We start from the raw sequence: 54371 nt of genomic DNA, 5'->3' as shown, positions 1-54371 counted from the left end.
GACTCTCCACGAACCTCTGGGTGGCCGTGGTCCTCCTGGCCGCCGCCGGAGTCGCAGACATGGTCTCGATGGTCTTCCGCGGGGCCATTCTGCTGTCGGCCGCCACCGACGAGATGCGAGGCCGGATGCAGGGCGTGTTCATCGTCGTCGTCGCGGGCGGCCCCCGTCTCGCGGACGTCCTGCACGGCACGGTCGGCTCGGCCCTCGGTGTCCGCGCGGCCATCGCGGGCGGCGGCCTCCTGGTGGTCCTCGCCACCCTGGTCCTCGCCCTCGCGACCCCGGCCCTGCGCGAGTACCGGATCTGACCAGGCACCTCGTCGGGGACCAGACACCTGGTCGAGGAAATACGACTGTCGCGCGTCCGGCAATTCCGGGCGCGCGACAGTCGTATTTCCGGAGTAATTCCCGGGGGAGCGCGATTTCCATTCGGCGGGAGTATGGTCGAATTATGAATACGATGAGCTACGTACTGCTGGCGGTATCGCAGGAACAGGTCAACGTGTTCCTCGCCTTCATCGGCGGCATGATCGTCTCCGGAGCACTGATCTGGGCCGTACGGATCGGTATGGTCGTGCGAGACCGGGAACCCGAACCCCCGACCCCCGAGGAACAGCCGCACCTCCCCGACACCGGCCCCGTCCTTGAGGAGCGCGAGGTCCGGGAGCCGGAAGAGATGCCGCACGCCTCGCAGGAGAGCGAACGGCTGATGCCGTACGAGCTCCATCACGCGGCGAGCAAACGCTGCGACGACCAGCAACGCAAGCGCTGGCTCCCCGGCTCCAGCGGTGCGTTCGGCAGCGGCGGCCCGGGTCACGTCTGAGCCGCCCACGACCGCCACGCCACCGGCCCGGCGCGTTTGCCCCGGCACGTACGCAGGCAGTACGTCCGGGGCGGAGGCGCCGGGCTTCGGTGCCTTCACGGCAGCTCGGCCGCCGACTCCTCCGGCGTCAGGTCCGGACGCATCCGCAGCCATGACGGCTGTCTGAGGAGCCCGGACCGGGTGCGCGTGCTGTAGCGGACCTCGCCGACGAGTCTCGGCAGCACCCAGCGGGCCCCCGTCACCCGGGGGTCCCGGTCGAAGGGGCACACCCGTGACTCCAGGGGCTCGAGCATCCGGGCCAGTTCACCTCGTTCCGCCTCGCTCCAGCCGGTGCCGACCCGGCCCACGTAGCGGAGCCGCCCCGCCTCCCGCTGCCCGACCAGCAGCGCCCCGGGCAGTCCCGACAGCCGGCCCTGGCCGGGCAGCCAGCCGCCGACGATCACATCCACCGCCCGAACATTGCGGATCTTGATCCAGGACCGCGACCGCACCCCGGGCTCGTACACCGAGTCCAGCCGCTTGCACACCAGCCCCTCCAGACCGCTCTCCCGCGTCGCCTCCAGGGCCTGGGCGCCGTGGCCCACGATCGCGCCCGGCGTCGACCAGTGCGGCCCGCCCAGCCCGAGCGCCTCCAGTTGCCGGCGACGCTCCGCGTAGGGGAGCCGGGTGAGGTCGTGCCGCAGGAACATCACGTCGAACAGCACCAGATGCACAGGCGTCTGGGCCGCACGGCGCGCCGCCAGCGCCGGCGAGTGGGCCAGGCCCATCCGGGACTGCAGCCGCTGGAAGTCCCCCCGCCCCCGCTCGTCCGGAGCCACCACCTCCCCGTCCAGCACGGCGGCTGCCGCGCCCAGGACACCCCCCAGCGGACGCAGCTCGGGATACGCGCCCGTGATGATCTCCCCCGACCGGGCGCGCAGTTCCAGGCTGCCGTCACCGGGCAGATAGACCACCGCCCGCTGGCCGTCCTGCTTGGTCTCGTACGCCCACCGGTCGTCCTGCCGGGCGGGCGGCAGGACGCCGGGCGTGGCGAGCATGGGGGCGATCAGCGGAAGTCTCACGGGTCAGTTGTCGACGCCGCCGGGCACCGCCACGCGTCCCGTCCCGGCGTTTTCCCCTGAACGGCGCCGGAGCTAGGTCAGCGCGGCCTGAGCGATGAGTTCCTGCAACCGCAGCCCCCGCCGGACGTCCAGCTCACCGGACACCCCCGTGCGCACGGCGGTGGCGAACTCGCGGCGCAGCACCGGCCAGGCCTCCTCGTAGTCGAGCCCGGCGGTGTCGTAGACCAGGGGAGGCCGCGGTCCGAACAGCTCGACGCGGGTGCCGCCCCGCGGGACGTCCACCGAGCCGGACAGCGAGCACTGGCTGATCGCGCCCGTGGTGTGCTCACAGGTCAGCTCGATCCAGCGGCGGGGATCCCCGGTGCCGCGTACCCGGTCGACCGGTCCGACCGCCGCGTCCAGCAGATCGAGCAGATGCGGCCCCACGTCGAGCAGTGCGCCGTGCTCCAGGCGCCACGGGGTCGCGAAGTCGCCGCCCAGGAAGGCACCGCTCAGTCCGCTGGAGCGCGCGCCGACGACCTCCGTCTCCCGTGCGGCGGCCAGGAACCGACGGGCCGCCGGGTGGTAGCGGTTGCTCAGGACGAGCTGGGAGACGACCCCCGCCTCCCCGACCGTGTCCGCGAGCCGCCGCGCCGAGGGCAGATCCCCTCCGAGCGGCTTCTCCAGCAGCAGGGCCCGGGCCGCCCGCGCGGCCCGCCCGGCCAGTTCGGCCTGGACCGCCGGAGGGACCGAGAACGCCACCGCCTCGCAGGAGTCCAGGAGTTCCTCGAACCGGTCCGTGGCCTTCGCCCCGTACGGGGCCGCGGTCTCACGGGCCGCCTCCTCACGCCGCGCCCACACCGCCGTCAGGCGGGTCTCCGGCCCGGCCGCGAGCACTCGTGCGTGCACGGCGCGCGCCCAGGGACCCGCCCCGACGAGCCCCACCCGCAGGGGCTCCCCGGTCCACGGCAACAGCAGATCGGTCATGGCACGAACTCCATCACGTCTCCACGGGATTGAACAGATCCGCTCCCCGGACCGGTCCAACCCGGCCCGGCAGCAAGGAACTTGACCGAACACCGATGACTCCGGGGACGGGCCGCACCCTAAGCTGACGGCCGTTGATCATCCGTCCCTCGACAGGAGTCACCGTGACGCCACCCCGTCCGCACACCCGCAGACGCAGCACCGTCCTTCCCCGGCAGGCCGTCGCAGGAACGGTCCCCGTCGCCCTCGCCGCGCTGCTCGCCGCCGCGGGCCCCGCCGCGGCCGGCACCGTGGGCGCGTCCGGGGCGGGCGACCCGTACTTCCCGCTCGAGGGCAACGGCGGCTACGAGGTGTGCCATTACGGCCTGACCCTCGGCTACACCCCGGGCAGCCGCCACCTCGACGGCCAGGCCGTCCTGCGCGCCCGGGCCACGCAGCGCCTCACCCGCTTCGACCTCGACCTCCAGGGCCTCAAGGTCACCGCGGTCACCGTCGACCACCACAAGGCGTCCTTCCGCCGCGACGGGCAGGAACTCGTGGTCTCCCCGCGGCACGCGCTGCGCAAGGGCCAGGACTTCCGTGTCGCCGTCAGCTACGAGGGCACGCCCAAGCCGGTCACCGATCCGGACGGCTCGCTCGACGGCTGGATCCCCACCGACGACGGCGCGTTCGTGGCGGGCGAGCCGCAGGGCGCCATGACCTGGTTCCCCGCGAACAGCCACCCGCGGGACAAGGCGTCGTACGACATCACCATCACCGTCCCACAGGACCGCACCGCCGTCGCCAACGGCGTCCTGGTCAGCCGGAAGACCGCCCACGGGCACACCACGTTCCACTGGCGTCAGTCCGAGCCGATGGCCGCGTACCTGGCCACGGCGACCGTGGGGAAGTTCGACGTCGAGCAGTACACCACTCCGGACGGCATCAAGGTCTTCAACGCCGTCGACCCGCGCGAGGCGTCCGCCGCCGCGCCCGTGCTCAAGAAGCTGCCCTCCGTCCTCGCCTGGGAGAGCAGGCTCTTCGGCCCCTACCCCTTCCGCGCGGCCGGCGCCATCGTCGACAAGGCCACGAACGTCGGCTACGCGCTGGAGACACAGACCCGGCCGGTCTACGACCGGGCCCCCGATCTGAGCACCCTGGTGCACGAGAGCGCCCACCAGTGGTTCGGCGACTCGGTCAGCCTCACCCGCTGGCAGGACATCTGGCTCAACGAGGGCTTCGCCACCTACGCCGAGTGGCTCTACAGCGAGCAGCACGGACGCACGACGGCACAGCAGTCCTTCGACTCGCTCTACGCCCGTCCGGCGAGCGACGAGTTGTGGGCCTTCCCGCCCGCCGACCCCGGCAGCGGGGCCCGCATCTTCGACACGCCGGTCTACGCCCGGGGCGCCATGGCCCTGCACCGGCTGCGCACGACCGTCGGCGACGCGGTGTTCTTCCGCATCCTGCGCACCTGGGCGGCCGAACACCGCGGCGGCCACGGCACCACGGCCCGGTTCGTCCGGCTCTCGGAGCGCCTGTCGGGCAAGGACCTCGGCCCGCTGTTCCACACCTGGATCGGCACGGCGGGCAAGCCCACCGCGCCCTGACCTACGGCCGCCGGAAGATCGTGACGGAGTGTCCGACGTCGTCGATCGCCCTGCTGCCGCGGATCAGCCGCTTCAGCGGTCCCTGCGCCTTGGCGATCGACGAGTCGGACACCACCAGCAGCCCGTGCACCCGCTCCGGCGGCGCCTTGAGCGGGTCACGGCCATGGATGCCGTACCAGGAGGGCACGCCGCTGCCCTTGTAGACCAGCCACACCTCCCGCTCCCTCGGGTAGCGCTCACGCAGCCGGTCGGCCAGCCGCCCGAGGTCCTGGCCCCAGTCGACGTTCGAGTCGTGCAGCCTGAGATGGGTCTTCGCGGGACCGCCGAAGGCCTCATTGGAGTACGGCAGGTAGTACGGGTACGTCCGCAGTGAGCTGACCGCGACGAACGCGACCAGCACCGCCGTCACGGCGTACGCCCCGCGCCGCCGCAGCGCGACCGCACAGGCGGCCGCCACGGCCAGGAACACCGGCACGAACAGTGCGTAGCGCACCCCGAGGTCGCGTGAGCCCTGCATGGCCGCCACCAGCAGCACCCCCGGCACCACCAGCACATACGGCACGGCGGCGCGCAGCGAGGGCACCGCCGCCATGACCCCGGCACCGAGGAGCCACAGCGCCAGCATGCCGAGCGGTGTCTTCACCAGTAGCGCGGCCGGCAGGTAGTACCACAGGGCGCCCGAGTAGACGTGGCCGAACAGATAGCCGTGCCAGGTCGCGCTCTCGAAGCCGAACTGGATCCGCATCCCGTCGCGGTACGCGTCGGGGAACGGCAGCACGTCGATCAGCAGCCCCCGCAGACCGTGCACCGCCGGTACGTTCCCCGGTGTCGTCCACCGCAGCCGGGGATCCACGGCCAGATACACGGCCCACACGACCGCGATCAGCACCAGTGCGACGCCGACGGCTGCCGCCACAGCGCCCGCCGCGCGCCGCCGTCGGGGCACGCTGCCCGCGGTCGCCCGCCAGTACGACCAGGCGGCCAGCGCCAGCAGGACCGGCACCGCGGGCAGGGTGCTCATCTTCGTGGCGACGGCGGCCCCCGTCGCGAGACCGGCGAGGAGCAGATACGGCAGCGGCTGGCGCCGGGCACGCCACAGCATCCATGTCGCGGTCACCACGAACCCCGCGGCGGGCATGTCGAGGGTGGCCAGCGAGCCGTTGGTGATCAGATCGGGGGAGAACGCGTACAGGGCGAGCGCCGCCAGGCCGCCCACCCGTCCCACGAGATCGCGCGCGAAGCTGAAGACGACCAGCCCGAACAGCAGCGTCACCACCATCACCGGCAGCCGGGCCCAGAACATCACCCGCCAGGGGTCGTTGCCCGACTCGTACAGCAGCCGTCGGCCCAACTGCCCCTGGTCACCGTGGAATCCGGGCTTCAGATGCGGATGCGCGAACACCGTGCCGGCCGCGACGATGAGCTTGCCGAGCGGCGGGTGCTCCGGGTTGAACCGCAGACTGTGCTCCCGGACGTACACCACTGCCGTGCCCACGTAGACAGGCTCGTCGATGGTGGGCGTCTGCCGCACGGCGGTGGTGACCATCGCCACGGCCATCTGCGCCAGCAGCGCGACCACCAGCAGTGCCAGCAGCGGCCGCCGGTGGCGCCGCAGCCGCTCCCGGTGGCTGCCACCCCGCCGACCGCCGGCCGGCACCGCACCGGGGGCCGCGGCGGGCCCGTCGTCGGCTGCGAGGAGCGACTGCTGTTCGTACGTCATCATGCCCTCTGCTACGTCGGAACGGCCGGACCTTGCTCAACGGCGCACGGGGCACGGCGCACGGAGCACGGCGGGCCACGTGTGCGGCACCGGAGGGGAAGAGCGGGGCACCACAGGTGCCGGGCTCGTCAGGGGCGTACGTACTCCTGCCGCACGGTGGAGGCGAGGTGGGCGAGGGCGTCCTCGGCCCGGGTGCGGTCGGCGTCGTCGAGCGCGCCGAGCGCGTCGGCCGCGGCCTCCCGCACCGGCCGGGGCACCTCGTCCAGTGCGGCCATCCGGTAGGCGACCGTGCGCCGCGCGGCCCGTTCCTCGGGGGTGACCCCCGCCGGCCCCGTGCGCGGGAAGACCGCGGCCTCGTACGCGGCGACGTGCAGGAGCACGCCGTGGGCTATCCCCTCGGCGTAGCCGCGCACCCCGGCCCGCTGCCGGGCCGCCGCGAAGTGCACGAGCGCCCGTCGGCGGAAGAAGAACGTGACGAGTGCGGTCGCCGCGCCGGCGGCCGCCGCGGCGACGAGCGCGATCCGTGCCCCGCCGAAGAGCGCGCCGAGGAGGGCGCCGCTCGCGGTGGTCAGACAGACCAGCCCGGTGACGAGGAGACGCAGCGCGCGGGCGGGCGTGATCGGGGCCATGGCGTGCAGTGTGCCAGCCGCCAAAGTGGTCCCGTGCGGGAGCCCCGGTTCCGCCGTGCCGCGGGTGGCGGCGGGCGTGATGTGCGACACGTGCGCGACGGTCCCCCCGGCGCCTTCGGGGGATCCTTGCTGCGCATCGCTTGATCAGTGATCAAGCGGGGTAAATCCGCTGACCACGCGGTGTTCTCCGCATTTGACACTTTGTTGCGTGCGCGGATAGGAAAGGCGCGGAAGTGGAGAGGTGGACTGTGCGCGAGCCCCATGTGATCGGTGACTGGCAGGAATGCTCGGACGAGCATGCCGGTCTGCGTATTCGCGTGCACCGCCTGGAAAAGGCGGAGCCGCCGCGCGGGCGTGACGACGTGGCCGAGGGCCTCACGTATTTCCGCTTCCGGGTGACCGTCGAAAATCGCGGCGGGGACGTCGTCGACATCCATCTCGAGGACGGTCAACTCGACATCCGCACCGGCTCCGACGGGGAGAGCGCCTTCCTCGACTGGCGCAACTCGCAATTCATCGAGGGTTTCGATCTCTATCCGCTGCGCCGCGCGACCGCGGTGCTGTACGCCGCCGCCCCGGAGCCCTGTCTGCATCTCGTCGACATCCAGGTGCAGGTGAAAGCCGGCGAGGAATGGGCCGACCGGTATCTGTGGTCCGGCGATCTCAGCACGCCGGACGGTATGCCCGAGGCGGGCGCCCGTCCCGACGACGTGTCGGAGGTGCTGGCCGGACAGATCAGCACGTTCCTGCGTGAGCAGGTGGAACGAGGGCCGAGCTGACCCGGCGCGCCGGGGCTATTCGCCACGGTGCCGCCAGTACCACACGGCACCGGCCACGAGAGCGATCAGGAAGACGAGCGGCACGATCAGGCCGGGGATGCGGGCCGGGTTCACGGTGCCGCCCGGTAGGCGGGGCGGTGGTGCTCTGGTGCGGTCTTTCCCATGGCCGTGATGGTGCCCTGCCCGGAGGCGGGTGGCCACGGTCCCGGCGCCCGGAATTGCGTACGAGGTCGGCCCCGCGCCCGGCGGCGGGCCCGCGGTCACTCGCGGTAGACGGTGAGCACGGCGCCGTTGACCTCGATGCGCTGAGGAGTGGGGCCCTCGCCGCGGCGGAGCATGGCGAGGCACTGGTCGAAGAGCGCGAGTTCCTCCTCGCTCAGTACGGCCGCCGCGAGGTCGAGCAGTTCACCGATGGCCGTGTCGGTGAGGTCGGCCGGCAACTCGCCGGAGAGCAGGACCACGGATTCTCCCGTGGGCCCTTTGACGATGGCGGTGGTGGGGCCGCCGTGTACGAAGAGCAAAGTTCCCCCCAGTCGGCCCGGGGCGTGCGGCTCACGGGTCCCGGGCAGGAGGAGAGACTAGCGGCGGATCATGGGCCTTTGGGCGGGAGTGGCTACTTTTTGCGGAAGTGGCGGACGGGGTGCGAATCCGCTGCGCTTGCCGCCGTCTGCGGTCAGGAAGCGTTCGAACCGCGGTTCAGTAGCGACTCGACCAGCGCCGCGACATGGCGGCGGTCCTCGGTCGACAGTCGCTGGACGCTCGCGATGAGCACGTCGACCTCGGAGTCGCCGGGGGTGCCGGAGGCGGGCGCGGGTTCACCGGCGGGGGCGTAGAAGTGGATGCCGCACGCCTCCGCGGCGGCCTGACGGATGGACCCCAGGGGCAGTCCCAGGCCCAGCGCCAGCCCTTCGAGGGTGGCCGGCTGGGGCATGCGGGCCATGTGCTCCGTCGTGGCCAGATGGTGGACCGTGGAGCGCGGGATGCCTCCGCGGCGGGCGACGTCGCCGTAGGACCAGCGCTCACTGTCCAGTCGCTCGCGGATGATCTGCTGCAGTGCGTTGGCCACCGATGGTCACTTCCTGCTCGCCGCCGGGCGGAACTCTTCCGTGTCGGATCATTCTAGGGGCGACTTGGGTGTGTGACGGAAGGTGCTCTCCCGAACCGCTTGCGTCACACCGGTCGCGGCCCGTAGTGTCCAATCTCGTTGGACAGCCCGTCCGACGGAGTTGGACACGATCCGGGGGGACCTGACCGTGTCCGACGGAAACACGACACGATCCCTGAGGGGGAATCGATCATGATGGATCCTCGTGAGCTCGACGCCGAGTCCGCGGAGCTGCTGCCGGGCCGTGAGGCCCTGGGCCGCCTGAAGTTCAGCTTCGGCAAGACGGTGAACGTCACCAAGCACGTCGCCAACGTCTCCGCGCACAACGAGTCGGCCGCGCTCAACGACCACTCCGCGTGGTCGGTGGCGGACTCGGGCGCCGCCCAGTCCATCAACATCGGCCAGTGATCCTGTGCCGCACGGGCCGGCGCCCCGGCACCGTGCGGCACTCGGTACCGCCGCGGCGACGCATCACCACACACCTCCGCCCGCCGCGGCGGTACCCCCGACTGGCCTCGTCGTCTGACGACACGTCACCACCTCTCGCCGGGCGGCGCCTTGAGCCGCCCGGCACCCATTCAGCCTGTCAACGAAGGTCTTTAGGAAAGGACACGCCATGAGCATGAACGCGTACGAGCTGGACGCCGAGTCCGCGGAGCTGCTGCCGGGCCGTGAGGCGCTGGGCCGCCTGAAGTTCAGCTTCGGCAAGACGGTGAACGTCACCAAGCACGTCGCCAACGTCTCCGCGCACAACGAGTCGGCCGCGGTCAACGACCACTCCGTGTGGTCGGTCGCCGAGTCCCAGGCCACCCAGTCGATCAACATCAAGCAGTAACCCCCGTACAACGAGGGCATGTCCGGCGGACCGCGCATGGGGCAGGCGCGGTCCGCCCTTGGGGGGAGGAAAGGCGCATATGACGCTGCTGGGGGACAACACCGCGGCACTGTACGACACCGGCCCCGTACCCGGGCCCGGGGGAATGCCGGTGACCTACGAGCAGGTCACCGCGGCGAACCCGACCGTCGTCGGCTTCGAGAAACCGCTCGTGCCGCGGCTCAGCGCCGGACTGCAACTGCACGGCGAGTATCAGGGATCGGGCTTCACCGAGCCCAGGTACATCGCCCGTCGGGGGGACGGGCAGGTCGTGCAGCTGTCCCGGCTGCTGCACCTGGTGGCGTCATCGGTCGACGGCCACCGCGACATCGAGACGATCGCCCACCGGGTCAGCGCCCGGTTCGGGCGTGAGGTCAGCGCGGAGAACATCCGCTATCTAGTCGAGAACAAGCTGGACCCGCTCGGGGTGACGGTCCCCGAGGGTCAGGAGGAGGACGAGGTCGTAGCGCCCCGCTCGGACCTGCTCCTCGCCCTCAAGGGCCATCGCGTCCTGTTCAACGAACGGCGGGTGGCGAGAATCGCCCGTGCGCTGGCCTGGCTGCACCGCCCCCTGGTGGTGGCGGCCGTGCTCGTGGGCATCGCCGTGCTGGACGTCTGGCTGTTCGCGTTCTTCGGCGCGATCACACCCGTGCTCGAGGTGCTGGACCAGCCGGTGCTGCTGCTCGTGGTCTTCGTGCTGACCGTGGCCTCCCTGGTCTTCCATGAGTTCGGCCATGCCTCGGCCTGCCGCTACGGCGGCGCTCGGCCCGGCTGCATCGGCTGCGGCCTGTTCCTCATCTGGCCCTCGATGTACACCGACGTCACCGACGTCTACCGGATCGGACGGGCCGGCCGGCTCCGCACCGACCTAGGCGGTGTCTACTTCAACGTCGTCTTCATGCTGGCCATGGCCGGCGCCTATGCCGTGAGCGGTCAGGCGTTCTTCCTGGCCGCCGTCTATCTGGGGCACTTCGAGATCCTCGAACAGCTGATGCCGGCCGTACGGCTGGACGGCTACTACATCCTCGGCGACCTCGCCGGTGTGCCCGACCTCTACGGCAAGATCAAGCCGATCCTGCTGAGCCTGGTGCCCGGGGCCAAGGGACGCAAGGCCCGCGCCGAGGTCGCCGCGCTCAAGAAGTCGGCCCGGGTCATCGTCGCCACCTGGGTGCTCACCATGGTGCCCCTGCTGGTCGGCGAGATGGGCTACGCGCTGTGGAACCTGCCTCGACTCACCACCACGATGGTCCGCTCGCTGACCGAGCAAGTCGTCGGCACCGGCGGCGCGTTCGCGCACGGGGAGATCGCGGCCGGGCTGATGGGCGTGGTCGGCTGCGTCATGCTGCTGTGCCCCATGGCAGGCGTGGTCTATCTGTCAGTGAAACTCGGCGGACGTCTCTGGCGGGGCGCCGCGAAGTCGACGGCCGGACGGCCAGGTCTGCGCATGGCACTGTGCGGCGTGCTCCTGGTCGCACTGGGCGGCCTCAGTTACGCCTGGGTCTCCGGTCTGACGCCGGAGCCGCTGCCGAAACGACCCCCGATCGCTCCGATCCTGCAGCCCGGTGTGTCGACCTCGGCCCCGCCGGCACGGGTCGCCACCCCATCGGACCGGCAGCACACCGCACCGTCGGCCACGGCCACCGGTGTGCCCTCCGGCGCAGTATCCCCGAGCGCCTCGGCCGCTCCCTCCGTCTCGGCGAGCCCGTCCGACTCCGTGAGTCCCGGGCCCAGCGCCTCCAAGTCGCCGTCCGGGGCCCCCGGCGGCAGGCCGACCGGCAGTCCCGCCGTGGGCGGTCCCTCGGTTTCCGCTCCTGCGGATCCCGGCTCCGTCTCGCCGTCCCCGCCGCCCTCCGCGACCGTCAGCTCGTCCCCGTCGGTCACCGTGAGCGAGTCGCCCGCCGGGCCCACGCCGTCCGCTTCCTGAACACCCCGGGCCACGCCCCGGGGGTCGTGCGGACCGGCCCTGGGCCCAGGGCCGGTCCCGCCGTCGGCCGGGAGTGCCGTGCACCCCGGTCCGGCGGCGCCCGTTTGTCGACATCACTCCAGCAGGAGACCCAAGTGAACCAGCACCGCAAACCACGTACACATTCAGCCTTCACCCAACGCGCCGTCCGTGTCGGGCTGTTCGCCGCCGGCGCGGCCGGAATCGCGACCGCGGTTCCCGCACAGGCGGCGACGGGGACACCGCAGCACACGGCGGTCGTCACCGACCAGACCTTCAGCCGCGCCGACTTCCATCACCACACGCAGGCCAGGGACTCCTTCACGGTGCGCCAGTTCGGCACGGTCAACGCCGCCACCGTGCGCAACCAGGCCAACGCCGTCGGGGTGGGCTGCTCGGTCGACGACCACTGCCGCTCGGTCGCCCTGTCCTTCCAGATCGTCACGATGGCCGGTGAGCACACCCATCTGAACGCCCTGAACCGCGGCGACGCGGTCAACAACCACTGCGACGGCTGCCAGACCCTCGCCGGGGCCTATCAGTTCGTGGTCTCCACGCCGCGCCCCCTCAACCTGGACCAGGCGACCAGGCAGCGCCTCGACGACATCCACCGTCGACTGGACGCCCTGACCCGCTCGACCCTTCCGGCCACCGAGCTGAAGCAGCGGGCCGACGCGCTGGCCGCCGAGGTCAACACCGTGCTGAACGACGCGGTCGCGAAGGCGCCCAAGGGTGCCGAGCGACCCACCGTGACGCTCCACCGCCACCTGGACGGCTGGCCCGCCCACTGACCGGGCCGGCCCGGCCCGCCGCCCCCGGAAGGGCCCGGGGCGGCGGGCCTCCGCCCGTTCACTCGGCGACCGGTCGGCCGAACACGGTGAACGATTGGCCGGAGATGGCCGTTCCGGATTGATGACGCAGTACATACGATGCGGTCGCTCCCGGTCTTCACAGCTCGTTCACAGGCCGGGTGGCGCGCCTGCCGTCATTTGGCATGCGCATGATCAACCTCGGTATCTGATCCAACGCACCTGGTCCGCGACGGTCCCGCCTGCGCGGGGCCGCACCCCCCAAAGCCGACGGCGTCACGCCGCCGGAGAACCGATGCAACGGATGGGAGAACCATGGCCGGTGGACTGTTCCTCGGCGGCGCGATAGCCGCGCTCCTCGCCACCGCATTCCCCGTACAGGACCCGTCGGGCGGCTTCACCGACCCGCCCCCGGACAAGATCGTCATCAAGATCGCCACGGTGAACGGCTCCGGCTGCCCCCAGGGCACCGCGGCGATCGCCGTCTCGCCGGACAACACCGCCTTCACGGTGACCTACAGCAACTACCTGGCCCAGGTCGGCGGGAGCGCCGATCCCACCGCGTTCCGCAAGAACTGCCAGCTCAACCTGATCGTGCACGTGCCGCAGGGCTTCACGTACGCCATCGCCAGCGCGGACTACCGCGGCTTCGCGTCCCTCCAGCGCGGGGCCAGCAGCACGGAGAAGGCCTCGTACTACTTCCAGGGCTCGTCGAACACGGCGGCGCTCACCCACCCGTTCTCCGGTCCGTACAACGACAACTGGCAGGCCACGGACACCACTGACTGGGCGCAACTGGTGTGGGCGCCCTGTGGGGTGCAGCGCAACTTCAACATCAACACCGAACTGCGGGTCAACGCCGGCACGTCGGCGCCCGGCAGCACGAGCTTCATGACGATGGACTCGACGGACGGTGACCTGAGCACCATCTACCACCTGGCCTGGAAGGAGTGTCCCGACTCCTGATCCCCGGACCGTCCGGTGTCACCGTCTCCTCCGCACCGGAGCCGGTGGCACCGGACGCGGGGTGGTCCCCGGCCCTGGCCCGCGGGTGTCATCCAATTTTGGACCAGCTTGTTGTTCAAAATTGGAGAAGAGGGTAGCGTCAGGTCATCCAATATTGGATGACCACGTGGTCGTCCCTTGGCATCCGCTTCTCCACGTACCAGCCAGGAGCTCACTCATGACCGTCGCCGTCGAAACCGGACTGTGGCAGCTCGACCCCACCGCCTCCACCGTCGCCCTGCGTCACCGGACCATGTGGGGCCTCGTCACCGTCAAGGGGGCCTTCACCACCCTGAGCGGCCGGGGCGAGGTCAAGCCCGACGGCTCAGCCGAGGGCGTCATCACTCTGGACGCCGCCTCCCTGGACACCAAGCACACCAAGCGCGACCGGCATCTGCGCTCGGCCGACTTCTTCGACACCGACCACCACCCGGAGATCACCTTCGTGGTGCGCAGCGCCGCGGCGGGCCCGGACGACACGGCCCCGATCACCGGTCAGCTCACTGTGCGCGGTGTCAGCAGGTCCCAGAACCTCACCGCGCGCATCGCGCGGGCCGACGCGGAAGCCGTCACGCTGGAGGCGGAGTTCACCGTGGACCGCGAGCAGTTCGGCATGGGCTGGAACCAGCTGGGCATGATGCGCGGCCTGACCACCGTCAACGCCACCCTCCGGCTCACCCGCTCGGCGGCGTGAAGGCCCCTCGCGCACACGGGGACACGAACGGGCCCGGAGCGCTCGATGGTGAGCGGTCCGGGCCCGTGGGGTGCGGGGGCGCGGGCGGCCGTCAGGCGCTGTGGGCCCGTAGTGCGGCCAGGGCCCGGTCGGCGTGCGCGCTCATCCGCAGTTCGCTGCGCACCACCTCCAGCACCGTGCGGTCCTCGCCGATGACGAAGGTGACCCGCTTGGTGGGGGCGAGGGAGAAGCCGCGCTTCACGCCGAAGCGCTCGCGCACCGTCCCGTCCTCGTCCGACAGCAGCGGGTAGCCCAGGGTGTGACGTCCGGCGAACTCCTGCTGCCGGTCCACCGCGTCACCGCTCACGCCGACCAGGGTCGCGCCGGCGGCCGTGAACTCGGCGGCCAGATCCCGGAAGTGGCACGCCTCGGCCGTGCATCCCGGGGAGAGGGCGGCCGGATAGAAGAACAGCACGACCGGCCCCTCGGCGAGGAGTTCGGACAGTCGCCGCTCGGTCCCGGTCTCGTCCGGCAGGGCGAAGTCCTCGACCTTGGTGCCGACCTCGACACGATCCGTCATGACCGCTCCTCCGCGTTCTTCGCGACACCGCGCGCCCACAACACCAGCGGCACCTGGAGCGGGAGCCGGGCCAGCGCCGCGGCCCGCAGGGGTGCGGGGCGGTCGCGCCAGTCCACGGCCATCTGTACGTTCGCCGGGAGAACACCGACGAAGAAGGCCGCCGCCGCCCGCGCGGCCTTACGGCGGGTCCGGGGCAGTGCCACCCCGGCCGCCAGCGCCAGCTCCGCGGCGCCGCTGGCATAGGTCCAGGCCCGGGCCGAGCCCGGCAGGGCCAGCGGGACCATCGCGTCGTACTGCCGCGGCGCGACGAAGTGAGTGACGCCCGCGGTGGCCAGCAGGCCCGCGAGCAACAGGGGTGAGCGTTCCGACCGTGACACCGTTCCTCCTCCAGGCCTACCCGGGCGCATATTACTGGACGGTATGGCTCCGGGCGGACGTCCCCTCGTGACAGGGCACGTCCGCACGGGAGTTGACGGCACCCCCTGAACCGCGCGAACGCACCCCTGTCCTCCGCCGAAAGGCTGGCAACAGCAAACGTTCCTTCCCTAGGATGGGGTGCCCGTCGAGCCGGTCCCGGCGGCACGGCACGGATCTGGGGGAGCGATGCAGCCAGGCAGGCAGTTGTCCACGTCCATCGACGCCACGGTGCCGACGGCAGCCCGCATGTACGACCACTATCTCGGCGGCAAGGACAACTACGCGGTCGACCGGGCGGCCTGCGAGGAGCTGGACAAGGTCGTCCCCAGCACGCGGGCGCTCGCACTGAACAACCGGAGGTTCCTGCAGCGCGTCGTGGGGACCCTCGCGGAGGACTACGGCATCCGGCAGTTCCTCGACCACGGATCAGGTCTGCCCACGCAGAACAACGTCCACCAGGTCGCACAGCGAGTCGACCCCGCCAGCCACGTGGTCTACGTGGACAACGACCCGATGGTCCTGGTCCATGGCCGGGCGCTGCTGGAGCAGGACGAGCGCACCGCGGTCATCCAGGCCGACATGCGGGACACCGAGGCCGTCTTCGCCCACGCCGACACCCGGCGCCTGATCGACTTCTCGCAGCCGGTGGCCGTGCTCTTCAACTCGGTGATGCACTGCATCCCGGACAGCGAGACCGACGGACCGCCCGCCCTGGTCCGCCGGGTGGCCGAGCGCCTGGTGCCCGGCAGCTGTCTGGTGATGTGCCAGCTGGTCAGCGAGGACGCCGAGGTCCGGGACTTCGTCACCGGTTTCATGGACCAGGCCACCCAGGGGCACTGGGGGCGGGTGCGCCAGGAGAAGGACGTCGCGGCCTGGTTCGACGGGATGGAGATCCTCGAACCGGGCCTGGTGGAGGTGTCCACCTGGCGGCCGGACAGCGAGGTGGCGCCACGTCAACTCACCCAGGAATGGATCGAGTTCGGTGGAGTGGGCCGGATCCGCTGACCCGGCCGCTCCCCGTCGCCCGCCGGCGCCGATGTCAGCGGGCCGAGTAGCGCTCCTCAAGAGTCCTGCGCAGCAACTGAAGCGACGCACGGGGGTCGAGGGCCTCGTCGGCGAGCCGGTCCAGGACCACCCGGTACTCCTCGGTCTCGTCCTGGTCCTCCAGGAAGTTGGCGCTCCTGATGTGTTCCAGGTAGACGATGTCCGGCAGTTCGAGACCGCCGAAGCGCAGATAGGTGACCGGTATCGACGGGGCCGAGGCGTTGGTCACGTCCAACGGCACTATCTGCACAGTCACATGGGGGAGCCCGGCCGTCTCGACGAGGTGCTCCAACTGCTCCCGCATCACCTCGCGGCTGCCCAGCACCCGCATCAGGACCGACTCGTCGAGGATCGCCCACAGTTGCGGGGCGTCAGGGCGTGACAGCAGCTCCCGCCGGCGCATCCGCAGCTCCACCCGGCGCTGCACCTCGGCGGCCGACGCGGTCGGTAGTCCCCGCTCCACCACGGCCCGGGTGTAGGCCGCAGTCTGCAGCAGCCCGGGAACGTACTGGATCTCGAAGGTACGGATGGCGGCGGCCGCCTCCTGCAGCCCCACCAGACGGTCGAACCACTCGGGCATCAGACGCTTGTCGTAGCGCTGCCACCAGCCGGGTTCACCGGCGCGTTGCAGCAGTTTGACCAGGACCGCGGCCTCGTACTCGTCGGCCGCGTACAGTCGCAGCAGGGCGCGGACGTCGCCTTCCGTGGGCGGCTTGCGGCCCTTGCCCGCCTCGATGCGCGACAGCTTCGCGGGGCTGAAACCGAGGGCGCGCGCCGCCTGTTCCTGAGACAGGCCGGCATCCTCCCGGATGCCCGCCAACTGCACGCCGACCAGCATCTTCAGCAGAGTCGGAGCGGGCTGCGTCTGCGTCAGATACGGTTCGAGGCGGGAGATGCGGTGCGACTCGGCGGACATCGTGGCTCCCTGCTGGCCGACAGAAAAGCAGACCCGCAGTATCGCATTCGAACGGGTCCCGCCGCATGCGCCGGTGAGACGACTTTCCGGCCCGTCCTCAGGCGAGGTGGTCGAACTCGCCGTCCTTCGCGCCGGCCAGAAAGGCCGCCACCTCCGCGGGCGTGTACACGAGGGCGGGCCCGTCCGGATCCCGGGAGTTGCGCATCGCGACGCTCCCGTCGGCCAGGGCGGCCAGCTCCACGCAGTTGCCCTCAGCGCTGCTGTGCCGGCTCTTGATCCAGCGGGCCTCCAACGCGCTGGCCCGCACTCCGTTCTGCTCTGAAGACACCGCAGTCTCCTCGCTGACGTTGCGCCACGGGGGCACCGGAGTGCACGAGGCGGGATGCACCGGCCGGCTCCCGGGGCTCTTCTACCCGCCGTGCAATTTCCCATGCAATTGCACGGCGGTGCTGACTGCGTGGATAATAGCGGCGGCGTCAATCGCACGACGCACGCCGCCTGATGACGTGACATCAGAAAGATGCCACGTCATCGCCCGGGTACCGGATGTCAGGCCCACTCGTCGGGGCCGCGCGCGGAGCAGGGACGGCGAGGGCCCGGCTCCACACTGTTTGCGGGGAGTGGATATGGCGACAGCACTGAAAGGCCTGGAACGCGTGCCCTGGGGCGCGATCAAGGACTCCAGCGGATCCGCGGAGGCCATCCCATTCCTGCTTCGCACCCTCGTGCGGGGCGACGAGTCCGCCGCGAGAGCGGCGCTGGGCGATCTGCGCACCCGTATCTGCCAGTACGGCTTCGTCGTCGACCAGGCGACGGCCGCCACGGTGCCCTTCCTGTGGGAGCTGGCCCGGCTGCCCCAGGTCACGTGCCGCGTGCAGATAGTCCATCTGCTCAAGAGCATCGCCGCCGCCCGGCAGTGGGAGAGCACCGCCTCCGTGTACCCCAAGCTGCTCAACCACCGTCATGACTACGTGGGTTGGGAGCGGCAGGCGCGCAGTGCGGTCCGCGCGGACCACGGCACCCTGCGGCAGCTGCTCTCGGAGTCGGACATCGAACTCGCCGAGGCCGCAAGCGAACTGGCGTCCGCACTCGCTGCCTGAGTGTCCGCGGCTCCTGCCGCGCGCCGCGGCCGGTCGCTTGCGGATGGCCGCCGGACGCGAGATGGTTGTCGTAGGACAACGGTCTCGTCGCTCGTGCCACGGAGACGCTCGCGCGGCGAAGACGCCTGTGCGACAGAGAAGGGAACGGGCCGCGGACGCGACCCCCTGCCTGTGGACACCTCCCAGCGGACTTTCGCCGACGCCCAGGGCCACGGCATGGCATGGGACAGTGCTCCCTGCCCGGTCATGGTCGCGGACCGGCGTGGCTGCCTGGTGGAGCTGAACGCCGTCGCGGCAAGCCTGTTCCCGGAGGCGGGGCACGGCTCGTGTCTGCGGGACGTCGTACCGGCATGGCTCTTCGAGGCCCACCAGCGGTTCGCCTCGGACGCGGCCCGACCGGACCGCACCGACGGAACCCCGGCCGCCGGACGTATCGGAGAGCGCTCGTTCGCGGCTCACCCCGCCCGCTCCGCGCAGGACCGCGTCGTGTGGTGGCTGGTGGACGACACCGACCGCCGTCGCGCCGAGGAAGCCCTCCGCAGCGAGCGAGCGCGCACCGCCTTCCTGGCCAGAGCCTCCACCGCACTGCTGGCCTCGCTGCACGTCGAGACCTGTATGGAGGCCACCGCCCGGCTGGCCGTCGAACATCTCGCCGACGCGGCCGTCACCGTCGCCTCCGCCCGCGGCCGCGGGAACCCCGTCACCTTCTGCGGCCCCTCGGGCGAGGTCACGCACACGACGGTGCGCGCGGACCCGGAGGACGTGCCGGGCCTCGGCGAGGCGCTGCGCGGCTTTCCGCCGGTGCCCTCCCGCTGGATCGACCCCGCCGCGCTCCCCGGCTGGGCGGTGCCCTCCGGGCTGGGCGGACCGGTCGGTTCCGTCGTGGTGTCGCCGCTGCCGGGGCACGGCGTACCGGCGGGAGCGCTCATCCTCCTGCGCACCGCGGACCGCCGGACGTTCAGCGAGAGCGAGGAGGTCCTCGCCCGGCTCTTCGCCGCCCGGGCCGGCGCCGCGATCTCCGCCGCGCGGATGTACGCCGACCAGGCCGCCATCACCACGACCCTGATGCGCGAACTGCTGCCACCCCGGCTGCACAGCGTGCACGGCGTGGAGTTCGCGGGCGCCTACCGGCCCTACAGCCGGGGCGACCGCGTCGGCGGCGACTTCTACGACGTCCACCCGGGCGCCACCGACCAGGAGGAGACCCTCGTCGTCCTCGGCGACGTGTGCGGCAAGGGACTCGAGGCGGCCGTGCTCACCGGGAAGATCCGCAACACCCTCCAGGCGCTGCTGCCCCTGGCCGCCGACCACCGGAGCGTCCTCGACCTGCTCAACGGCGCGCTGATCAACTCGCATCACACACGGTTCGCCACCCTCGCGCTCGCGTCCGTCATCCGCCGCGGCGGCACGGTACGGCTCCGCGTCACCAGCGCGGGACACCCCACCCCCCTGCTCGTCCGGGCCGACGGCCGCGTCGAGGAGGCGGACACCCGCGGCACCCTGGTGGGCGTCTTCCCGCAGATCACCTCCACCACCGCCCATCTCGAACTCGCGCCCGGCGAGACCTGTCTGCTGTTCACCGACGGGATCATCGAGGCCAGGGGCGGCCCCTGGGGCGACGAACTGTTCGGCGTCGACCGGCTGATGGCAGCGGTGACGGAGTGCGCCGGAATGCCCGCCGAAGCGGTGGTGGACCATGTGCAGACGCTGGCGGCGCAGTGGGTCGGCGGCGGCCGCCACGACGACATGGCGGTCGTGGCCGTCACCGCGCCGCACCACGCACACCTCAGCGCGGTCGACGGCCGCACCCGGGGGAGGTACACCGCGTGAGCACGACGCCCGTCCGCTCCGCCCCGGACTTCCCGCGGGACTGTCGCACTCTCGGCGCGGTACACGACACGATGAGGACCCGATCAGCAGCACCGAACATCCCCGTCACGGAAAGTCCAGATGACGACCTCTCACACCCCCTCCCTCACGCTCACGGTCGAGACCGAGCGGACCGCGATCGTCGTACGCGTCGCCGGGGATCTCGACTACGAGTCGTGCGACGAACTGGTGAGCACCGTCGACGGTCAGCTGGCCCGTTGGCCCCGAGGCGGCCCCGGGCTGACGGCACTGCGCCTCGACTTCGCGGGGCTCGGAGCCGTCGACTCCATGGGGCTGTCCGCCCTGCTGACGATCCGCCGCCGGACCGACGCGGCGGCCATCGACCTCCGGCTCGACGAGCGTCCCCCCGCGCTCCAGCGGCTGCTGGAGATCACGGGGTCCCTGGAACACCTCACCGCTCCGCTGGAACACCTCACCGCTCCGTTCGAGGACAGCCACGCCGGGGTGCAGCCCGGGGCGGGCTGACGGCGACGCGCCCGAGAGGGCCGCGAAGACGGCTCTGCGGGCGCGCGGTGCCCGTCCGCCGGCCACCGGGGACGGGCGTCGCGTCCCGGGTACGACCCCGGGCGGGCGTTCGGACCCATGGCCTCGGCGAGGCCGGGTAGAGGAAGGGGTGATGAACGTACGAGATCACGCCACGCCACCCCGTGCCCGCCGGGAACCCCGCCGTCGTCCCGGCGGGATCCCCGACGGCACGGGCGATACCGGCCTTCGCGCTCCGCGCCTGCCGGTATGCGCGGCGGGCCCGCCGCTCGCGTCGGTTCGCCGGGGCCTGCCCGGAACGCGCGACTGTCCGAGCGAGCGATGAGACCGGCCGAGCTGGCGGCCCAGGACGACGGGAAGCAGGCCTTCGGGGCGGTGATGACCGCCGCCTCGGCCCGTGCGCACGTCCTGGCGGTCGTCCGGGGCCACTGGGACACCTCGGCCCGTCCGCCCGCCGAGCAGGCCGTCACCGATCTGCTGCTGGTCACCTCGGAGCTCGTGTCCAACGCGATCCGGCACGGCGGCGGTGTCGTGGCCTTCGAGGCGATACCGGCCCGGGACGGGATCCGGCTCACCGTGCGCGACCGCAGCCCCCACATCCCCACCGTCGCCTTCGGCTCCGGAGCGCTGCCGGTGGGGCACGACGGCGGCGGGTACGGGTGGCCGTTGATCATCAAGCTCGCGTACGACATCGTCGTCGAGCCGTGTGCGGACGGCGGCAAGGCCGTGAGCGTGGTCGTGCCCCTGGGCACCGGACCCGAACCCACTGGATGAGGGCCCCGCGTGCCGGGCCCGGGGGACGCCGAGGAGGCGCCCGCCGCGTCCGACGGCCGCCGGCTGCGCGTCGTGCCCGAACCGGGGTCCCGGACCACACCGGATACTGGCGTGGAGATCGTCCCGATCGCTCCGGGCGGGCGGCCCCGGACGAGTCCGGCCGGCGCCGGGCCGCCGCGCCGGGCCTCCTGACGGGCGGGGCGGGTCCCACGGACGTGTCCCGCCGAGGGAAGCCACCTCCAGGTGCCCTACCAGGGGAGAAAGACGTGCACGTCCTTGCCCTCCGGCTGGATGATCACACTCACCTGGTCGCAGAGCGTGTGCACGAGATGCCAGCCGATCCCGCCCGGGCGCCCGGGCCGGAAGGGCCGCGGGGTGGGCGGGATCGTGCTGGTGTCGTGCAGCGTCACATGAATCCCGTCGTACGTCGGACGCATCCGCAGCGCGAAGTGGCCCGGCGCGTACTGGACGGCGTTGGCGGCCAGCTCGTCCACCACCAGCAGTACGTCGTTCCAGTGCTCCGGACTGGCCGGAGGCGACGCCCGCGCCAGCCGGCGCAGAAACCCCTCGGCGGCCAGCCGTGCGTCGGTCACGTCGTGCAGTTCGCCCTTGAAGTCGGCGACGAGGTTCTCGACCGCCTCGAGCGGCCAGGCCTTGTCCCACCGCGGCTCGGTTGCCATGCCGTCCTTCCCCCGGCCGTCGTGCCGGCCGGTTGTCGTCATCCATCGCGCTGTCGCCCGGCCCCCCTTAACACGGTTGCCAGAACGCCGAGAGCTACGCATCCCGGATCACAGGTCCCTCGCCCGGGCCACCGTTACCCCCTCCGGTCGGGGGCGTCGTGCAGCGATCTCGTGAAGATGGCCGGGTCCGGCGGCGTACCCGGAAGCGTGCTGGGTACGGGCGCCGATCGGGCCGACCATGTCGGCCGAGGCGAAGGGTGAACCGGTCGTGGGCGAGTGCGGGGGAGCGGACGGCGCGGCAGGCAAGAGAAGCGCGGTGGGAGATGACCGTGAGGTGACAAAGGCAGAAGAGACCAGGGGGACGCCCCGGGCGCTGGCCCGGCAGGTCGCCGACGCGGTGGAGAGTCTGGTGGCGCTGTGGACCGGGGCGGCCGAGGCGGTCACTCCACGGCTGTCCAGCCATCAGCTGAACGCGCTGACCGCCGTCCGGCAGCGCTCGGAGCTCAATCTCACGGCGCTCGCGGAGACGCTCGGCATCGCGCTGCCCGCGGCCAGCAGACTCTGCGACCGGCTGGAGGCCGCCGGACTGCTGGAGAGGGTGATCCATCCGCGCAACCGGCGTGAGCTCCAGCTGAGGGTCACCGCGCACGGACGCAGGGCGCTCGCCGAGATCGCCGAACGGCGGTCCGCGAGCCTGGCGGATGTGCTGGCCGCGATGACCCCCGCCCAGCAGGCCGCGCTGGAACACGGACTGCACGCCTTCCGGGCGGCCCGGACGGCACGGCCGGACGAAGAGGCGTAGTCCCGCGTCTCCGCTGCGCCCCGGCCGCCGAGCGGCGCCCTCATCGCGATGGAGGCGGCGGGGCGGCCGGCAGGGTCGTCGGAGTCCGCTGCTCGCTGTCGTAGTGACACAGCAGAAGGCACACGTCGTCGTCGCCCTCGGAGTCCCGCAGCATCGGGTCCAGGACCCGGTCCGCGGCGCCCTCCAGATCGTCGGCCAGCTCCGGCGGGTCGAGCGCGGACAGCGCCTCGGTGAGCCGCTGGATGCCCGGGTCGATGCCCTGGGCCCGCCGCTCCACCAGGCCGTCCGTGTACAGGGCGAGGGTCGACCCGGCCGGCAGCGGGACGGTGTGGTCCTCGATGGCCTGCCGCAGCGGAATGCCCAGCATGGCCCCCGGTTTGTCGTCGAGGGTGTGGACCAGGCCGTCGGGCGTGCGCAGCACCGGGGGCGGATGTCCGGCGGCCGCCCAGGTCAGCACCGGTTCGCCGGGGCGGAACCGGGCGATGACCGCCGTGGCGTACAGATCCGGCTGAAGATGGTGCAGGAACAGATGCAGCCGGGTGAGCAGTTGGCCCGGGGTGCCCCCGTCGACGGCGTAGGCGCGCAGCGCGGTGCGCAGCTGACTCATCATCACCGCGGCGTGCAGCCCATGGCCGGTGACGTCGCCGATGACCGCGATCAGGCTTCCGTCGGGCTGGCGGAAGGCGTCGTACCAGTCTCCGCCGATGTTGAGGCCGTGGGTGGCCGGCAGATAGCGGGCGGCCAGTCGCAGCCCCGGGGTGGTGGGCAGGTCGGTGAGCAGCGCCCGCTGCAGCGTCTCGGCGATGTCCCGGTTGTGCTCGAAGCGCTGGGCGTTGTCGATCGCGATGCCGGCCCGGCGGGCCAGCTCGATCAGCATCACCGCGTCGTCCGGGTTCCACCGGTCGCCCGGCGGCGTGAGGATCAGCACGCCCAGGGCCGTCCGCCGGGCCGACAGGGGAACGCACAGCAGGGGCCGGGTGGGGTGCAGGGCGGACGGCGGCCGGTCGTCCACACCGGGCAGGCCGCCGGGGTGGGCGGCCGCGTACTGCGGACGGCCCGTGCGGGCGGCGACGACGGCCGCGGCGGGACGGGGCTCGTGTCCGTGCGCCTGCTCCTCCTCGTCACCGAGCAGCCAAACGTCGACGCTGCGCGCGTACGCCGGGATCAGCAGTTCGGGGAGCAGCCGCACGATCTCCCCGTGGTTGAGGGACGCGGTGAGCGCTGCACTGGTGTCGGCGAGGAACGTCAGCCGCCGGCGTGCCTCCTCCGCCTCGGTGCGGGCCGCCCGCTCGGCGGCGAACAGCTCCTGCTGCGCCCGTCCCGCGGCGTCGAGTTCCGCGTGCAGGGCGAGGACGCCCTGGTTCGTCTGGTGCAGCTCCTCACGGTGGAAGGCGACCAGCGCCTCCTGCTCGGCCAGGGCGCCGAGCACGCGTGCCGTGTCGTCGTCGGCACCCAACAGCCCCTCGGCGAGGGCCGCCGTACGGGCGGGGACCCCGGCGGTTCCGGTGCCGCCCGCCCGCTCCGCGGCGGGAGCCGAGGCCTGCCAGGTGAGGTCGGCGTCGGAGCTGTCGTCCGGATGTGGGCAGAGGGTGAGCCACAGCCGCGGCCGGTACCCGGACGGGGACGGGGGAGTGGTCTTGAGGGTCAGCCGCCAGGCGCCTCCCTTGGTGAGGCACTGGCGCAACTGTGCGGTGAGCCCGGTGACCAGCCGGGTGCGGTCGAGTGCGGGGACGCCGTGCTCGGCCGCGAGCCGGGCGGTGGCGATCCGGGCCCGGGCGGCGTCGACGACGGTGGTGATCTGCCAGGTGTGGGTCATGGTTCACGATTCGGCGGTGTGGGGGACAGCACGGCCACCGTGGTGTCGTCCCGGACGGGCCGGGCCGAACTGCTGGAGTCGCGCACGATCAGGGCGGCCGTCACCCCCGGGTCCAGGGTCGCGGCGGGCACCTCCGGGCGGAGCGACCACCGGCTGGGCAGACCGTCGCTGTGCAGGACGAGAAGGCAGTCGGGGCTCCAGGGCAGCCGACGGCGGGGGAGGCGTGCGGGGACGTGGGCGCCGACTATGCCGGGATGCGACACGAGCGGGTGCCAGCCCCCGCCGGTGCGCAGCCGCGCGCCGATGTTGCCGATGCCGGAGAACTCCAGATGCCCTGCGGCGAGGTCGAGTTGGGCCACCGCGACGGCGGCGCCCCGGGTGTCGCGGAGCGCGGTGTGCAGCGCGGCGAGCAACTCCGGTGCCGTCAGCCGAGGGTTGCGCCGCAGTTGTCGTACGGCGGCGTCGGACGCCTCGGCCGCGCGCGGGCCGTGTCCCAGGCCGTCGGCGAGAAGCAGGGTGAGGGTCTCACCGGACCGCACGCAGGCCCAGGCGTCGCCCGAATGACTCTCGACGAGGGGGATGTTGATCCCTCCGGCGCGCGCCGGCGCCAGCGCGCGCCGGTCCCGCTCCCCCCTGCGGCGCGCGTCCGAGGGACCTATCCGGACCAGGGCCACAGTGCCGCGCCCGGGCGAGCTGTGCAGGTCGAAGTCGTCCGCCAGACGTCGGCAGGTGCCGAGCCCGGCCCCGAGCGAGGCCGTGGTCGAGAAGCCGTCGTGCAGCGCGGCCGACAGGTCCGCGATGCCGGGGCCGTGGTCGATCGCGACGATCTGCACAGCGGCCCGCTCGCCGTCCTCGGCGGCACCGTCCGGCGCGGCCGGTGTCTCCAGCAGTATCTGGCCGCCGCCCGCGTGCTTGAGCAGGTTGGTGGCGAGCTCCGTGGCGACCAGTACGGTGGCCGCCTGCCGGTCCGCGCCGAACCCGGCGTGGTCGCAGGCCTCCTCGGCCGCCAGCCGGACGTCCCGGAGCCGGGTCGTGTCGTGCACGGGCACGTCCCAGACCCGGGTCATCGCGCCTCCCCGCGCGGGCGTGGCGCTCCGGCCGTCCAGCAGACCACGGTGACCGAGGTGCCCCCGCCGGGCCGTGTGTCGATCGAGAACTCGTGGACCAGGCGCCGGGCTCCGCCGAGCCCCAGGCCGAGCCCGCCGCCCGAGGTGTAGCCGTCGGTGAGCGCCCGCTCGACGTCGGCGATGCCCGGTCCCTCGTCGGTGAAGGTCAGCCGGAGGCCACGGGCCCTGCCGTGGTCCAGGACGACGGACTCGACCTGTCCGCCGCCGCCGTGGACGAGTGTGTTGCGTGCGAGCTCGCTCGCCGCGGTGATCAGTTTGGTCTGTTCCACCAGACCGAAACCGATCTCGGCAGCTGCCCGCCGCACATGCTGTCGTACCCACGCCAGATCCATGTCCGAGCGGATGGGCAGGCATGCGGCGAGGCGGCCCGATGTCTCCGTCACGCGTTCTCCTGGCGTTCTGGGACGTGGGACAGGGGAGCGGACGCCCGGGTCAGCATCCGCAGGGCCTCGTCGGTGTCGAGCGCGGTGCGCAGGCCCGGCAGGGTGAGGCCGAGTTCCACGAGGGTGATGGCGACCGCGGGGCGCATGCCCGCGACGACGGTCTCCGCGGCGAGCAGTCCGGCGCTCGCGGCGATCTCGGCGAACACCCGGCCCAGGAAGGAGTCCACGATCTCGACTCCGGAGACGTCGATGACGACCCCGTGCACCGGGCTGCGGGTGATGGCCGCCGCGATGTCCTGCTGGAGCTGTTCGGCCGCCTTGTCGTGCAGTTCGCCCTGGAGCGTGACGAGCAGGACGTCACCGAGCTTCAGTACGGGGATGTGCGCGCCGTCCGGCGCCCAGAGATCCCCGGTCACCGCGGGCCCCCGCCGGTGGCCGCCCGGTCGACGATCACGACTCCCAGCCGGTGGAGGGCGTGGGCGAGGGCGTCGGCCAGGGTCGCGCGGGTGACGACCGAACCGAGGTCGATGCCCAGGTGCACGATGGTCTGGGCGATCGCCGGCCGGATGCCGGAGACGATGCACTCCGCCCCCATCAGACGGGCCGCGGCGACCGTCTTCATCAGGTGCTGGGCCACCAGGGAGTCGACGGTCGGCACCCCTGTGATGTCCAGGATCGCGAACCGCGCCTGCTGGGCGACGACGGCTTCCAGCAGGCTCTCCATCACGACCTGGCTACGGGCGCTGTCCAGGGTGCCGATCAGCGGGACGGCGACGATGCCGTCCCACAACTTGATGACGGGCGTGGCCACTTCGAGCAGTTGCAGGCGCTGCCGCTCGATGATGTCCTCACCGGCGCTGAGGGCCGTCTCCATGACGACCAGGCGCAGCGTGCCGAGCAGGACGGTGAGCGTCACCAGATGCGGCCCGGCCGCCTCCCCGTCCGCCTTGGCCAGATCGGCGGCCAGCAGCTCGCTGACCGAGGGGCGCAGCGCCGCCACCTCCTCGGCGATGTGGCCGGGGCTGGAGCCGGCCCGTGCGCGGGAGGCGGCCATGCGGGCGAGCTGTTCGCGCACCCCGAAGAAGCCCGGCGCCCGGACGTCCTCGATCCGCCCGGTGGCGGCCACCACGGCGAGCGCCTCCACCAGAGCACCGGCGGCCTCCACCGCCTCGTCGCGGGAGACCGTGAAGACCGTCCGGAACAGCGCCTCGTCGGCCCAGCGCTGGGAGATCTGCTCCCGGCGGCGTTGCAGGAAGTCCCCGACGATTCGTGCCGACGCTCCTCGGTCGGTTGCCGACTCCTGGTCCGTCACGTCCCTGTCTCCTTTGTACGTCTGCTCCCCCGGCTGCCAGGGAGCCTCCTCGGAGAGCGCGGTTCATTGTCGCGCGACAACTGTAATCATGGGAGATCCCGCCGGGCACCCGTGGCCTCCTGGACGGTCGTCCAACGAATGGGGGACCCGGCCAACTGCCGTCCGTATCCGGGCCGTCGAAGCCCAGGCGGAAGGCGCCGGCGGCAGCCGGGCGGCGAGGCGGTGTGCGACCCTTCTCACGAGGCGCGCGACCGTCGTGGCCGGACATCCCTCAGGAGCCCGGCTGCCGCCCGAACCAGTCCAGGCACACCACGAGCGCGTCGTCCTCCGCGGTGGGCCCGCCGCGGTGGTCCGACAGCTCCCTCAGGACCGCGCGGGGCACCTCGGCGGCCGGAAGCAGCCGCGTGGCCGCGATCGCCTTCGCCAGGGCCTTCTCGCCGTAGGTCTCGCCTTCCGGGGCGGCGACGCTGTAGACGCCGTCGCTGACGAAGACGAGCCGGTCACCGGGTTGTACGTCGATCTCCTGCGCGACGTAGTCGGTCTCCTCGAACATGCCGAGGGGCAGCTGCGCGTCGAAGCCGACCGCTTCCACGGTCCGGCCGCGCATCCGCATCATCTGCGGGGAGCCGGCGTCCACGACCTTCACCCGGCCGGTGGAGAGCTCGAAGTCGAGCAGGAGCACCGACAGATAGCAGGCACCCCGGTAGTGGGCGTAGACGGCCTGGTCGGCGAGGGCGGCCTGGTCCTCGATGGGGATCCCGGCGCGCCGGGCGTTGCGCAGCGCGTTGATGCCGAGGTTGGTCAGCAGGGACGCCTCGATGCCCTCGCCCATGCCGTTGGTGATGTAGAGCATCAGCCGGTCCGGCCCGGCGGACCAGTCGAAGTTGTCGCCGAAGATCGCGTAGGCGGGCTCCAGTTGGGCCCCGAGCGCGTACTCCGGCCGAGCGCAGGAGCGGCCCGGCAGCAGCTGCCACTGCATCTCGGCCGCGAGCGTCAGCCGGTCCCGGCGCCGGGCCTGGAGATACACGTCCGTGTCCCGCTCGGCCACGAGCATCTCGTGGCCGAGGACCCCGGCGATGTCGACGAGTTCGGGAAGGACCTCGGCGGTCGTGGCGGACGGCAGCGTGACGGTCAGTACGCCGAGCCGGTCACCGCGTACCGTCACCGGCAGATGGGCCCGGGTCAGGTCGCCGGTCTCCTCCACGACGGGGTCCTGCGCACCGAAGGCCCGGCCGGCCGTGGTGCCGTGCATCGCCACGGACTCGGTGGCGGGGAACTGTGCGGAGACGGGCTGCAGCACGGTGAGCCCGTAGTCCGCCATCAGGAGTTCGACGGACTCGGCCGCGTACTGGCTGCGCAGCGCGTCCCGGAGCGCCTCCACCAACCGGTGGGGAGCCGCGTTCCGGAGCGCCCTCTCGGCTGTGACGAATCTGTTCACGATGTCGGATACGCCATTCTTCCACTAGTACGATTCCGGACCCATGCCCTGAGCGACTCCGCGCCCGTGTACGTATCTATCGTTATGCGTGAGCTGTCGCCCCGGCAGGCCGACAGGATTCGAGAAGCCTGGGAGAATGAGACGGTGACTTCCTCCAGCCCGCGTCCCGAGCCCAGCGAAGTGGCGCGTGTGACCTCAGAGGCGGCGGAGCTGCTGGAGGTCCTGTGGGGGCGCGCCTCGACGGCCCCCGTCTCGGCTTCCCAACTGCGGGTGCTCTTCATACTCGAGCACAACGAGGGCATCAATCTGCGCACGCTCGCCGACGCGCTCGGGTCGACCCCGCCGTCGACGAGCCGGCTGTGCGACCGCCTCCAGGCCGTCGGGTACGTCGAGCGCGCCGCCAGCTCGACCAGCCGACGCGAGCTGCGCCTGTACCTGAGCCGTCGGGGCAGAACCTTCCTGGCCGAACTGCGCGAGCGCCGCGAGCGTGCGCTGGAGTCCGTCCTGGCCCAGATGCCGACGGCCAAGCGCACCGCACTCCTGCAGGGCCTGGAGGCCTTCTGCGTCGCCGCGGCGGCACAGCTCCACGAGGCCGAGGGAACCGACGCCCGTACGGCGTGAGCCGCGGGCGGGCAGTCGCGCCCCGCAGGTGTGCCGGACGCCTGCCGCGGTCGGTCGGCGCGCGCAGCCGGCTCCGCCCACCGCAACATCCCAGTTCCTTCCGTACTTTTGCTGACTCAACTTTGTTGCCTGACGGCTACAGTTGTCAAACGGCAAGTATTGGGGACGGCGGGGGCCGTCCGCGTGGGCGATCGCCCGTGCGTGGGTTCGCTGTACCCCGGAGACCCGCCGTGCGGGCCCGGCCCGGGACGCCTCCGCGTCCTCCCCTACGACTGGCCCAGGGAGTCGCCGACCTTGTCGAGCGCCTCGTCCGCGGTCGCGTAGGAGGGGACCGTCAGGCTCACCCCCGTCAGATCGAGGATCCGCTGCACGGCAGGGGCCGGATCGATGAGACCGACCGAGCCGCCGATCTGCCGGGTCTCCTTGTAGGTCTTGAGAATGATGTTGATCCCGGACGAGTCCATGAACGGCACCGCCGAGAGGTCGAGCAGCAGATGGCGGCGACCGTGGTGGGTCTGGTTGGCGAGGTGGTGATGCAACTCCGTCGCGGTGTCGACGTCCAGGAATCCCTGCACGACGACCAGCGCGACATCCTCTCGGGGCATCGTCACTTCGATGGACAGGGGGGTCTGCTCAGTCGACACAATGTCCTCCCATACGTACGGCGTGCGGGACTCGCCTACCCCGGGCCGGACCGCGGATGCACCGCGGACCGTGCTCCGGAGGTGATCAACCTCTCGCCGCCGGGACGGTGCCCCGGCGGCGAGTCCGGCACCGCGTACCCCTCAGACATCTCTCCACACCAGCGGATTCCGGAGATGTGCGTACGGGATCGGGGAGCGGCGCACGGCATCGCGCGGGGCGCTCCCCCCACCGCCGGAACGCGCTGCGGTTACTCCCGGCTCCGTCCGTCGGACGGCTGCGCGGGGGAAGGGCTCAGCGACCCCGCGTCCCGTTCCCGGCTGCCTGGCACGGAGGCGTCCGGGGTCGTCTCCTCGTCCGCGGGGTCCTTGGCGCGGGGATCCTCGGCGCCCGGCGGGCGGAGCAGCTTGGCGCCGCGCTCCAACGACTTGGTCAGGGCGCGCAGGGAGAAACCTTCCCGCTTGCGTGCTTCCTGCCGCGGCGGGGGCAGCGCGCCGGACGAGTCCCGGTAGGCCGCCAGCGCCTCATGGGCCAGTTCGGCCGCCTCCCGGTACAGGTCGCGCGACTTGGTCATGGCGTCCAGGGCCTCGGCGTAGGAGGCGAGTTGGAGCCGCGCCGCGGCCAGTTCCTCTTCGAGGGTCGTCAGATGCCACTGGGCGCGCAGATCGGACAGTGCCTCCGCCGCACCCTCGGGCAGCGGCCGGGGCTCCAGGGCGTAACGGCACACCGTGTCGAGGAGTTCCTGCGGCCGGGAACCGTCCAGGAACACGGTGCGCACGGCGAAGTCGTCGTCCCCGACGCCGGGGGCGGCCGGTGCCGAGGGCAGCACCACGGCGCCACCACGGGGTACCCGCGCGCCGAGGTCGTAGAGGGCCCAGTTGACCACCTGGAACTGTTCGGGCGCGGCCCGGTGCTCCACGATCCGGTGCCGCAGGCCGGACGGCAGCAGCGGTGCGAGGGGACGCAGCCCGCGCTCGTCGGGCGTCATCGCCTCGTGCACGATCACATGGATGCTCCAGGAGTGCCGCGCGCAGTCCTTCAGCAGGCGCCGCAGCGCCCGGTCCTCCGCGGGCAGCGGGTTGATCTCCCGGAAGCGCAGATCCCCGACCACGTCGTGGTCCCAGGGCGCGTCGGTGTCCTCAGGCCAGAACACGGTCGCGGGCGAGGGCCAGTCGAGGTCCCAGGTCCGGTCCGCCTCCGCGACCAGCACCCACTCCTGTGAGCCGTCCTTCTCGTCGGGTGACCCGATGTTCAGACGGGCCCGCACGACGACGTCTTCGGCCACGAGCCAACGGGCCTCGAAGGCGCGATGGGGCACGCCGTCACGGGAGCCCTCGAATTCGAGGTGGTTCTGGATGGCCGCGCTGTTCTTCAGTTCCCGCAGCCGGTGCCGGACGGTGTCCTCGGCCCCCGGGCCGAGGTGGCGCCCGCGCGCCGGCCACACGGTGTCGGGAGCCGCGGCAGGGGCGATGGGGGACTTTGCCATGAGGTCACTCTGCGAGGGATCGGGACGGGTGCGCTTCCCAGTGTGGTCGCGCCCGTCGCGGGGCCGGGGACGGAGGTGGGGTCGGGGTCAAGATCGCTTGTTCCCACCGTATGCCCCCGTCGGCGGCGGAGCAGCACCGCATCGCCGCACCGCATCTCCCGGAGCCATGCGAACGCGCGAATCGATTGCCGGAACAGTCGATTCTGCTGCCAAGCGTTGCTCAAACACGTGATTCGGTCGTACAGTCCTGGCCATCATGTGTTGCCGGACATAGGGGTACGCCATGGACCGCGCCCGTCTGCGTCAGCTGCTCGCCCGTGAGGGCGCCGAGGCCGAGCGGCTCAGCCCGCGCTCGCGGGCCGCATATGCGGGCGCCGACCATCTCTTCGGCCGGGTCCCGATGACCTGGATGAACAAGACCGCGGGCGCCTTCCCGCGCTATCTCGCTGCCGCCCGCGGCGCCCGCGTCACAGACATCGACGGCTGCGACTACATCGACTTCTGCCTCGGTGACACCGGCGCGATGGCCGGTCACTCCCCCGACCCGGTCGCGGCGGCCGTGCACCGGCGGTTCACCGAACTCGGCGGTGCCACGGCGATGCTGCCCACGGAGGACGCCGAGTGGGTCGGCGCGGAACTCACCCGGCGCTTCGGACTCACCCGGTGGAGCTTCTCGCTCACCGCGACCGACGCCAACCGCTGGGCGATCCGGCTCGCGCGGGCGGTCACGGACCGTCCGAAGATCCTCGTGAACAGCTACAGCTATCACGGCAGCGTCGACGAGTCGCTGATCGTCGTGGGACCGGACGGGCGCGGCACGGCCCGCCCCGGCAACGTCGGCGCGCCCTGCGACGTCACCCTGACCAGCCGGGTCGCCGAGTTCAACGACCTCGACCAGCTCGAACGCGAACTCGCGCACGGCGATGTGGCCGCCGTCCTCATGGAGCCCGCCCTCACCAACATCGGCATCGTGCTGCCCGAGCCCGGATATCTCGCGGGCGTACGGGAACTGACCCGGCGCACGGGCACCCTGCTGATCAACGATGAGACACACACCTTCTCCGCGGGGCCCGGCGGCTGCACCGCCGCCTGGGGCCTGGAGCCGGACCTGCTCACCATCGGCAAGGCGATCGGCGGCGGCATCCCCGCCGGTGCCTACGGACTCTCCGCCGAACTGGCGCAGCGGCTGCTGGGCCGGGAGGACCTGGACCTCGTCGACATGGGCGGGGTGGGCGGCACCCTCGCGGGCAACGCGCTCTCGGTGGCCGCGACCCGGGCGACCCTCGAACACGTCCTGACCGACGAGGCGTTCGCCCACATGGAGAAGCTGTCCGAGCGCTTCGAGGACGGCGTGCGGTCCGGCATCGAGCGGTGGGAGCTGCCGTGGTCGGTCAGCCGGCTCGGCGCCCGTACCGAGTACCGCTTCGCGAACCCGGCGCCGCGCACCGGCACCGAGTCGGCGGCCGCCGCCGACCCCGAACTGGAGGACTACCTCCATCTCTTCCTGGCCAACCGGGGCGTGTTGCTCACCCCGTTCCACAACATGGCGTTGATGTGCCCCGCGACCACCGAGGAGGACGTCGACACCCACACCCGGCTGTTCGACACGGCCCTGGCCGAGCTGGTCGGCTGACCGGCGTCGGTAGGCTGGGCGGCGGTCACCGGGAAGGAAGAGCGTGGACGAGATCGACCGGGCCATTCTGCGGGAGCTGCAGACCGACGGCCGTATCGCGTACGCCGATCTCGGCCCCCGCGTCGGGCTCTCCGCCTCGGCGGCCCGCCAGCGTCTGCAACGGCTGCTGGACACCAAGGTCGTCCAGGTCGTGGGCGTCACCGATCCGATGCGGATGGGCGGCCAGGCGATGGCCCTGCTCGGCGTCACGGTGGACGGCGATCCGCGGGCCGTGGCCGACGAGTTGGCCGCCCACCCGGAGGTCGTGTACTCGGTCCTGACGTCGGGCGGCTTCGATCTGTTCGTGGAGGTCGTCTGCGACGGGCCGCGCGAGCTGCTCGACTTCGTGGGCGACGTGGTCCGCGAGGCGGAGGGGGTCGAAGGCGTTCAGGCCTTCCCGTACTTCGGCATCCACACCCACCGCTTCCTCTGGAACGTGGGGTAGCCGCCCTCTCCCGGTGCTTTCCGGGCCGTCGCCCGGTTCCGGGCGTAGGAAACATGCCAAAAAATCCCCGCGTGCGAGGAGTTGCGCATGGTCTGCGGAGGATAGGGCACACGGCTCGAAAATCGAGAGAGAGGGCCTGGCTGTGCTCGTTCCGGATCTCAAGGTGGTCAGAGGACTGCTGACCCGGTACGCGTCCCTGCGGATCGCACTCGCCGAGAGGGACACGCCCGAGGGGGCACAAGAACTGGAGGACGTCAGCTACACGCTGTGCGTCATGATGGGAACCCGCACGGTGCAGGAGGCGGTGGAGGCCGCGGACGTGCTGCTCACGGCGGGCACCAGGCAGGTCACCTCGCGGCAGGCCGACGGGGAGAGCGGTCTGCCGGTGGCCGTCTGACCCGCGTCGCCCTGAGCGCCGCGACCGGGCCCCGGCTCGGGCCGGTCCGGAGTCACCCCACCGGGGCCTCCCCCGTCCATGGCGCGGAGACTTCGGACCGGACTACTAGGGCAGCAGCTTGTCGAACGCGGCCCGCCCCTCGGACGCGAGCTTGCGCTCCGCCCACGCGAGCGTGCGGGGGGTGATATCCCTGCCCGAGGCGAGGACCAGATCCTCCGGTGTGGTGTCCGCCGGAAGCTCATGCAGCAGTTCGTCCGGCGTGGCACGGTCATCGGACGGACGACGTGACGCATCAGACTGTGACGTCGACATGGTGTCTCCTATGCGTGTCGATCCGCAGTGGTGGCACCCGCGGTCGTCCGAGGGCAGGACACCACACTCTTCCCTCACCTTTCATCGAGATGACGCCGCGCGCATCCCGAGGAACCCACGACCGACGGCGACCGAATCCCCGCACCCGGCCATCGGATACGGGGAGTTGTGGTGTGTGCACGTACGGCGACGAAGCGGGCCGCACGCCTCGCGCGGGCCATCCGTGCGGGCCTCGCGGGATCCCGCCGAATGTCGTACGGCGTAACGTGGATCCCATGGACCTCGACGCCCTCGACCGCGCGCTGCTGCGGGAGTTGCAGACCGACGCCCGCCGGACCAACCGGGATCTGGCCGCGAGCTGCCCTGGACGGGGTGCCCGGTGCTGGCCGCGGACGCCGAGACACTGAGGGCCATCCGCACCAAGGCGGCCTCGTACACCGACACCTTCGTCGCCGACATGCCGGTCCTCGCCCAGGAGACGATCGTGTACGCCGACTACCGGGCCGCGCTGGGGACGACCGCGGCCGACGATCTGCGCTACTGCGCCGTGAGCATCGTCGGTCCGCGCAACCGCGTCAGCAAGATCGTGCGCAAGCTTCCGCTGCTGCCCTGACGCACCGGCGCCCCGCGGCGGTCATCGCGCAGTGGGCCCGGGGCTCTCGGGGCGGGGCCGGACGATGTCGAGCACGGCCATCATGCCCGCGTCCTCGTGGTTGAGGATGTGGCAGTGCAGCACGGTCCTGCCGATGAAGTCGGTGAAGTGGACGCGCAGAACGGCGGACGCCCGCGCGGGCACGTTGATGGTGTCGTACCAGGCCCGAGAGGCCGGGTGGGCCTTCCCGTTGATGCTCATCAGCTGGAAGTCGTCGGTGTGGAGATGGAAGCTGTGTGCCTCGTCCGAGTCGTTGCGGACCGTCCACTCCTCGACCGTGCCCAGGGTGGAGGTGAAGTCGGTCCGGCGGGGGTCGTAGGCCCGGCCGTTGACGAAGAACTTCGTGCCCGCCTTGTTCTCCGTGAAGACGACGGTCTTGCGGGCCGCGATCTTCGCCCGGGTCAGGTCCTCGTGCCGGGCGAAGGCGGTCGGGAGGATGGCCTGTGGCATGGGCGTGCCGCTGGTGACGACCGTCGCGAGGTCGGCCCGGGGAAACTTGTTCCCGGCCGGACCGCTGTTGTAGGGGAGCGTCTGCAGCCGGACGGTGTCGGCACCGCCGCCCTGGACGAGGACGTCGAAACGGCCACCCGCCGGGATGAGCAGCGTGTCCTGGGCGTAGATCCTGCGCACCGGAATGCCGTCCTGGGCGATCACATGGAAGCGGGTGCCCGGCAGCCGGAGCCGGTAGTAGATGTTGGCCCCGATGTTGGCCAGTCGCCACAGCTGTGTCTCACCCGGCCGCATGGTGATCACCGGGTTCTGCTGGCCGTTGACGGTGCGCTGGGTGGGCGCGCCCATGCTCAGGGGGCGGGTCTTCACCGAGTCGCCCTGTACCTGGAAGTCCTTGAGCGCGATGGTGTGCTCGGTGATGCCGCGCAGCGACGCCGGCAGGTACTGCTGCAGGCTGTCGACGATGAGGATGCCCGACTCGCCGCCGGCGACCTGCGGGGCGGAGAACATGTCGGCGTGGGAGTGGTACCAGTAGGTGCCGATCGGCTGGTTGGGCGGGAGCCGGTAGGAGTAGTGGTACGACTGCTTGTACTTGATGGCGAGGAAGATGTCGTCCGAGGGGGCGCGCGGCGAGACGTGCAGGCCGTGCGTGTGCAGATTGGTGTTCTGGTCGACGTTGTTCGTCAGGGTGAGGTCGATGCGGTCGCCGGGCCTGACGCGCAGGGTGGGCGGCATGTACGCGCCGTTGTAGGTGGTGGCGTACAACCGGCGGTTGCCGACCTGGATCCTGCGTCGTTCCACGACGAGGTTGACCTTCAGGAGGCCGTCGTGGCTGACCAGTTCCGGGGGGTCCTGCAGCCGTGGGCCCAGGCCCGCGGCCGCGGGACCGTCCTGCCCGGCGGGCTCGTGCGGTCCGTCGATCTGTTCGGTCGGGGACCCGTTCGTGCAGCCGGCCAGCCAGGTCGAGGCGAGGGCCAGGGCGACCACCGACCGGATCAGCGGAGAACGAGTTTTGGGCCCGAACACATCTCTCCCCAGAAGAGCCGTGCGGCCGCGCGGGTGACGCCCGGCCCGAGGTGCTGACGGAGTGTTGACGGTCCGTCAGCGAGAGCGTAGGCAAGAGGGAGTCCTCGTCCGCGCCGCCGACGCGCGGTCGGCGGCGGCATCCACTCGATCAGCGGTACGCGGGGCCTTCGGGGGTGCGCGCGCCGGGAACCGGCACGGATTCCCCCAGCGCGTCAGGACACGGCGCCGACCAGGGCGGCCAGCGCCGACGCGAGGCGGGTCAGCCCCGCTCCCGCGGCCCCTCCCGGCTCCGACATATAGGTGTCGCGGCGGATCTCCAGCATCAGGGCGGACACCTCGGGCCGGGTGCCGTAGAACTCCAGCGGCACATACGCGCCCGCGAACGGACTGTCGACGCAGGTCCCCGCGAACTCCGCGAACGCCTCGCGCGCCAGGGCCAGAAGCTCGGGCGGCGTGTGGAAGGCGTCGGTACCCAGACAGACGGGCGGCCGGGGGCCCTCGCCGTGGAGCTCGTAGGGGAGGCGTGCGGTGGGATAGGAGTGCACGTCGAGGACGACCGCGCGCCCCGTGGCCGCCAGCCGGTCCGCCACCGCCGCCGTCATCGCCTGGGCGTACGGGTGGAAGTAGTCGCTGAGCAACGGCCCGGGATCGGTCCCGGCCGTGCGCAGGGGCCGGCGGTGCGTGGTCTGCGTGTAGACGGCGCCCATGCCCACGGCCAGCATCTCCTCGCGCTCGTCCGGGAACCGTTCCGGGTCGACCACCAGCCGCGACAGCCGGTTGACGAACCGCCAGGGCGTGAGGGTGCAGGCATCGGCGGCGTGAGCGGCGAGTTCCGCGGTGTGCGCGTCCGTGATGTGGTCCAGTTCCCGGGCCAGGGCCGTGTCGTCGAGCAGGATGCCGGCGCGCACGGCGGGCGGTATCCGGCGTGCGGAGTGCGGCACATGCAGGATCACGGGTGAGTCGTCTGCACCGGGCAGCAGCTCGAACGGTACGGCGGCACGGGACATGGCGGCTCCTTGGGCGCGGTGATCAGCCGACCGTACACACGCCGGGCCGGAGCAGGGTCAGACACCCCTCAGCGCCGTCCGTGCCGCCGCGAGTGCCTGTTCGCCGTAGCCGCGGCCGAACAGGACCGTGTGGACCAGCAGCGGGAACAGCTGGTGCAGCGCGACGCGGTCCGCCCAGCCGTCGGCCAGGGGCGCCGTCTGCTGGTAGCCCTCCAGGATCTCGCCGAGATGAGGGCATCCGAAGAGGTGCAGCATCGCCAGGTCGGTCTCCCGGTGACCGCCGTGCGCCGCCGGGTCGATCAGCCAGACCTGTCCGTCGGCGCCCCAGAGCACATTGCCGCTCCACAGGTCGCCGTGCAGTCGCGCGGGCGGTTCGGCGGGGCCCGCCAGTCGAGGCAGCCGCTCGCACACGTCCTCGACCACCGCCGCCTCGCCGGGCCGCAGGGTGCCGCCGTCGACGGCGGCGCGGAGGTAGGGGAGTACCCGGTGCCCCGCGTACCAGGCCGGCCATTCGGTGCCCGGAACATTGCGCATCGGCGCCAGACCGATCGTCGCGTCCTCGGGGCCGTCGGGCGGCGGCGCACCGAACGCCGGCGCCCCGGCCCCGTGCAGCGCGGCGAGGTCGCGGCCGAAGCGGACCGCCGCGCGGACGCTCGGCCGGCCGGGCGTCACGCGTTCGGTCACCAGCAGATGCCGGTCGAGGCCGTGCACGGCGGGGACACGGACCGTACCGGCGTCCGCGAGCCAGCGCAGCCCCGCCGCCTCCGCCCGCAGCGCGCCGGGCTCGTCGCCGCGCTTGACCATCACGACCCGTCCCCCGTCCAGGGTGACCTCGGTGAGCGATCCGGACACCGGGCGTTCACCGGTCACCGGCGATCCGGTGAAGCGGGCCGCGGCGGCTCCCTCCGTGGTCGGCACGCCTCGTCTCCTTTCGGGGGCTCCGGATCCTTCCGGGCTGCCGGGCGCATCCACCGTGGCGGCCGGGGAACTCATCATGCCTTGGGCGCGGGGGGGGTCTGTCGAGCGGGTGGTTCGAGACCGACGGCGCGGCGGCCGGGATCGGTCCCCGGGCCGCCGCGTCACGCGTCTGTGGCGCGTAGTGTCACTCGTTCTGGAAGATGGCCTTGCTCACCTCGGCCGGATTCTGGAACCTCTTCTTGCCGAGGTGGGAGATGCGCTCAGTGATCTCCTTGGGCGCGTGGTTGTTCTGGGCAACCTGTGTGAGCTGCTGGGTGTCGCACGGGTAGTCCGCGCCCGACAGTGCCTTCTGCAGGTCGGTGGGGCTGACAGCGGCCATGGTTCCTCCCAGGCGCTGAGATGGTTGATTTCCGGTTGGATCGGCGCCGACAAAAGCGCCGGGGCGCGAGTACCCGCGCCCCGGCGGAACGATGCGGAAGAGGTCAGTCCTTTTGTCCGCGGCCGGTGAGCGCGTCGCGGATGCGGTCCACGAGTCCGGCCCCGGGCGCGAGCAGCTTGTTCGCCGGCGGGGTGTCGGGCGCGGCCGGGTGCGGACGGGTCGGAGCCGTCTTCTTGGCCCGTCGTACCTTGTCGCCCAGCTCGTCCAGCGTCTCCGGGGAGGCGGCTTCCCGCAGCCGGGGGAAGAGGTTCTCCTCCTCGTCGGCGATGTGCGAGCGGACCTCGGCCATGAGCATCCCGATGAGCCGGTCGAACTCCGGATCGTCGGCCTCGTGACCCTCCAGGTCCTTCATGATCCGCTCGGCGTTGGAGTGGTCCTCGATCTCCTTGTCGGCGAGGGTGTCCCCGTCGGCCAGATGCTCGCGTACGGCCGGGTAGAGATAGGCCTCCTCGGCCACCGAGTGGCGCACGAGTTCCATGGTGGCCTGGTCGGCGTAGATCTTGCGCTTCCTTTCCCCGGGCGCCAGCGCCTCGATCCGGCCGAACAGCTCCTCGACCTCCCGGTGATCCGTCACCAGCTCGTCGACGACGTTTCCTCCGTGTCGCATGTTCCGCACCTCCACTGCGATATGCGCATACGACGGCGGTCCTGCGACCGGGCCGGTCCGCACGCCGGGTGCCCCGGCCGACGTCCGCCTAACGTGCCACCCCGGCAAGGCGCCCGTACGGCCGACGTCGGGGCCCGAGGCCGTGCGGTGCCGTCCGCCGCCTCAGGAGCCTCGCCGGTCCTCCGTGTGCGCGGCCGCCGGGCGGCGCTGGAACAGGGCGTACAGCCACCACAGCGACGGGACGAGCAGCACCGCGCCGACCGCGAGTGCGGCCAGGCTCGTGCCGAGCACGGAGGTCTGGGACGCGCTGGCACTGACTGTCACCGACGGGGGCAGCATGACCGGGTACTGGGCGAGCCCCCAGCTCCACAGGATGGCGGCGACGGCGGCGGCCGCCGTGACCCGTACGAAGGTCAGCTCGGCGCGCCACAGCAGCACCAGACTCGCCGCACCCAGCACGGCGGACACCAGGACCAGGGGCAGCGCCCGGTGGGTGAGCCCGTGGAACAGCTGGGGGGCGTCCGCGTGCAGGATCGCGATGCCGGCCAGTGCCACGACCCCGGTCACCACTCCCGTGGCCAGGGCCCGGTGCCGGAAGTAGGTCGCGAGGTCCGTCTCGCCGGCCCGGGCGGCGTCCCCGCTCAGATAGACCGCCGCCAGATAGGCGCAGGCGAGGATCGCGAGCACGCCGCCGAGCGCCGAGGTCGGATTGAGCCAGCTGGTGATCACATCGCCCGCCGCCAGGCCCGGCGGGACCCTCCCGGAGGCCACGGCCCCGGCGACCGAGCCGAGGAAGTAGGGCGTGACGACCGAGGAGAGCGCGAAGCAGGCGCCGAACAGCCGCTGCTGCCACACCTGGGTGCTGGCCTTGCGGAAGGCGAACGCGGCGCCGCGCGCGATGATCCCGAGGGCGGTCAGGGTCAGCGGGATGTACAACGTGGACATGACGGCGGCGAACACCGGGGAGAACCCCGTCCACAGCAGGACCACGACGAAGATCAGCCACACATGGTTGGCCTCCCACACCGGGCCGATGCTGTGCTCGATGAGCCGGCGCGGTGGTCTGCCGTGCGCGCTGCCGCCCGCGAGGAGATCCCACAGGCCCGCGCCGAAGTCGGCGCCGCCGAAGAGGGCGTAGCAGGTCAGACCGATCCACATGACGGCCAGTGCCGTGTTGGCGAGCATCAGCGTCCTCCTGTGTCCGCCGTGCGGGAGGATCCGCCACGGCCGAGGGACCCGGCGGGTGGGCGGTCAGACAATGGGGTACTCCTCCACGTCGCTCTCCTGGGGCGCGACGGGAACGGGCCGCTCGCGGGTCAGCAGGCGCAGGACGTACACCGCGGCGACGGTCATCAGCGCGTACACGGCGAGCACCAGCCACAGCCCGATGCGCAGCCCCGGAGCGACGTTCACCGCCTCGTGCACGCGCATCAGGCCCACGACCACCCACGGCTGACGGCCCTCCTCGGTCACTGTCCAGCCGCACTCCAGGGCCACGACCGCCGCGAGACCGCTGAGGGCCCCCAGAGCGAGGAAGACCCGCAACGGCCGGCTCGTCCCCTCCATCCAGGGGCCGGGACGGCGGCGGTGGCGCAGCGCGAGCGCGAGCAGCCAGAGACCGACCGCGATCAGGAACATGCCGCAGCCGACCATGAGGTCGAAGGCGATATGGACCCCGGTGACGGGGGGCCGGTCACCGGGCGGCACCTGTTCGAGGCCCTTGATCACTGTGCTCGGGCTGAAGCCGACCAGCAGGGACAGCCCGTTGGGGATCTCCAGCCCGTACTGCAGACCGCCCCGGCCGGCGATGCCGCCCAGGGTCAGCGGGACATGGCTCCCGGTGTGGTAGACCCCTTCCATCGCGGCGAGCTTCACCGGCTGGTAGTGGGCGACGAAGCGGGCGGCCCAGTCCCCGACGACCAGCTGGACCGGGGCGACGATCGCACCCAGGGCCAGCGGCACGGTGAAGCCCAGGCGGTGGTAGCGGTCCTGGCGGCCGCGCAGCATCGCGACCGCGTACACGCTCGCGGTGAGGAAGGACGCCACCATCAGGGCCGCCAGGATCATGTGCGTGGTCTGCGGCGGTGTCGCCGGATTGAACATGGCCGCCCACGGATCGACGTGGACGACCTTGCCGTCGCGGAGGGTGAAACCGCGGGGCTGGTTCATCCAGGCGTTGGCGCACACGACGAAGAACGCCGATGCCACTCCGGCGATGACGATGGGGAGGCCGGTGAGCAGATGGAGGCGGGGCGACAGCCGGTCCCACGCGTACAGATAGATGCCGAGGAAGATCGCCTCGATGAAGAAGGCGACGCCTTCCATGGCGAACGGCAACCCGATGACCTGCCCGTAGGTCCCCATCAGCCCCGGCCACAGCAGTCCCAGTTCGAAGCTGAGGATCGTGCCGGAGACGGCGCCGACCGCGAAGAGCACCCCCATGCCCCGGGCCCATCGGCGTGCCAGCAGCCGGCACGCGGGGTCGCGGGTGCGCCAGCCCCACCACTCCACGAGCAGGGTCAGCAGGGGCAGTCCGACACCGAGGCAGGCCAGCACGATGTGCCAGGCGAGGGAGAAGCCCATCTGGGCCCGGGCGGCGTTCAAATCGGCCGGCCTGACGGCGGCGGCGAGTGCTCGCGGCAGCACGAGGACCGGTTCCATCGGACACATCCTCTCTCCCCTGGGCCACCGATCGACGGCACTCCCTGACACGGTTGCCGCTCTTGTGGTCCGAAGCGCGCGCGCCGCGCATGACCTGTCGGTTTTCCCGCGAACGGAGCATCACCACGGGCGCCCGGGACCGGCGTACCGGCACGAACGGACGGCCGACGAGCGTGCCCCGGCGCGGGTGGGGCACAGGGCGCGCGGGTACTCGTCGGGCGCCGTGGCCTGCCGTGGACACGGCGCGGGGAAAGGGGTGAGGCGGAATGAACGACGTTCGGAGTGCTGCCGCGCGCCGGGCCGGCAGGAACCGGTCGGACCTGCTCGGTATCTACCTCAACGACCATCTGGCGGGCTCGACCGTGGGGACCCGGCGCGCGGCCCACCTGGTCCGGTCGCTGCGCGGCTCGCCGTACGAGGCGGCGCTCGGGACGATCGCGGCCGAGATCACGGAGGACCGCGCGACCCTGCTGGCGATGATGAGGGAACTCGGGGTGCCCGCGCGCCGCTACAAGGTCCTGGCGGGAGGTGCGCTCGAGCTGGCCGGGCGTCTGAAGAGCAACGGACGGCTCATCGGCCGCTCCCCGCTCACCACCCTGCTCGAACTGGAGCTGCTGCGCCTCGGCGTCGAGGGGAAGGCCGCCGCCTGGCGGTCGCTGCGCCGGATCGCGGACAGCGACCGGCGTCTCGACCCGGAGCGACTGGACCAGCTGATCGAACGGGCACAGCGGCAGCTGCGGGTGCTGGAGGACCTGCGGCTGCGGCAGTCACAGCAAGCGTTGCCGGCCACCTGACACGTACCGGAGGAGGCACGGATGAGCGAGACCACACCCTCGCAGGCGGAAGGCGAGCGGTTCCCGGACGAGACGGATGCCCCGGACCAGCCGCCACGCACCACCCCCTCGCAGGCCGAGGGCGAGGACTACGACACCGAGGAGGAGGACGCCGGCGCCACGGCGGACGACACCCGGACCTGACCGAAGGGACCGTCGGGCGCCCGGCCCCGGCGGGCGGCGGCCGCCGTCGCGGACCACCTCGGGACGGCGCACTGGGCTTCCAGGACGGCGCAGTACGCCTCCTCGGTGGCCGCGGCGACCCGCTCCCAGCCGAATCTGCGCAGAGCGCGGCGCCGGCCCGCCGCGCCGCACGCCTCCCGGGCCTCGGGGTCGGCGAGCAGCTCGCCGACGGCCCGGGCGAGGGCGTCCGGGTCACCAGGGGGAACCACCCGCCCGGTGCCCGGGTCCGCGACCGTGTCCAGATGGCCGCCCACGGCGGTGGCGACGACCGGTCTGCCACAGGCCATCGCCTCCAGCGCCGCGATGCCGAACGGTTCGTGGTCCGCGGCGCACACCACCACGTCGGCGCCCCGCAGCAGCGCGGGCACCTCGTGCCCGGGCACCCCGCCGAGGAAGCGGACCCGGTCGGCGACGCCGGCGTCGGCGGCGGCGCGGCGCAGTCGGCGCACCTCAGGATCGCCGTCGAGCCGGTCGGCCGGAGGTCCGCCGACGACGACGAGTTCGGTGGTGGGCAGCAGGGCCAGCGCGGCGATGGACACCACCGTGTCCCCGTGCGGGCCGAGGCTGCCCAGCTGGAGCAGCCGACGGCACGCGGTCCCGGGCGCGGCGGCCGGCCCGTGCGGGGTGAACACCGCGGTGTCGACTCCGTACGGCACGACGCTGATTCTGCCGCGGGATATGCCCATGCGGCCCAGCTCCTCGACCTCGTCCCGGCAGGTGGCGATGATGTGGTCGCAGCCCCGGCCCACCTCGCGCTCATGGGCGGTGCGCCTCGGATGGCGGGGGCCCGCCGGCTGCGGCTGCCGTCGGGTCACGGTTCCCAGCGAGTGGTAGCTGTGCAGCAGGGGCAGCTCCAGCTCGCGCGCCACCCGCAAGGAGGCGAGCCCGGACAGCCAGCCGTGCGAGTGGACCACGTCGGGGGGCCGCACCCGCCAGACTCCGGCCAGATGGCGTCCCAACTCCCAGAGGTGGGGGAGGAGTTCGTTCATGGACAGGGGCTCGGGCGGCCCCGCCGGGACACGCCGCACCTCGACCCCGTCGCGCAGCGCCACCCGGTCCGGCAGGTCCGGGCCGTCGCGGCGGGTGTAGAGGGTCACCCGGTGGCCCCGCCCGGCGAGCGCGCCGGCGAGATCGGCGATCTGTGCGTTCCACCCGCCGGTACCGGTCTCGCCGAGCGGGGCAGGGGGTGCCGAGACGAGCGCGACGGCGAGGGAGCCGGGACCCTCCGGGGCGAAGGCGTCGAGGGCATCCATGGACGACGTCATGAGCAGGCCTCCCTCATCACCCGCTCCCAGTCGGCGAGGAAGCGCTTGAGCCCGTACCGGCCGAGAGCCGCCTGCCGGGCGCGGGCGCCGTCGACCGCCGCGGCTTCCGGTTCGTGCAGATAGTGCCGGGCGGTGCGGGCCAGGACGTCGGGGCGGGTGGACAGCGTGCCGGCACCGCGCGGAACCGCCTCGACCACCTCGGTGGTGGCGAGCCCCACCACCGGCATGCCGAGGTGCATGGCCTCCACGAGCGGCAGTCCGAGGGACGTCCACCGCATCGGATGCAGATAGAACCGGCGCTCCGCCATGGCGCGGTGCAGCTCCGCCTGGGGCAGATCGGCACTGCGGCACCGCTCCCCGGGCAGGCCGAGATGGGTGGCCAGGCCCTCGGTGCCCCTGCCGAAGACGTCCAGCGGCACGGCCTCGGCCAGGGCGGGCAGCAGATCCGTGCCCAGGGCACGGCCGTGCCGCACGGGTTCGTCCACGACGATGGCCGCGCGGGCCAGCAGGCCGGTGTACTGGTGGCCCGGGTCGACGACACCGTGTTCGATCACCTCGGTGCGGGTTCGGCCGGAGTCCCAGAACAGCCGGTTGAAGTGGGTGACGTGCACCAGGGTCAGGTCCGGCCGGTCGGCGAAGGGGTGCCGGGTGCGGGGGACGTCCCCGTCCGGCACGTCGTGCTCCAGATAGATGGCGGGCAGGTCACGGCCGGGGCGGCGGCCGCCGAGCAGCCGCTCGGCCTGCTCCGGCTCGTGCGGCCGTTGCAACAGCACGAGATCCACCTCCGTGGCCGCCAGTTCCTCCGGTGTCACCGGCCGCACCGAGGCGGGCCAGGCGTCCGTACGGGCGCGCCCGGGTCGGTACGGATCGCGGCCCGGTGTCACGGGGACGAGGTAGGTGTGGGGGCCCTGGACGAACGCCGTCGTCCAGGAACTGTGCACACGCCACAGCAGGATGTTCATACCGTTGCTCCTCGTCCCGTCTCGGACCCGCCCCGGACCGGGGCGCGGCCATGCCGGCGAGCACCTCGGGCCGCTCACCCCGCCACGACACGGACAACCCGGTACGGGGACCGCCGATCGCGCGGAAGGCCGTCAGGTACCCGATCAGCGTCTGCCGCCGGGGCGCCGGAGGCTCGGTGGTGCAGGGCATCCGGGTGATGCGCGCGGAGCGAGGACCGGCCCGTGCCGCGAAGCAGAACGAGGGCGCCGGGGCGCGCTCAGGACGTCATGGGCGGCGTACGGCTCAGCCGGTCGTCGGCCACCTGCGCCCCCTCATGGATGCTCGGCACCACATGGCTCAGCCGCACGACACCCCACACGATGAGCGCGATCCCGACGGCCTCCGGCAGGACCCACCAGCCGGTGCGGATCCGCTCGTCGAACAGCGTGATGCCGAGCAGCAGACTCACCGTGGCGTCCCCGATGGTGAGGGCCGGCTGGGAGGCCACGAGCCAGCCGGCCTGGAGCGCGTTCTCCAGCAGCAGGATGGCGCAGACACCGGTCACCGCGAAGCCGTAGGTCTGCCAGGCGGTGAGGAACGCGGGCAGCCCGCCCGCCGCGAACGTCCCGGTCGCGGACTTGAGCAACGCGGCGGTCAGGGCGTTGCCGATGGCCGAGGCCGTGGCCAGTACGGCGGCCCGGAACAGCGGCGGCCGCCCGGGGCGGGCCAGCACTACGGCCGCCGCCATACAGCCCAGACAGACCGCCAGGGCCGGGATCCAGCGCACCATGGGCGCCTGGTCCCGGTCACCGGCAGGGGCGGCGGCGGCGAGGACCGCCGCGAGACCGGCCACCACACAGACGATCGCCCACCAGCCGCTGTTCGGCAGGGGCCGGTGCATGAGGCGGGCGGCGATCATGAGGGCGAACGGCAGTTCCAGCACGAACAGGGGCTGCACCAGGGCGATCGGGCCGTTCACCAGGGCGAGCGCCTGGAACAGCGCGGCACCGACGACTCCGGCGACACCGATCAGCCAGACGGGCCGGTGCGCGAGCGCGATCACCAGCCGCAGGCCGCCGCCGCGGGAGACCGTGGACGCCGCCTTGCGCTGGAAGGCGGTGCCCATCGCGTTGCTGGCTGCCCCGGTGACCGCGAACACCGCTGCGAGGACGATCACCTCTCCAGCATGCCCCGGCGGGCCGGACCTGGCCTGCGGGCTGCGGTCGGCCGACCCTCACAGACTCGCCGCGTGGTCGGGCACGTAGGTCTGCAGATCGCGCGGCGGGCGCTGGTAGCCGGTCGACGGCGGCCGCTCCGGCAGCTTCAGCACCGGCGGCGGCACCTCGTGGTAGGGCACGGAGGCCAGCAGATGGGCGATCATGTTGAGCCGCGCCCGGCGCTTGTCGTCGCTCTCGACGACGAACCACGGAGCCTCCGAGATGTCCGTGTGCACCATCATCTCGTCCTTGGCCCGGGAGTACGCCTCCCAGTGCGTGATCGACTCCAGGTCCATCTGCGAGAGCTTCCAGCGCCGTACGGGATCCTCCAGCCGGCGGCGGAAGCGCTCCTGCTGGACCGCGTCGCTCACCGAGAACCAGTACTTGCGCAGCAGGATCCCGTCCTCCACCAGCATCCGCTCGAAGATCGGGCACTGGCGCAGGAAGAGCCGGTGCTCCTCCTGCGTACAGAAACCCATGACGTGCTCGACCCCGGCCCGGTTGTACCAGCTGCGGTCGAACAGCACGATCTCTCCGGCCGCCGGCAGATGCTCCGCATAGCGCTGGAAGTACCACTGGGTGCGCTCGCGCTCGGTCGGCGTGGGCAGCGCGGCGATCCGCGCCACCCGGGGGTTGAGGTGCTCCGTGACCCGTTTGATGGCGCCGCCCTTGCCCGCCGCGTCGCGTCCCTCGAAGACCACGACCAGCCGGGCGCCCGCGGCCCTTACCCATCCCTGGAGTTTCACCAGCTCCGTCTGCAGCCGCAGCAGTTCCTGTTCGTAGGTCCTGCGCGGCAGCGACGCCGTATTGTCGTCGGCCATGGCGCCTCCCGAGGTCGAGGATGTGCGTCGTCCCTCCCCGCCCGGTCGGCGTACGAGCCGGGCGTGCACACATCAGGACGCCACCGTACTGATCGGCACGGCGGCCCGCACGCGATCTCCGCCGTCCGACGGCCGCCCCGTGGACACGCCTGTGCCACGGGCGGCGTGCGCCGTGACCGGCCGGCCCGGCGCTGCCGTGGGACAGTGGCGGTATGTGCGGCCGTTATGTCTCCAGCCGCGGCCCCGAGGATCTGGCGCGGCTCTTCCACGTCACCGACCGGGGCCCCGCGGAGGCCGTGGCACCGAGCTGGAACGTCGCCCCGACCGACGACGTCTGGGCCGTCCTGGAGCGTGCCCCGCGCACCGCGCACGAGGCGGCGCCGGTACGGCGGCAGCTGCGGCCCCTGCGCTGGGGCCTGGTGCCGTCCTGGGCACAGGACGTGAGGATCGGCGCGCGGATGATCAACGCGCGGATGGAGACCGTGCACGAGAAGCCCGCCTTCCGCCGTGCCTTCGTCAAGCACCGCTGTCTGCTCCCGGCCGACGGCTTCTACGAGTGGCAGGAGACGCGCGCCCGGGACACCGGCAGGCCCCGCAAGCAGCCGTACTTCGTCCACCCCGAGGACGGCCGGGTCATGGCGCTCGCCGGGCTCTACGCCTACTGGCGCGACCCGGCCGTCGAGCACGACGACGACCCTGCGGCATGGCTGACGACCTGCACCATCATCACCACCGAGGCCACCGACGCGGCCGGCCGGATCCACCCCCGTATGCCGCTCGCCATCGCCCCGGACCACTACGACGCCTGGCTCGACCCGCGCCATCACGACCCCGACGGACTGCGCGCCCTGCTCACCCGGCCCGCGGACGGCCACCTCGACGCGCGCCCGGTCTCCACGGCCGTCAACGACGTGCACAACGACGGCCCCCGCCTCCTGGAGGAGGTCGCGCCCTGACCGCCCACGGGCCGGGACCCGCCCGCAAGACCCCCGCGCCGCAGGGGCCCTCCCCGGCGGTCGCGGCCATGGCCACCCGGGATCACCAGTGCTACAAAGGGTCCATGGCGGACCGTTTCGCCCGGTTTGGACGCGTGTCGCCGCGGTCGCTGATGGGCAGGAGCCCGCGAAGCGTCGCCGGGCAGGTCTTCGTTCTGCAGGTGGCGCTGGTCGTGCTGCTCGTGGCCTGCGCCGTGTTCGCCCTTGTGCTGCAGTCGGAGCGGGACACCAGCGCCGAGGCCAAGCGCCGTTCCGTGGCCGTGGCCCAGACCTTCGCCCACTCCCCGGGCCTGCTGGCGGCGCTGCAGACACCCGATCCGTCCAAAGTGCTCCAGCCGCTGACGGAGGCCGCGCGCAAGGCCTCCGGCGTCGACTTCATCGTGGTCATGAACACCCAGGGCATCCGCTACACCCACCCCCTGCCGAGCAAGATCGGAAAGCGGTTCGTGGGCACGATCGGGCCCTCGCTGGCGGGCAAGGTCTACACCGAGAGCGTGCACGGCCCGCTCGGGCACGAGGTCCAGGCCATCGTCCCCGTCGAGAACCCCACCGGAAAGGTGGTGGCCCTGGTCTCCGCGGGCCTCAAGGTGAAGAACGTGGTCAGCGAGGTGGACCGGCAGCTGCCGATCATCTTCGGCGCCGGTGCGGGGGCCCTCGCGCTGGCCACCGGCGGGACGGCGCTGATGGGCCGACGGCTGCAACGGCAGACCCACAGCCTCGCCCCGGACGAGATGACCCGGATGTACGAGCACCATGACGCGGTGCTGCACTCCGTACGCGAGGGGGTCCTCATCATCGGCGACGACGGGCGGCTGCTGCTGGCGAACGACGAGGCTCGCAGACTGCTGGAGCTGCCCCCGGACGTCGAGGGACACCATGTCTCGGAGCTGTCCGGGCTGTCGGGCCTCGACCCGGAGACGGTGGCGCTGCTCTCCACCGGCCGGGAGGCCACCGACGAGGTCCACTTCGCCGGGGAACGGCTGCTGGCGGTCAACCAGCGGCCCACGGACCGCGGCGGAGGCCCCAAGGGGACCGTGGTCACGCTGCGCGACACGACCGAGCTGCAGGCGCTGTCCGGCAGGGCACAGGTCGCACGCGAGCGGCTGAAACTGCTGTACGACGCCGGACTGTGCGTCGGCACCACCCTGGACGTGGTCCGCACCGCCGACGAGCTGGCCCGGGTCGCCGTCCCCCGTTTCGCCGACTTCGTCACCGTGGATCTCGCCGACGCCGTACTGCACGGCGAGGAGCCGGCCGGCACGGCGACGGACATGCGGCGTGTCGCCGTGGCCGGTGTACGCGACGACCATCCGCTGTACGAGAAGGGCCGGCTGATCGACTTCCTGCCCTCCACGCCTCAGGCACGGGGCTATGGCACGGGCCGCTCGGTGCTGGTGACGGATCTGTCCACCGCCAAGGGCTGGCATGCACAGGACCCCCAGCGGACCAAGGACATCCTGGACTACGGCATCCACTCGCTCATCGCCGCTCCGATCGCGGCCCGGGGCGTCGTGCTCGGCATGGCCAACTTCTGGCGCTCCAAGCAGCACGACGCGTTCGACGACGAGGAGCTGTCGCTGGCGGAGGAGCTGGTGGCCCGCGCCGCGGTCAGCATCGACAACGCCCGCCGGTACACCCGTGAGCACGCCCTCGCGGTCACGCTGCAGCGCAGCCTGCTGCCGCGGGCCCTGCCCGAGCAGACCGCCCTCGACGTCGGCTACCGCTACCTTCCCGCCCAGTCCGGGGTGTCCGGCGACTGGTTCGACGTGATCCCCCTGTCGGGAAGCCGGGTGGCGCTGGCCGTGGGGGACGTGGTCGGCCATGGCCTGCACGCCGCCGCCACCATGGGCCGGCTGCGCACTGCGGTGCACAACTTCTCCACCCTGGACCTGCCGCCCGACGAACTGCTCAGCCATCTGGACGATCTGGTCGGACGCATCGACCAGGACGAGGCGGGCACCGACAGCGCCGCGGGCGTCGTGGGCGCCACCTGCCTGTATGCGATCTACGATCCCGTGGCGCGCCGCTGCGCCATGGCGCGCGCGGGTCATCTGGCGCCCGCGCTGGTCCACCCGGACGGCAGCGTGACCTTCGCCGATCTGCCGGCCGGGCCACCGCTCGGCCTCGGCGGCATGCCGTTCCAGACGGCCGAGCTCGACGTGGTGGACGGTACCCAGCTCGTTCTCTACACCGACGGCCTCATCGAGGACCGCACCCGCGACCTGGACGTGGGCATGGAACTGCTGCGCGACGCTCTGGCGGGCCACCCCGACCGGCCGCCGGAGGAGAGCTGCCAGGCCGTCCTGGACGAGCTGCTGCCCGACCGGCCCAAGGACGACGTGGCACTGCTCATCGCCCGCACCCGGCCGCTGCCGACCGACCGGATCGCCGACTGGGACGTGCCGGTCGACCCGGCCGCGGTCGCGCGGATGCGCGGGGCCGTGTCCGAGAAGCTCGACGAGTGGGGCCTGTCCGAGCTCGCCTTCATCATGGAACTGGTGCTGAGCGAGCTGATCACTAACGCGATCCGCCACGGCTCCGAGCCGATCCATGTACGACTGATCCATGACCGCACGCTGATCTGCGAGGTGGCCGACGGCAGCAGCACCTCACCGCATCTGCGCTACGCCGCGACGACCGACGAGGGAGGCCGGGGCCTGTTCCTGGTCTCGCAGTTGACCGAGCGCTGGGGCACCCGGTACACGCCGCAGGGCAAGGTGATCTGGGCCGAGCAGGCGCTGCCGTCCGACGACGGGCACGGCACATTGGCCGCCGAGGCCTTGGCGTTCGGCGACGACGACTTCGGTGCCGAGGACATGCCGCAGGCGCGGGGCTCCGGGGATGAGGCACACGGCGGCAAGGGCGAGGCCCAGGCCTCCGGGGGCGGGCCGCACGGCGACAAGGGCGCGGCGCGAGACGGCGGGGACGGCACGCAGGGCGGTTCCGAGGACGGGGGGCACGGCTCCGGCGGCGAGGCGTAGGCGCACCGCACCCGGGTCAGGGGGCTGAGGCGGTGGGCGGCCCGTCGTCCGGTTCGAGGCCCAGCGTCTGTTCGGCCCAGATGGTCTTGCCGCGGTCGTTGCGGCGGGTACCCCAGCGATGTGCGAGCTGGGCGACGAGCAGGAGCCCACGGCCGCCCTCGTCGGTGGCGCGCGAGTGCCGCAGGTGCGGGGCGGCGCTGCTGCCGTCGGTGACCTCGCAGATCAGCGTGCGGTCCCGGATCAGCCGGACCTGGATGGTGCCGCGCGCGTACCGGATGGCGTTGGTGACCAGCTCGCTGATGACCAGTTCGGTCGTGAAGGACAGGTCGCCCAGCCCCCAGGAGGCGAGCTGGCGGTCGACCAGGGTGCGGGCGGTCGCCACGATCGCGGGATCGCTGGGGAAGGTCCAGGACGCGACACGGTCCTCGCTCAGGACGCGGGTGCGCGCGAGGACCAGTACGACGTCCTGGGCGGGCCGGCCGGACAACTCGGAGTAGATCACCGCGTCACATGCCTCCTGCACGCTCGCGTGCGGCTGGCCGAGGACGCACCGCAACCGCGCGATGCCGTCGTCCGCCGGAGTGCCGACGAGCCCCTCGCTGTAGAGCGCGATCAGCGTCCCCTCGGGCAGTTGTGTCTCCCAAGTGGCGTACGGAGCACTGCCGTTGCCGAGCGGAGGCCCGGAGGACCCCTCGACCGGCTGCACATGTCCGTCGGGATGGACGAGGACCGGGGGCGGATGCCCGGCGCAGGCCACCTCGGCCCGGTGGCTCGCGGGGTCGTAGATCACGCAGGCGCAGCGGGCGGTGGCCGGCTGCGTCTCCACGGGATCGTTGGCGATCTCCGACCGGCCCTCCTCGCCCAGACGGAGCATCAGATCGTCCAGGCGGGCCAGTACTTCCTCGGGCGCCAGGTCCAGGGCCGCCAGGCTGTCGCTCGCGGCGCGCAGCCGGCCCATGGTGGCGACGGCGAGCAGGCCCTCGCCCGCCACGGCCCCGACCACCAGCGCCACCCGCGCACCGGAGAGCGGGACGACGTCGTACCAGGTTCCGCCGGCGTGTCCCGGAAGATAGCTGAACGCCACGTCGACGGCGCTCTGGGTGGGCAGTTGTCGGGGGAGCAGGCTGTTCTGGAGGGTGAGCGCCGTGTTGCGCTCGCGCAGGTAGCGGCGGGCGTTGTCCACGCACAGGGCCGTCTGCGCGGCGAGTTCGGCGGCGACGGTCAGGTCGTCCCGGTCGAAGGGATCGCGTGTCACGGACCGGTAGAGGGTCACCACGCCCAGCACGATCCCGCGCGCGGTGAGCGGTACCACGATCAGCGACCGCACCCGGCCGGCGCGGATGCGGTCCCTCCTGACCGGGTCGTGTGCGAGCCACTCCCCGTCCTCGTCGATCCGCGGTATCAGGCGGGGGTGCAGATCGGTCAGGGTCTGGGTGAGGGGTGTCGGGAAGGCGTACGTGGCCGTCTCGCCGACCGGGTAGGCGGGCCGGAGGGCGGCCGCCTCGGTCGTCCGGAACGCCACACGCCGGAACGTGATCTCCCCTGCGATCGGTCCCGGTCCGGGCGCCTCGCCCCGGCAGACGCAGTCGAGCACGTCCACGGCGACGGCGTCGGCCACCCGGCCGACCGCGACCTCGGCCAGCTCGTCCGCGGTACGGCTGATGTCCAGGGTGGTGCCGATGCGCATGCTGGCGTCGTTGAGCAGTTCGAGGCGGAGCCGGTACTTGTGGCGTTCCGTGACGTCGAGGACCAGGGTGGCCACTCCGAGGGCCTTTCCGGTGCGGTCGCGCAGCCGGAAGGCGGACAGGGAGTACATGTGCTCGTGGGAATGGTCGGCGGGCGGATATCCCCGCTGGGCGACGTCGATGAACGGCCGCCCGGTGTGCAGTACCCGCCGCAGCGCGTCCTCTACGGTGTCGGTCACCACGCTGGGCGCGACGGCGGTGCCGGGCTGTCCGATGATGTCCTCGGCGCGGACGCCATGCATGCCGGGTGACGCCGTGTTGAACCGCACCACCCTCAAGTCGCTGTCCAGAAGGTGCAGTCCGATCGGTGACTCCGTCATCAACGCATCGAGCACGGCCCGGTCGAAGTCCCCGCAGTGCGTCCCGTCCGCCCGGGAGAGGAGGACCGTCCAGGCCGCCGCCCCCTCGGCGGTGAGGCGCGGGCACATCCGCCACTCGGTCTCGACCGTGTGGCCGGACCGGTCACGCAGGCATACAGGACGGTCGTCGCCGGCCGACGTGTCAGGATCGGCGGCCGGGTCGGGAGGGACGAGGAGCGGCCACACCGGTCGGCCCACCATCTCCTCGGGGCCGTAGCCCAGCAGGGCCGCGGCCTCCTCGCTCCACTCGGTGATCACACCGTTGGTGTCCAGGAGGATCCTCGCCGGCGGTGTCGCCGCCATGTCGCCGCTGCCCGGCACCTTGTCTGGAGTGGTCATGGCAACCCTCCACTCGCCCGGTGGTCCGTGCCGTCCGCCCGTGACTCGCGTCGCCCGACGCGTGCCGGACGACCGGTATGTCTCTCAGATTGACAGGCGCCCGCGCCGCTCGCTCGGTGGCGCATGATCGGCGCCCGGTGAGGCTCGGTGCGTGACGCGGCTCACCCATGTAGTTCATTGTTCAACTACATGCCGCGGCGTAGCGTGAGCGGTGCCGGAACAACGGTGATGGCCGCGGTGTTCGCAAACGTGAAACACCGGGGGTGCAAGGAGGAATGACCATGAACAAGCTCGTGCGGCGTATGGGTACTGCGGCGGTTTCCGCCGCGTTCGTCGGCGGCGCCGTCCTCGCTGCCGGAGGCCCCGCCGCGGCGGCCGCCCCCCATCCGGCCGGGCATGTCACCACCCAGGTCGCCGTCGTCCAGGGCAGCCACGCCGGAGCCGCCGAGCACACCGCGGTGAACGGCCGTATGGACCCCTGGATCGCTGACCAGCTGGCCATGTTCGCCCCCACGGCGGCGCACCGCCCCGTGAAGTCCGACGCCTGGATCGCGGACCAGGTGGCGATGTTCGGTCACTCGGCCGCGCACCGGTCGGTGACGTCCGACACCTGGATCATGGA

General features: G+C 72.1%; 59 protein-coding genes (2 of these 59 cut by a window edge). 27 read left to right on the top strand and 32 right to left on the bottom strand.

What is annotated here, in order from left to right; all coding sequences use genetic code 11:
- Window positions 1-305: the end of an MFS transporter gene (locus tag ACFYX0_RS10170; RefSeq protein WP_388968711.1), read on the top strand. 1042 nt of this gene lie to the left of the window's left edge; the window shows 305 of its 1347 coding nt (coding positions 1043-1347); its start codon lies off the left edge, out of view; the stop codon is at window positions 303-305.
- 143 nt (window positions 306-448) lie between these two features.
- Complete coding sequence (locus ACFYX0_RS10165; protein WP_355914545.1) at window positions 449-820, top strand: DUF6479 family protein; 372 nt, start codon at window positions 449-451, stop codon at window positions 818-820.
- Between the two features lie 95 nt (window positions 821-915).
- Here the strand turns inward: ACFYX0_RS10165 and ACFYX0_RS10160 are convergent, their stop codons facing one another.
- Together ACFYX0_RS10160 and ACFYX0_RS10155 are read right to left on the bottom strand one after the other, a co-directional pair.
- On the bottom strand, window positions 916-1881 hold the full coding sequence (locus tag ACFYX0_RS10160) for an ATP-dependent DNA ligase (protein WP_388968708.1): 966 nt from the start codon (window positions 1879-1881) through the stop codon (window positions 916-918).
- A 72-nt stretch (window positions 1882-1953) separates the two neighbouring features.
- The gene (locus ACFYX0_RS10155; RefSeq protein WP_388968705.1) at window positions 1954-2847 is read right to left on the bottom strand and encodes a Gfo/Idh/MocA family protein; all 894 of its coding nucleotides are present in this window, start codon (window positions 2845-2847) and stop codon (window positions 1954-1956) included.
- Between the two features lie 164 nt (window positions 2848-3011).
- Here ACFYX0_RS10155 and ACFYX0_RS10150 point away from each other — a divergent pair, with 164 nt between their 5' ends.
- Complete coding sequence (locus tag ACFYX0_RS10150; protein ID WP_355914554.1) at window positions 3012-4436, top strand: M1 family metallopeptidase; 1425 nt, start codon at window positions 3012-3014, stop codon at window positions 4434-4436.
- A gap of 1 nt (window position 4437) precedes the next feature.
- Here ACFYX0_RS10150 and ACFYX0_RS10145 read toward each other — a convergent pair whose 3' ends face one another.
- Both ACFYX0_RS10145 and ACFYX0_RS10140 read right to left on the bottom strand, forming a co-directional pair.
- On the bottom strand, window positions 4438-6159 hold the full coding sequence (locus ACFYX0_RS10145; protein ID WP_388968702.1) for an ArnT family glycosyltransferase: 1722 nt from the start codon (window positions 6157-6159) through the stop codon (window positions 4438-4440).
- 125 nt (window positions 6160-6284) lie between these two features.
- Window positions 6285-6785 (bottom strand): hypothetical protein, encoded by a 501-nt coding sequence (locus ACFYX0_RS10140; RefSeq protein WP_388968700.1) that lies wholly within the window; start codon window positions 6783-6785, stop codon window positions 6285-6287.
- A gap of 248 nt (window positions 6786-7033) precedes the next feature.
- Between ACFYX0_RS10140 and ACFYX0_RS10135 the strand changes: the two genes are divergently transcribed.
- Window positions 7034-7564: a hypothetical protein gene (locus tag ACFYX0_RS10135; protein WP_388968697.1), complete on the top strand. Its 531-nt coding sequence runs from the start codon at window positions 7034-7036 to the stop codon at window positions 7562-7564.
- A 260-nt stretch (window positions 7565-7824) separates the two neighbouring features.
- Here the strand turns inward: ACFYX0_RS10135 and ACFYX0_RS10130 are convergent, their stop codons facing one another.
- Window positions 7825-8085: a hypothetical protein gene (locus ACFYX0_RS10130; RefSeq protein ID WP_388968694.1), complete on the bottom strand. Its 261-nt coding sequence runs from the start codon at window positions 8083-8085 to the stop codon at window positions 7825-7827.
- Window positions 8086-8237: 152 nt separating this feature from the next.
- Complete coding sequence (locus tag ACFYX0_RS10125) at window positions 8238-8630, bottom strand: transcriptional regulator (RefSeq protein ID WP_355914566.1); 393 nt, start codon at window positions 8628-8630, stop codon at window positions 8238-8240.
- Window positions 8631-8864: 234 nt separating this feature from the next.
- On the opposite strand from ACFYX0_RS10125, the gene ACFYX0_RS10120 reads away from it, so the two are divergent.
- The 6 genes from ACFYX0_RS10120 (at window position 8865) to ACFYX0_RS10095 (ending at window position 13993) form a co-directional block, all read left to right on the top strand.
- Window positions 8865-9077 carry a hypothetical protein gene (locus tag ACFYX0_RS10120; RefSeq protein ID WP_311695359.1) on the top strand — a complete coding sequence of 71 codons (213 nt, stop codon included), beginning with the start codon at window positions 8865-8867 and terminating at the stop codon, window positions 9075-9077.
- Window positions 9078-9285: 208 nt separating this feature from the next.
- Window positions 9286-9504, top strand: coding sequence for a hypothetical protein (locus ACFYX0_RS10115; RefSeq protein WP_388968691.1), 219 nt, complete (start codon window positions 9286-9288; stop codon window positions 9502-9504).
- A 79-nt stretch (window positions 9505-9583) separates the two neighbouring features.
- On the top strand, window positions 9584-11467 hold the full coding sequence (locus tag ACFYX0_RS10110; RefSeq protein ID WP_388968687.1) for a hypothetical protein: 1884 nt from the start codon (window positions 9584-9586) through the stop codon (window positions 11465-11467).
- Window positions 11468-11601: 134 nt separating this feature from the next.
- Window positions 11602-12276, top strand: a complete 675-nt coding sequence (locus tag ACFYX0_RS10105) for a hypothetical protein (protein ID WP_311695202.1) — start codon at window positions 11602-11604, stop codon at window positions 12274-12276.
- Between the two features lie 333 nt (window positions 12277-12609).
- Entirely contained in the window at window positions 12610-13260 is a 651-nt protein-coding gene (locus ACFYX0_RS10100; protein ID WP_355914573.1) for a DUF4360 domain-containing protein, read from the top strand.
- Window positions 13261-13477: 217 nt separating this feature from the next.
- A complete protein-coding gene (locus tag ACFYX0_RS10095) occupies window positions 13478-13993 on the top strand; it encodes a YceI family protein (protein ID WP_388968684.1) in 516 nt (171 codons plus the stop codon).
- Window positions 13994-14084: 91 nt separating this feature from the next.
- Here the strand turns inward: ACFYX0_RS10095 and ACFYX0_RS10090 are convergent, their stop codons facing one another.
- Together ACFYX0_RS10090 and ACFYX0_RS10085 are read right to left on the bottom strand one after the other, a co-directional pair.
- A complete protein-coding gene (locus tag ACFYX0_RS10090) occupies window positions 14085-14552 on the bottom strand; it encodes a peroxiredoxin (RefSeq protein ID WP_388968681.1) in 468 nt (155 codons plus the stop codon).
- Window positions 14549-14929 carry a hypothetical protein gene (locus tag ACFYX0_RS10085; protein ID WP_388968678.1) on the bottom strand — a complete coding sequence of 127 codons (381 nt, stop codon included), beginning with the start codon at window positions 14927-14929 and terminating at the stop codon, window positions 14549-14551. The genes ACFYX0_RS10090 and ACFYX0_RS10085 overlap by 4 nt, the downstream gene beginning before the upstream one ends.
- Window positions 14930-15155: 226 nt before the next feature.
- On the opposite strand from ACFYX0_RS10085, the gene ACFYX0_RS10080 reads away from it, so the two are divergent.
- Window positions 15156-15974, top strand: a complete 819-nt coding sequence (locus ACFYX0_RS10080) for an SAM-dependent methyltransferase (protein WP_388968675.1) — start codon at window positions 15156-15158, stop codon at window positions 15972-15974.
- A 34-nt stretch (window positions 15975-16008) separates the two neighbouring features.
- Here the strand turns inward: ACFYX0_RS10080 and ACFYX0_RS10075 are convergent, their stop codons facing one another.
- Both ACFYX0_RS10075 and ACFYX0_RS10070 read right to left on the bottom strand, forming a co-directional pair.
- On the bottom strand, window positions 16009-16929 hold the full coding sequence (locus ACFYX0_RS10075; RefSeq protein WP_388968672.1) for a helix-turn-helix domain-containing protein: 921 nt from the start codon (window positions 16927-16929) through the stop codon (window positions 16009-16011).
- Between the two features lie 97 nt (window positions 16930-17026).
- Window positions 17027-17257: a DUF397 domain-containing protein gene (locus ACFYX0_RS10070; protein WP_355914588.1), complete on the bottom strand. Its 231-nt coding sequence runs from the start codon at window positions 17255-17257 to the stop codon at window positions 17027-17029.
- Window positions 17258-17555: 298 nt separating this feature from the next.
- On the opposite strand from ACFYX0_RS10070, the gene ACFYX0_RS10065 reads away from it, so the two are divergent.
- From ACFYX0_RS10065 to ACFYX0_RS10050, 4 genes are all read left to right on the top strand, one after another.
- Window positions 17556-18029: a hypothetical protein gene (locus tag ACFYX0_RS10065; protein ID WP_388968669.1), complete on the top strand. Its 474-nt coding sequence runs from the start codon at window positions 17556-17558 to the stop codon at window positions 18027-18029.
- A 216-nt stretch (window positions 18030-18245) separates the two neighbouring features.
- Window positions 18246-19859: a SpoIIE family protein phosphatase gene (locus ACFYX0_RS10060; protein ID WP_388968799.1), complete on the top strand. Its 1614-nt coding sequence runs from the start codon at window positions 18246-18248 to the stop codon at window positions 19857-19859.
- Window positions 19860-19979: 120 nt separating this feature from the next.
- Complete coding sequence (locus ACFYX0_RS10055) at window positions 19980-20384, top strand: STAS domain-containing protein (protein WP_388968666.1); 405 nt, start codon at window positions 19980-19982, stop codon at window positions 20382-20384.
- A 339-nt stretch (window positions 20385-20723) separates the two neighbouring features.
- Window positions 20724-21176, top strand: coding sequence for an ATP-binding protein (locus ACFYX0_RS10050; RefSeq protein WP_388968663.1), 453 nt, complete (start codon window positions 20724-20726; stop codon window positions 21174-21176).
- Between the two features lie 248 nt (window positions 21177-21424).
- Here ACFYX0_RS10050 and ACFYX0_RS10045 read toward each other — a convergent pair whose 3' ends face one another.
- Window positions 21425-21856, bottom strand: coding sequence for an ATP-binding protein (locus ACFYX0_RS10045; protein WP_388968660.1), 432 nt, complete (start codon window positions 21854-21856; stop codon window positions 21425-21427).
- Between the two features lie 334 nt (window positions 21857-22190).
- Here ACFYX0_RS10045 and ACFYX0_RS10040 point away from each other — a divergent pair, with 334 nt between their 5' ends.
- A complete protein-coding gene (locus ACFYX0_RS10040; protein WP_388968656.1) occupies window positions 22191-22658 on the top strand; it encodes a MarR family winged helix-turn-helix transcriptional regulator in 468 nt (155 codons plus the stop codon).
- 40 nt (window positions 22659-22698) lie between these two features.
- Here ACFYX0_RS10040 and ACFYX0_RS10035 read toward each other — a convergent pair whose 3' ends face one another.
- From ACFYX0_RS10035 to ACFYX0_RS10010, 6 genes are all read right to left on the bottom strand, one after another.
- A complete protein-coding gene (locus ACFYX0_RS10035; RefSeq protein ID WP_388968653.1) occupies window positions 22699-24474 on the bottom strand; it encodes a PP2C family protein-serine/threonine phosphatase in 1776 nt (591 codons plus the stop codon).
- Window positions 24471-25541: an ATP-binding protein gene (locus ACFYX0_RS10030; RefSeq protein ID WP_388968650.1), complete on the bottom strand. Its 1071-nt coding sequence runs from the start codon at window positions 25539-25541 to the stop codon at window positions 24471-24473. Before ACFYX0_RS10030 ends, ACFYX0_RS10035 begins: the two co-directional genes overlap by 4 nt.
- Window positions 25538-25933, bottom strand: a complete 396-nt coding sequence (locus ACFYX0_RS10025; protein WP_311695356.1) for an anti-sigma regulatory factor — start codon at window positions 25931-25933, stop codon at window positions 25538-25540. Before ACFYX0_RS10025 ends, ACFYX0_RS10030 begins: the two co-directional genes overlap by 4 nt.
- Window positions 25934-25980: 47 nt before the next feature.
- Window positions 25981-26400, bottom strand: a complete 420-nt coding sequence (locus ACFYX0_RS10020; RefSeq protein WP_311695179.1) for an STAS domain-containing protein — start codon at window positions 26398-26400, stop codon at window positions 25981-25983.
- Window positions 26397-27296, bottom strand: coding sequence for an STAS domain-containing protein (locus ACFYX0_RS10015; protein ID WP_388968647.1), 900 nt, complete (start codon window positions 27294-27296; stop codon window positions 26397-26399). Before ACFYX0_RS10015 ends, ACFYX0_RS10020 begins: the two co-directional genes overlap by 4 nt.
- Window positions 27297-27567: 271 nt before the next feature.
- Window positions 27568-28734 (bottom strand): PP2C family protein-serine/threonine phosphatase, encoded by a 1167-nt coding sequence (locus ACFYX0_RS10010; protein ID WP_388968644.1) that lies wholly within the window; start codon window positions 28732-28734, stop codon window positions 27568-27570.
- Window positions 28735-28818: 84 nt separating this feature from the next.
- Here ACFYX0_RS10010 and ACFYX0_RS10005 point away from each other — a divergent pair, with 84 nt between their 5' ends.
- Window positions 28819-29355 carry a MarR family transcriptional regulator gene (locus tag ACFYX0_RS10005; protein WP_311695174.1) on the top strand — a complete coding sequence of 179 codons (537 nt, stop codon included), beginning with the start codon at window positions 28819-28821 and terminating at the stop codon, window positions 29353-29355.
- A gap of 266 nt (window positions 29356-29621) precedes the next feature.
- On the opposite strand, the gene ACFYX0_RS10000 is transcribed toward ACFYX0_RS10005, so the two are convergent.
- Both ACFYX0_RS10000 and ACFYX0_RS09995 read right to left on the bottom strand, forming a co-directional pair.
- Complete coding sequence (locus tag ACFYX0_RS10000; RefSeq protein ID WP_388968796.1) at window positions 29622-29960, bottom strand: anti-sigma factor antagonist; 339 nt, start codon at window positions 29958-29960, stop codon at window positions 29622-29624.
- A gap of 287 nt (window positions 29961-30247) precedes the next feature.
- Window positions 30248-31483 (bottom strand): hypothetical protein, encoded by a 1236-nt coding sequence (locus ACFYX0_RS09995; RefSeq protein WP_388968641.1) that lies wholly within the window; start codon window positions 31481-31483, stop codon window positions 30248-30250.
- Window positions 31484-31766: 283 nt separating this feature from the next.
- Between ACFYX0_RS09995 and ACFYX0_RS09990 the strand changes: the two genes are divergently transcribed.
- The 3 genes from ACFYX0_RS09990 (at window position 31767) to ACFYX0_RS09980 (ending at window position 33997) form a co-directional block, all read left to right on the top strand.
- Window positions 31767-33116: a transaminase gene (locus ACFYX0_RS09990; RefSeq protein WP_388968638.1), complete on the top strand. Its 1350-nt coding sequence runs from the start codon at window positions 31767-31769 to the stop codon at window positions 33114-33116.
- Between the two features lie 43 nt (window positions 33117-33159).
- A complete protein-coding gene (locus tag ACFYX0_RS09985; protein ID WP_388968635.1) occupies window positions 33160-33600 on the top strand; it encodes an Lrp/AsnC family transcriptional regulator in 441 nt (146 codons plus the stop codon).
- A gap of 142 nt (window positions 33601-33742) precedes the next feature.
- Window positions 33743-33997, top strand: a complete 255-nt coding sequence (locus ACFYX0_RS09980; protein WP_355914634.1) for a DUF5133 domain-containing protein — start codon at window positions 33743-33745, stop codon at window positions 33995-33997.
- A gap of 105 nt (window positions 33998-34102) precedes the next feature.
- Here ACFYX0_RS09980 and ACFYX0_RS09975 read toward each other — a convergent pair whose 3' ends face one another.
- Entirely contained in the window at window positions 34103-34309 is a 207-nt protein-coding gene (locus tag ACFYX0_RS09975) for a hypothetical protein (protein ID WP_355914637.1), read from the bottom strand.
- Between the two features lie 275 nt (window positions 34310-34584).
- On the opposite strand from ACFYX0_RS09975, the gene ACFYX0_RS09970 reads away from it, so the two are divergent.
- Together ACFYX0_RS09970 and ACFYX0_RS09965 are read left to right on the top strand one after the other, a co-directional pair.
- Window positions 34585-34716 (top strand): AsnC family transcriptional regulator, encoded by a 132-nt coding sequence (locus tag ACFYX0_RS09970; protein ID WP_388968632.1) that lies wholly within the window; start codon window positions 34585-34587, stop codon window positions 34714-34716.
- The gene (locus tag ACFYX0_RS09965; protein ID WP_388968629.1) at window positions 34689-34922 is read left to right on the top strand and encodes a DUF2000 family protein; all 234 of its coding nucleotides are present in this window, start codon (window positions 34689-34691) and stop codon (window positions 34920-34922) included. Before ACFYX0_RS09970 ends, ACFYX0_RS09965 begins: the two co-directional genes overlap by 28 nt.
- 21 nt (window positions 34923-34943) lie before the next feature.
- Here the strand turns inward: ACFYX0_RS09965 and ACFYX0_RS09960 are convergent, their stop codons facing one another.
- The 7 genes from ACFYX0_RS09960 to ACFYX0_RS09930 form a co-directional block, all read right to left on the bottom strand.
- On the bottom strand, window positions 34944-36398 hold the full coding sequence (locus ACFYX0_RS09960) for a multicopper oxidase family protein (protein ID WP_388968626.1): 1455 nt from the start codon (window positions 36396-36398) through the stop codon (window positions 34944-34946).
- A gap of 251 nt (window positions 36399-36649) precedes the next feature.
- Window positions 36650-37444 carry an N-formylglutamate amidohydrolase gene (locus ACFYX0_RS09955; RefSeq protein ID WP_388968623.1) on the bottom strand — a complete coding sequence of 265 codons (795 nt, stop codon included), beginning with the start codon at window positions 37442-37444 and terminating at the stop codon, window positions 36650-36652.
- A 57-nt stretch (window positions 37445-37501) separates the two neighbouring features.
- Complete coding sequence (locus tag ACFYX0_RS09950; RefSeq protein ID WP_388968620.1) at window positions 37502-38362, bottom strand: fructosamine kinase family protein; 861 nt, start codon at window positions 38360-38362, stop codon at window positions 37502-37504.
- Window positions 38363-38546: 184 nt separating this feature from the next.
- Entirely contained in the window at window positions 38547-38741 is a 195-nt protein-coding gene (locus ACFYX0_RS09945; RefSeq protein ID WP_311695158.1) for a DUF2795 domain-containing protein, read from the bottom strand.
- Window positions 38742-38844: 103 nt separating this feature from the next.
- Window positions 38845-39408 carry a hemerythrin domain-containing protein gene (locus tag ACFYX0_RS09940; RefSeq protein WP_388968617.1) on the bottom strand — a complete coding sequence of 188 codons (564 nt, stop codon included), beginning with the start codon at window positions 39406-39408 and terminating at the stop codon, window positions 38845-38847.
- A gap of 162 nt (window positions 39409-39570) precedes the next feature.
- Entirely contained in the window at window positions 39571-40593 is a 1023-nt protein-coding gene (locus ACFYX0_RS09935; protein ID WP_355914658.1) for a cytochrome d ubiquinol oxidase subunit II, read from the bottom strand.
- Between the two features lie 66 nt (window positions 40594-40659).
- Window positions 40660-42069 (bottom strand): cytochrome ubiquinol oxidase subunit I, encoded by a 1410-nt coding sequence (locus tag ACFYX0_RS09930; RefSeq protein ID WP_388968614.1) that lies wholly within the window; start codon window positions 42067-42069, stop codon window positions 40660-40662.
- A 266-nt stretch (window positions 42070-42335) separates the two neighbouring features.
- Between ACFYX0_RS09930 and ACFYX0_RS09925 the strand changes: the two genes are divergently transcribed.
- Window positions 42336-42863 (top strand): hypothetical protein, encoded by a 528-nt coding sequence (locus ACFYX0_RS09925; protein ID WP_388968611.1) that lies wholly within the window; start codon window positions 42336-42338, stop codon window positions 42861-42863.
- A 21-nt stretch (window positions 42864-42884) separates the two neighbouring features.
- Window positions 42885-43046: a hypothetical protein gene (locus ACFYX0_RS09920; protein ID WP_355914667.1), complete on the top strand. Its 162-nt coding sequence runs from the start codon at window positions 42885-42887 to the stop codon at window positions 43044-43046.
- On the opposite strand, the gene ACFYX0_RS09915 is transcribed toward ACFYX0_RS09920, so the two are convergent.
- The 4 genes from ACFYX0_RS09915 to ppk2 all read right to left on the bottom strand — a co-directional run bounded on the left by ACFYX0_RS09915 (window position 42992) and on the right by ppk2 (window position 47330).
- Window positions 42992-44350 carry a glycosyltransferase gene (locus ACFYX0_RS09915; RefSeq protein WP_388968608.1) on the bottom strand — a complete coding sequence of 453 codons (1359 nt, stop codon included), beginning with the start codon at window positions 44348-44350 and terminating at the stop codon, window positions 42992-42994. The two genes, ACFYX0_RS09920 and ACFYX0_RS09915, sit on opposite strands and share 55 nt — an antisense overlap.
- The gene (locus tag ACFYX0_RS09910) at window positions 44347-45312 is read right to left on the bottom strand and encodes a glycosyltransferase (protein WP_388968605.1); all 966 of its coding nucleotides are present in this window, start codon (window positions 45310-45312) and stop codon (window positions 44347-44349) included. The genes ACFYX0_RS09915 and ACFYX0_RS09910 overlap by 4 nt, the downstream gene beginning before the upstream one ends.
- A 257-nt stretch (window positions 45313-45569) precedes the next feature.
- Window positions 45570-46469, bottom strand: a complete 900-nt coding sequence (locus tag ACFYX0_RS09905) for a DMT family transporter (protein ID WP_388968602.1) — start codon at window positions 46467-46469, stop codon at window positions 45570-45572.
- A 57-nt stretch (window positions 46470-46526) separates the two neighbouring features.
- Complete coding sequence (ppk2, locus tag ACFYX0_RS09900; RefSeq protein ID WP_388968599.1) at window positions 46527-47330, bottom strand: polyphosphate kinase 2; 804 nt, start codon at window positions 47328-47330, stop codon at window positions 46527-46529.
- 212 nt (window positions 47331-47542) lie between these two features.
- Between ppk2 and ACFYX0_RS09895 the strand changes: the two genes are divergently transcribed.
- On the top strand, window positions 47543-48286 hold the full coding sequence (locus tag ACFYX0_RS09895; protein ID WP_388968596.1) for an SOS response-associated peptidase: 744 nt from the start codon (window positions 47543-47545) through the stop codon (window positions 48284-48286).
- A gap of 104 nt (window positions 48287-48390) precedes the next feature.
- Entirely contained in the window at window positions 48391-51306 is a 2916-nt protein-coding gene (locus ACFYX0_RS09890; protein ID WP_388968593.1) for a SpoIIE family protein phosphatase, read from the top strand.
- Between the two features lie 16 nt (window positions 51307-51322).
- On the opposite strand, the gene ACFYX0_RS09885 is transcribed toward ACFYX0_RS09890, so the two are convergent.
- Entirely contained in the window at window positions 51323-53749 is a 2427-nt protein-coding gene (locus ACFYX0_RS09885; protein WP_388968590.1) for a SpoIIE family protein phosphatase, read from the bottom strand.
- A 281-nt stretch (window positions 53750-54030) separates the two neighbouring features.
- On the opposite strand from ACFYX0_RS09885, the gene ACFYX0_RS09880 reads away from it, so the two are divergent.
- Window positions 54031-54371, top strand: partial view of a hypothetical protein gene (locus tag ACFYX0_RS09880; RefSeq protein WP_355914690.1) — the 5' portion only. 40 nt of this gene lie beyond the right edge of the window; only the first 341 of its 381 coding nucleotides appear in the window; its start codon is at window positions 54031-54033; its stop codon lies off the right edge, out of view.

The organism is Streptomyces sp. NPDC002573 (assembly GCF_042889625.1).
GTDB classification, from domain to species: Bacteria; Actinomycetota; Actinomycetes; order Streptomycetales; family Streptomycetaceae; genus Streptomyces; species Streptomyces gibsoniae.
This window is presented reverse-complemented; position numbering and strand designations above follow the sequence as displayed.

Excerpts from the sequence above, each read along its gene's own strand:
- ACFYX0_RS10165 (WP_355914545.1), top strand. The coding sequence starts at position 449 with ATGAATACGATGAGCTACGTACTGCTGGCGGTATCGCAGGAACAGGTC.
- ACFYX0_RS10155 (WP_388968705.1), bottom strand. The coding sequence starts at position 2,847 with ATGACCGATCTGCTGTTGCCGTGGACCGGGGAGCCCCTGCGGGTGGGG.
- ACFYX0_RS10145 (WP_388968702.1), bottom strand. The coding sequence starts at position 6,159 with ATGATGACGTACGAACAGCAGTCGCTCCTCGCAGCCGACGACGGGCCC.
- ACFYX0_RS10140 (WP_388968700.1), bottom strand. The coding sequence starts at position 6,785 with ATGGCCCCGATCACGCCCGCCCGCGCGCTGCGTCTCCTCGTCACCGGG.
- ACFYX0_RS10120 (WP_311695359.1), top strand. The coding sequence starts at position 8,865 with ATGGATCCTCGTGAGCTCGACGCCGAGTCCGCGGAGCTGCTGCCGGGC.
- ACFYX0_RS10115 (WP_388968691.1), top strand. The coding sequence starts at position 9,286 with ATGAGCATGAACGCGTACGAGCTGGACGCCGAGTCCGCGGAGCTGCTG.
- ACFYX0_RS10110 (WP_388968687.1), top strand. The coding sequence starts at position 9,584 with ATGACGCTGCTGGGGGACAACACCGCGGCACTGTACGACACCGGCCCC.
- ACFYX0_RS10100 (WP_355914573.1), top strand. The coding sequence starts at position 12,610 with ATGGCCGGTGGACTGTTCCTCGGCGGCGCGATAGCCGCGCTCCTCGCC.
- ACFYX0_RS10095 (WP_388968684.1), top strand. The coding sequence starts at position 13,478 with ATGACCGTCGCCGTCGAAACCGGACTGTGGCAGCTCGACCCCACCGCC.
- ACFYX0_RS10090 (WP_388968681.1), bottom strand. The coding sequence starts at position 14,552 with ATGACGGATCGTGTCGAGGTCGGCACCAAGGTCGAGGACTTCGCCCTG.
- ACFYX0_RS10080 (WP_388968675.1), top strand. The coding sequence starts at position 15,156 with ATGCAGCCAGGCAGGCAGTTGTCCACGTCCATCGACGCCACGGTGCCG.
- ACFYX0_RS10075 (WP_388968672.1), bottom strand. The coding sequence starts at position 16,929 with ATGTCCGCCGAGTCGCACCGCATCTCCCGCCTCGAACCGTATCTGACG.
- ACFYX0_RS10065 (WP_388968669.1), top strand. The coding sequence starts at position 17,556 with ATGGCGACAGCACTGAAAGGCCTGGAACGCGTGCCCTGGGGCGCGATC.
- ACFYX0_RS10060 (WP_388968799.1), top strand. The coding sequence starts at position 18,246 with ATGGCATGGGACAGTGCTCCCTGCCCGGTCATGGTCGCGGACCGGCGT.
- ACFYX0_RS10055 (WP_388968666.1), top strand. The coding sequence starts at position 19,980 with ATGACGACCTCTCACACCCCCTCCCTCACGCTCACGGTCGAGACCGAG.
- ACFYX0_RS10050 (WP_388968663.1), top strand. The coding sequence starts at position 20,724 with ATGAGACCGGCCGAGCTGGCGGCCCAGGACGACGGGAAGCAGGCCTTC.
- ACFYX0_RS10045 (WP_388968660.1), bottom strand. The coding sequence starts at position 21,856 with ATGGCAACCGAGCCGCGGTGGGACAAGGCCTGGCCGCTCGAGGCGGTC.
- ACFYX0_RS10035 (WP_388968653.1), bottom strand. The coding sequence starts at position 24,474 with ATGACCCACACCTGGCAGATCACCACCGTCGTCGACGCCGCCCGGGCC.
- ACFYX0_RS10030 (WP_388968650.1), bottom strand. The coding sequence starts at position 25,541 with ATGACCCGGGTCTGGGACGTGCCCGTGCACGACACGACCCGGCTCCGG.
- ACFYX0_RS10025 (WP_311695356.1), bottom strand. The coding sequence starts at position 25,933 with ATGGATCTGGCGTGGGTACGACAGCATGTGCGGCGGGCAGCTGCCGAG.
- ACFYX0_RS10005 (WP_311695174.1), top strand. The coding sequence starts at position 28,819 with ATGCGTGAGCTGTCGCCCCGGCAGGCCGACAGGATTCGAGAAGCCTGG.
- ACFYX0_RS10000 (WP_388968796.1), bottom strand. The coding sequence starts at position 29,960 with ATGCCCCGAGAGGATGTCGCGCTGGTCGTCGTGCAGGGATTCCTGGAC.
- ACFYX0_RS09995 (WP_388968641.1), bottom strand. The coding sequence starts at position 31,483 with ATGGCAAAGTCCCCCATCGCCCCTGCCGCGGCTCCCGACACCGTGTGG.
- ACFYX0_RS09990 (WP_388968638.1), top strand. The coding sequence starts at position 31,767 with ATGGACCGCGCCCGTCTGCGTCAGCTGCTCGCCCGTGAGGGCGCCGAG.
- ACFYX0_RS09975 (WP_355914637.1), bottom strand. The coding sequence starts at position 34,309 with ATGTCGACGTCACAGTCTGATGCGTCACGTCGTCCGTCCGATGACCGT.
- ACFYX0_RS09970 (WP_388968632.1), top strand. The coding sequence starts at position 34,585 with ATGGACCTCGACGCCCTCGACCGCGCGCTGCTGCGGGAGTTGCAGACC.
- ACFYX0_RS09955 (WP_388968623.1), bottom strand. The coding sequence starts at position 37,444 with ATGTCCCGTGCCGCCGTACCGTTCGAGCTGCTGCCCGGTGCAGACGAC.
- ACFYX0_RS09945 (WP_311695158.1), bottom strand. The coding sequence starts at position 38,741 with ATGGCCGCTGTCAGCCCCACCGACCTGCAGAAGGCACTGTCGGGCGCG.
- ACFYX0_RS09940 (WP_388968617.1), bottom strand. The coding sequence starts at position 39,408 with ATGCGACACGGAGGAAACGTCGTCGACGAGCTGGTGACGGATCACCGG.
- ACFYX0_RS09935 (WP_355914658.1), bottom strand. The coding sequence starts at position 40,593 with ATGCTCGCCAACACGGCACTGGCCGTCATGTGGATCGGTCTGACCTGC.
- ACFYX0_RS09930 (WP_388968614.1), bottom strand. The coding sequence starts at position 42,069 with ATGGAACCGGTCCTCGTGCTGCCGCGAGCACTCGCCGCCGCCGTCAGG.
- ACFYX0_RS09925 (WP_388968611.1), top strand. The coding sequence starts at position 42,336 with ATGAACGACGTTCGGAGTGCTGCCGCGCGCCGGGCCGGCAGGAACCGG.
- ACFYX0_RS09920 (WP_355914667.1), top strand. The coding sequence starts at position 42,885 with ATGAGCGAGACCACACCCTCGCAGGCGGAAGGCGAGCGGTTCCCGGAC.
- ACFYX0_RS09915 (WP_388968608.1), bottom strand. The coding sequence starts at position 44,350 with ATGACGTCGTCCATGGATGCCCTCGACGCCTTCGCCCCGGAGGGTCCC.
- ACFYX0_RS09910 (WP_388968605.1), bottom strand. The coding sequence starts at position 45,312 with ATGAACATCCTGCTGTGGCGTGTGCACAGTTCCTGGACGACGGCGTTC.
- ppk2 (WP_388968599.1), bottom strand. The coding sequence starts at position 47,330 with ATGGCCGACGACAATACGGCGTCGCTGCCGCGCAGGACCTACGAACAG.
- ACFYX0_RS09895 (WP_388968596.1), top strand. The coding sequence starts at position 47,543 with ATGTGCGGCCGTTATGTCTCCAGCCGCGGCCCCGAGGATCTGGCGCGG.
- ACFYX0_RS09890 (WP_388968593.1), top strand. The coding sequence starts at position 48,391 with ATGGCGGACCGTTTCGCCCGGTTTGGACGCGTGTCGCCGCGGTCGCTG.
- ACFYX0_RS09885 (WP_388968590.1), bottom strand. The coding sequence starts at position 53,749 with ATGACCACTCCAGACAAGGTGCCGGGCAGCGGCGACATGGCGGCGACA.